Source organism: Pseudomonas fluorescens (assembly GCF_902498065.1).
In the GTDB taxonomy this organism is placed as follows: Bacteria; Pseudomonadota; Gammaproteobacteria; order Pseudomonadales; family Pseudomonadaceae; genus Aquipseudomonas; species Aquipseudomonas fluorescens_BJ.
Genome location: NZ_CABVIR010000003.1, coordinates 229918 through 285562, shown reverse-complemented (window position 1 = coordinate 285562; position 55645 = coordinate 229918). Strand labels below are relative to the sequence as shown.

The 55645-nt window shown below is 59.9% G+C and carries 56 protein-coding genes and 1 pseudogene (1 of these 57 cut by a window edge); 27 read left to right on the top strand and 30 right to left on the bottom strand.

What is annotated here, in order from left to right; all coding sequences use genetic code 11:
- Window positions 1-169 precede the first annotated feature (169 nt).
- From F8N43_RS14055 to ppx, 5 genes are all read left to right on the top strand, one after another.
- On the top strand, window positions 170-955 hold the full coding sequence (locus F8N43_RS14055) for a transporter substrate-binding domain-containing protein (protein ID WP_150653933.1): 786 nt from the start codon (window positions 170-172) through the stop codon (window positions 953-955).
- A 21-nt stretch (window positions 956-976) separates the two neighbouring features.
- Window positions 977-1645, top strand: coding sequence for an amino acid ABC transporter permease (locus F8N43_RS14050; protein ID WP_150638093.1), 669 nt, complete (start codon window positions 977-979; stop codon window positions 1643-1645).
- Complete coding sequence (locus tag F8N43_RS14045) at window positions 1642-2292, top strand: amino acid ABC transporter permease (protein ID WP_150638095.1); 651 nt, start codon at window positions 1642-1644, stop codon at window positions 2290-2292. The genes F8N43_RS14050 and F8N43_RS14045 overlap by 4 nt, the downstream gene beginning before the upstream one ends.
- On the top strand, window positions 2279-3016 hold the full coding sequence (locus F8N43_RS14040) for an amino acid ABC transporter ATP-binding protein (protein ID WP_150638097.1): 738 nt from the start codon (window positions 2279-2281) through the stop codon (window positions 3014-3016). Before F8N43_RS14045 ends, F8N43_RS14040 begins: the two co-directional genes overlap by 14 nt.
- A gap of 208 nt (window positions 3017-3224) precedes the next feature.
- Entirely contained in the window at window positions 3225-4727 is a 1503-nt protein-coding gene (gene ppx, locus F8N43_RS14035; protein ID WP_150632082.1) for an exopolyphosphatase, read from the top strand.
- Between the two features lie 185 nt (window positions 4728-4912).
- Here the strand turns inward: ppx and ppk1 are convergent, their stop codons facing one another.
- Window positions 4913-7135, bottom strand: a complete 2223-nt coding sequence (gene ppk1 / locus F8N43_RS14030) for a polyphosphate kinase 1 (protein WP_150653932.1) — start codon at window positions 7133-7135, stop codon at window positions 4913-4915.
- A gap of 18 nt (window positions 7136-7153) precedes the next feature.
- Window positions 7154-8167, bottom strand: a complete 1014-nt coding sequence (gene hemB, locus F8N43_RS14025) for a porphobilinogen synthase (RefSeq protein WP_150632080.1) — start codon at window positions 8165-8167, stop codon at window positions 7154-7156.
- A gap of 208 nt (window positions 8168-8375) precedes the next feature.
- On the opposite strand from hemB, the gene F8N43_RS14020 reads away from it, so the two are divergent.
- Window positions 8376-9008, top strand: coding sequence for a DedA family protein (locus F8N43_RS14020; RefSeq protein WP_150632079.1), 633 nt, complete (start codon window positions 8376-8378; stop codon window positions 9006-9008).
- On the opposite strand, the gene F8N43_RS14015 is transcribed toward F8N43_RS14020, so the two are convergent.
- The gene (locus F8N43_RS14015) at window positions 8989-10224 is read right to left on the bottom strand and encodes a sterol desaturase family protein (protein WP_150632078.1); all 1236 of its coding nucleotides are present in this window, start codon (window positions 10222-10224) and stop codon (window positions 8989-8991) included. The genes F8N43_RS14020 and F8N43_RS14015 overlap by 20 nt on opposite strands.
- A 115-nt stretch (window positions 10225-10339) precedes the next feature.
- Here F8N43_RS14015 and elbB point away from each other — a divergent pair, with 115 nt between their 5' ends.
- Window positions 10340-11008, top strand: a complete 669-nt coding sequence (gene elbB, locus F8N43_RS14010) for an isoprenoid biosynthesis glyoxalase ElbB (protein ID WP_150653931.1) — start codon at window positions 10340-10342, stop codon at window positions 11006-11008.
- Window positions 11009-11125: 117 nt separating this feature from the next.
- Here elbB and F8N43_RS14005 read toward each other — a convergent pair whose 3' ends face one another.
- Together F8N43_RS14005 and F8N43_RS14000 are read right to left on the bottom strand one after the other, a co-directional pair.
- The gene (locus F8N43_RS14005; protein ID WP_150653930.1) at window positions 11126-11581 is read right to left on the bottom strand and encodes a YaiI/YqxD family protein; all 456 of its coding nucleotides are present in this window, start codon (window positions 11579-11581) and stop codon (window positions 11126-11128) included.
- 105 nt (window positions 11582-11686) lie between these two features.
- The gene (locus F8N43_RS14000) at window positions 11687-13585 is read right to left on the bottom strand and encodes an FTR1 family protein (protein WP_150638103.1); all 1899 of its coding nucleotides are present in this window, start codon (window positions 13583-13585) and stop codon (window positions 11687-11689) included.
- A 313-nt stretch (window positions 13586-13898) separates the two neighbouring features.
- On the opposite strand from F8N43_RS14000, the gene F8N43_RS13995 reads away from it, so the two are divergent.
- From F8N43_RS13995 to F8N43_RS13980, 4 genes are read left to right on the top strand one after another with little or no spacing between them, the layout of a single operon-like run.
- A complete protein-coding gene (locus tag F8N43_RS13995) occupies window positions 13899-15296 on the top strand; it encodes a COG3014 family protein (protein WP_150632074.1) in 1398 nt (465 codons plus the stop codon).
- A 15-nt stretch (window positions 15297-15311) separates the two neighbouring features.
- Complete coding sequence (locus tag F8N43_RS13990) at window positions 15312-15683, top strand: YcfL family protein (RefSeq protein ID WP_017341417.1); 372 nt, start codon at window positions 15312-15314, stop codon at window positions 15681-15683.
- 33 nt (window positions 15684-15716) lie between these two features.
- Window positions 15717-16304, top strand: a complete 588-nt coding sequence (gene lpoB, locus F8N43_RS13985) for a penicillin-binding protein activator LpoB (protein ID WP_017341418.1) — start codon at window positions 15717-15719, stop codon at window positions 16302-16304.
- A 3-nt stretch (window positions 16305-16307) separates the two neighbouring features.
- Window positions 16308-17051: a penicillin-binding protein activator LpoB gene (locus F8N43_RS13980; RefSeq protein WP_150638105.1), complete on the top strand. Its 744-nt coding sequence runs from the start codon at window positions 16308-16310 to the stop codon at window positions 17049-17051.
- A gap of 83 nt (window positions 17052-17134) precedes the next feature.
- Here the strand turns inward: F8N43_RS13980 and rhtB are convergent, their stop codons facing one another.
- From rhtB to F8N43_RS13965, 3 genes are all read right to left on the bottom strand, one after another.
- A complete protein-coding gene (gene rhtB / locus F8N43_RS13975; protein ID WP_017341420.1) occupies window positions 17135-17767 on the bottom strand; it encodes a homoserine/homoserine lactone efflux protein in 633 nt (210 codons plus the stop codon).
- Window positions 17768-17965: 198 nt separating this feature from the next.
- Complete coding sequence (locus F8N43_RS13970; protein ID WP_150632071.1) at window positions 17966-18547, bottom strand: mechanosensitive ion channel family protein; 582 nt, start codon at window positions 18545-18547, stop codon at window positions 17966-17968.
- Window positions 18547-20457, bottom strand: coding sequence for an ATP-binding cassette domain-containing protein (locus F8N43_RS13965; protein ID WP_150632070.1), 1911 nt, complete (start codon window positions 20455-20457; stop codon window positions 18547-18549). The genes F8N43_RS13970 and F8N43_RS13965 overlap by 1 nt, the downstream gene beginning before the upstream one ends.
- 50 nt (window positions 20458-20507) lie before the next feature.
- On the opposite strand from F8N43_RS13965, the gene F8N43_RS13960 reads away from it, so the two are divergent.
- Window positions 20508-20972, top strand: a complete 465-nt coding sequence (locus F8N43_RS13960) for a TIGR02444 family protein (protein WP_150653929.1) — start codon at window positions 20508-20510, stop codon at window positions 20970-20972.
- Here the strand turns inward: F8N43_RS13960 and F8N43_RS13955 are convergent.
- A complete protein-coding gene (locus F8N43_RS13955; RefSeq protein WP_150653928.1) occupies window positions 20969-22138 on the bottom strand; it encodes an AlgP family protein in 1170 nt (389 codons plus the stop codon). The two genes, F8N43_RS13960 and F8N43_RS13955, sit on opposite strands and share 4 nt — an antisense overlap.
- A 192-nt stretch (window positions 22139-22330) precedes the next feature.
- On the opposite strand from F8N43_RS13955, the gene F8N43_RS13950 reads away from it, so the two are divergent.
- On the top strand, window positions 22331-22996 hold the full coding sequence (locus tag F8N43_RS13950) for an FKBP-type peptidyl-prolyl cis-trans isomerase (RefSeq protein ID WP_150653927.1): 666 nt from the start codon (window positions 22331-22333) through the stop codon (window positions 22994-22996).
- A 60-nt stretch (window positions 22997-23056) separates the two neighbouring features.
- Here F8N43_RS13950 and rsd read toward each other — a convergent pair whose 3' ends face one another.
- The 8 genes and pseudogenes from rsd to F8N43_RS29870 form a co-directional block, all read right to left on the bottom strand.
- Window positions 23057-23515 carry a sigma D regulator gene (gene rsd, locus F8N43_RS13945; protein WP_150631439.1) on the bottom strand — a complete coding sequence of 153 codons (459 nt, stop codon included), beginning with the start codon at window positions 23513-23515 and terminating at the stop codon, window positions 23057-23059.
- Between the two features lie 178 nt (window positions 23516-23693).
- Window positions 23694-24245 carry a disulfide bond formation protein B gene (locus tag F8N43_RS13940; RefSeq protein ID WP_150638111.1) on the bottom strand — a complete coding sequence of 184 codons (552 nt, stop codon included), beginning with the start codon at window positions 24243-24245 and terminating at the stop codon, window positions 23694-23696.
- Between the two features lie 229 nt (window positions 24246-24474).
- On the bottom strand, window positions 24475-25713 hold the full coding sequence (locus tag F8N43_RS13935) for a heme biosynthesis protein HemY (protein WP_150631424.1): 1239 nt from the start codon (window positions 25711-25713) through the stop codon (window positions 24475-24477).
- Window positions 25710-26864 carry a uroporphyrinogen-III C-methyltransferase gene (locus tag F8N43_RS13930; protein WP_150631423.1) on the bottom strand — a complete coding sequence of 385 codons (1155 nt, stop codon included), beginning with the start codon at window positions 26862-26864 and terminating at the stop codon, window positions 25710-25712. Before F8N43_RS13930 ends, F8N43_RS13935 begins: the two co-directional genes overlap by 4 nt.
- A gap of 16 nt (window positions 26865-26880) precedes the next feature.
- Window positions 26881-27648, bottom strand: a complete 768-nt coding sequence (locus F8N43_RS13925; RefSeq protein WP_150653926.1) for a uroporphyrinogen-III synthase — start codon at window positions 27646-27648, stop codon at window positions 26881-26883.
- On the bottom strand, window positions 27645-28586 hold the full coding sequence (hemC, locus tag F8N43_RS13920; RefSeq protein ID WP_150631421.1) for a hydroxymethylbilane synthase: 942 nt from the start codon (window positions 28584-28586) through the stop codon (window positions 27645-27647). The genes F8N43_RS13925 and hemC overlap by 4 nt, the downstream gene beginning before the upstream one ends.
- Window positions 28587-28724: 138 nt before the next feature.
- Window positions 28725-29471: a LytR/AlgR family response regulator transcription factor gene (locus F8N43_RS13915; RefSeq protein ID WP_017341431.1), complete on the bottom strand. Its 747-nt coding sequence runs from the start codon at window positions 29469-29471 to the stop codon at window positions 28725-28727.
- Window positions 29468-29677 (bottom strand): annotated as a pseudogene (locus F8N43_RS29870) (sensor histidine kinase); the annotation flags it as partial. The pseudogene F8N43_RS29870 and the gene F8N43_RS13915, both read right to left, overlap by 4 nt.
- A gap of 242 nt (window positions 29678-29919) precedes the next feature.
- On the opposite strand from F8N43_RS29870, the gene argH reads away from it, so the two are divergent.
- On the top strand, window positions 29920-31314 hold the full coding sequence (gene argH, locus F8N43_RS13910; RefSeq protein ID WP_150631419.1) for an argininosuccinate lyase: 1395 nt from the start codon (window positions 29920-29922) through the stop codon (window positions 31312-31314).
- A 120-nt stretch (window positions 31315-31434) separates the two neighbouring features.
- Here argH and F8N43_RS13905 read toward each other — a convergent pair whose 3' ends face one another.
- A complete protein-coding gene (locus tag F8N43_RS13905; RefSeq protein WP_150631418.1) occupies window positions 31435-32094 on the bottom strand; it encodes a glutathione S-transferase family protein in 660 nt (219 codons plus the stop codon).
- A gap of 125 nt (window positions 32095-32219) precedes the next feature.
- Between F8N43_RS13905 and F8N43_RS13900 the strand changes: the two genes are divergently transcribed.
- The 3 genes from F8N43_RS13900 (at window position 32220) to F8N43_RS13890 (ending at window position 36016) form a co-directional block, all read left to right on the top strand.
- The gene (locus F8N43_RS13900) at window positions 32220-32504 is read left to right on the top strand and encodes a hypothetical protein (RefSeq protein WP_008024357.1); all 285 of its coding nucleotides are present in this window, start codon (window positions 32220-32222) and stop codon (window positions 32502-32504) included.
- A 226-nt stretch (window positions 32505-32730) separates the two neighbouring features.
- Complete coding sequence (locus F8N43_RS13895; protein WP_135847736.1) at window positions 32731-32976, top strand: TIGR02647 family protein; 246 nt, start codon at window positions 32731-32733, stop codon at window positions 32974-32976.
- A gap of 193 nt (window positions 32977-33169) precedes the next feature.
- On the top strand, window positions 33170-36016 hold the full coding sequence (locus F8N43_RS13890) for a class I adenylate cyclase (protein ID WP_150638116.1): 2847 nt from the start codon (window positions 33170-33172) through the stop codon (window positions 36014-36016).
- A 6-nt stretch (window positions 36017-36022) separates the two neighbouring features.
- On the opposite strand, the gene rnk is transcribed toward F8N43_RS13890, so the two are convergent.
- The 3 genes from rnk to cyaY all read right to left on the bottom strand — a co-directional run bounded on the left by rnk (window position 36023) and on the right by cyaY (window position 37219).
- Window positions 36023-36433: a nucleoside diphosphate kinase regulator gene (gene rnk, locus F8N43_RS13885; protein ID WP_150631415.1), complete on the bottom strand. Its 411-nt coding sequence runs from the start codon at window positions 36431-36433 to the stop codon at window positions 36023-36025.
- 221 nt (window positions 36434-36654) lie between these two features.
- The gene (locus tag F8N43_RS13880) at window positions 36655-36882 is read right to left on the bottom strand and encodes a DUF1289 domain-containing protein (protein ID WP_150631414.1); all 228 of its coding nucleotides are present in this window, start codon (window positions 36880-36882) and stop codon (window positions 36655-36657) included.
- Between the two features lie 4 nt (window positions 36883-36886).
- Window positions 36887-37219, bottom strand: coding sequence for an iron donor protein CyaY (gene cyaY, locus F8N43_RS13875; RefSeq protein ID WP_150631413.1), 333 nt, complete (start codon window positions 37217-37219; stop codon window positions 36887-36889).
- A gap of 329 nt (window positions 37220-37548) precedes the next feature.
- Between cyaY and lptM the strand changes: the two genes are divergently transcribed.
- The 7 genes from lptM (at window position 37549) to F8N43_RS13835 (ending at window position 43648) form a co-directional block, all read left to right on the top strand.
- Window positions 37549-37722 (top strand): LPS translocon maturation chaperone LptM, encoded by a 174-nt coding sequence (lptM, locus tag F8N43_RS13865; RefSeq protein WP_150631411.1) that lies wholly within the window; start codon window positions 37549-37551, stop codon window positions 37720-37722.
- 9 nt (window positions 37723-37731) lie between these two features.
- Window positions 37732-38979, top strand: coding sequence for a diaminopimelate decarboxylase (lysA, locus tag F8N43_RS13860; RefSeq protein ID WP_150631410.1), 1248 nt, complete (start codon window positions 37732-37734; stop codon window positions 38977-38979).
- Window positions 38980-38983: 4 nt separating this feature from the next.
- Window positions 38984-39814 carry a diaminopimelate epimerase gene (dapF, locus tag F8N43_RS13855; RefSeq protein WP_017341442.1) on the top strand — a complete coding sequence of 277 codons (831 nt, stop codon included), beginning with the start codon at window positions 38984-38986 and terminating at the stop codon, window positions 39812-39814.
- Between the two features lie 13 nt (window positions 39815-39827).
- Window positions 39828-40553: a DUF484 family protein gene (locus F8N43_RS13850; protein WP_150631409.1), complete on the top strand. Its 726-nt coding sequence runs from the start codon at window positions 39828-39830 to the stop codon at window positions 40551-40553.
- A gap of 2 nt (window positions 40554-40555) precedes the next feature.
- Window positions 40556-41455 (top strand): tyrosine recombinase XerC, encoded by a 900-nt coding sequence (gene xerC / locus F8N43_RS13845; protein WP_150653925.1) that lies wholly within the window; start codon window positions 40556-40558, stop codon window positions 41453-41455.
- Window positions 41452-42156: an HAD family hydrolase gene (locus F8N43_RS13840; protein WP_150653924.1), complete on the top strand. Its 705-nt coding sequence runs from the start codon at window positions 41452-41454 to the stop codon at window positions 42154-42156. Before xerC ends, F8N43_RS13840 begins: the two co-directional genes overlap by 4 nt.
- Before the next feature lie 601 nt (window positions 42157-42757).
- Entirely contained in the window at window positions 42758-43648 is an 891-nt protein-coding gene (locus tag F8N43_RS13835; RefSeq protein WP_191630133.1) for an RHS repeat-associated core domain-containing protein, read from the top strand.
- Window positions 43649-43770: 122 nt separating this feature from the next.
- On the opposite strand, the gene sutA is transcribed toward F8N43_RS13835, so the two are convergent.
- The 4 genes from sutA to glnK form a co-directional block, all read right to left on the bottom strand.
- Window positions 43771-44094 (bottom strand): transcriptional regulator SutA, encoded by a 324-nt coding sequence (sutA, locus tag F8N43_RS13830; protein WP_046045079.1) that lies wholly within the window; start codon window positions 44092-44094, stop codon window positions 43771-43773.
- 101 nt (window positions 44095-44195) lie between these two features.
- Window positions 44196-44621: a secondary thiamine-phosphate synthase enzyme YjbQ gene (locus F8N43_RS13825; RefSeq protein WP_150631406.1), complete on the bottom strand. Its 426-nt coding sequence runs from the start codon at window positions 44619-44621 to the stop codon at window positions 44196-44198.
- Between the two features lie 213 nt (window positions 44622-44834).
- Window positions 44835-46172 carry an ammonium transporter gene (locus F8N43_RS13820; protein ID WP_150631405.1) on the bottom strand — a complete coding sequence of 446 codons (1338 nt, stop codon included), beginning with the start codon at window positions 46170-46172 and terminating at the stop codon, window positions 44835-44837.
- A 35-nt stretch (window positions 46173-46207) separates the two neighbouring features.
- Entirely contained in the window at window positions 46208-46546 is a 339-nt protein-coding gene (gene glnK / locus F8N43_RS13815) for a P-II family nitrogen regulator (protein WP_002555808.1), read from the bottom strand.
- A 418-nt stretch (window positions 46547-46964) separates the two neighbouring features.
- Here glnK and F8N43_RS13810 point away from each other — a divergent pair, with 418 nt between their 5' ends.
- Window positions 46965-47225, top strand: a complete 261-nt coding sequence (locus F8N43_RS13810) for an accessory factor UbiK family protein (RefSeq protein ID WP_150631404.1) — start codon at window positions 46965-46967, stop codon at window positions 47223-47225.
- 440 nt (window positions 47226-47665) lie between these two features.
- Entirely contained in the window at window positions 47666-48187 is a 522-nt protein-coding gene (locus F8N43_RS13800) for a Bro-N domain-containing protein (protein WP_150631402.1), read from the top strand.
- A gap of 52 nt (window positions 48188-48239) precedes the next feature.
- Here the strand turns inward: F8N43_RS13800 and F8N43_RS13795 are convergent, their stop codons facing one another.
- Together F8N43_RS13795 and F8N43_RS13790 are read right to left on the bottom strand one after the other, a co-directional pair.
- A complete protein-coding gene (locus F8N43_RS13795; protein WP_030129123.1) occupies window positions 48240-48545 on the bottom strand; it encodes a HigA family addiction module antitoxin in 306 nt (101 codons plus the stop codon).
- Window positions 48546-48553: 8 nt separating this feature from the next.
- Complete coding sequence (locus F8N43_RS13790) at window positions 48554-48832, bottom strand: type II toxin-antitoxin system RelE/ParE family toxin (protein ID WP_150631401.1); 279 nt, start codon at window positions 48830-48832, stop codon at window positions 48554-48556.
- Window positions 48833-49602: 770 nt separating this feature from the next.
- Here F8N43_RS13790 and F8N43_RS13780 point away from each other — a divergent pair.
- Complete coding sequence (locus F8N43_RS13780; RefSeq protein ID WP_150638126.1) at window positions 49603-51096, top strand: YifB family Mg chelatase-like AAA ATPase; 1494 nt, start codon at window positions 49603-49605, stop codon at window positions 51094-51096.
- A gap of 5 nt (window positions 51097-51101) precedes the next feature.
- On the opposite strand, the gene F8N43_RS13775 is transcribed toward F8N43_RS13780, so the two are convergent.
- From F8N43_RS13775 to F8N43_RS13760, 3 genes are all read right to left on the bottom strand, one after another.
- Window positions 51102-52316, bottom strand: a complete 1215-nt coding sequence (locus F8N43_RS13775) for an aldose 1-epimerase family protein (RefSeq protein ID WP_150631368.1) — start codon at window positions 52314-52316, stop codon at window positions 51102-51104.
- 257 nt (window positions 52317-52573) lie between these two features.
- On the bottom strand, window positions 52574-54550 hold the full coding sequence (locus F8N43_RS13770) for a methyl-accepting chemotaxis protein (protein WP_150653922.1): 1977 nt from the start codon (window positions 54548-54550) through the stop codon (window positions 52574-52576).
- A gap of 181 nt (window positions 54551-54731) precedes the next feature.
- Window positions 54732-55645 carry the 3' portion of a LysR substrate-binding domain-containing protein gene (locus tag F8N43_RS13760; RefSeq protein WP_150631366.1) on the bottom strand. 7 nt of this gene lie beyond the right edge of the window, so 914 of the gene's 921 nt are visible here — the last part of the coding sequence; its start codon lies off the right edge, out of view; its stop codon occupies window positions 54732-54734.

Below are 55645 nucleotides of genomic sequence, written 5' to 3'. Positions count from 1 at the left end.
GATTGGCGAGGATGCGCTATGGGAGTGCAAAACGCCGCTCGACTGTTCAGACCAGTAAGACCGAGAAACACCAGCAAATCCGCGGCTTCGCGCCCATAAAACCGATGTTGGCATGGCCCGTGCTCTGTCGATCCGCAGAAATCATTCCTCGCCGATCCGGAGATTTGCCATGACCCAGCGTTACAGCGCCCTCCTCGCCGCCCTGTTTGCCAGCCTGTTGCTGAGCCAGGCGCCCGCCCACGCCGACGGTCTGGAGGATGTGGTCAAACGCGGCGTCCTCAAGGTTGCCGTGCCTCAAGACTTTCCGCCGTTCGGCTCGGTCGGCCCGGACATGAAACCCCGCGGCCTCGATATCGACACCGCCAAACTGCTGGCCGACCAGCTCAAGGTCAAACTCGAGCTGACGCCCGTCAACAGCACCAACCGTATCCCGTTCCTGACCACCGGCAAGGTGGATCTGGTGATTTCCAGCCTCGGCAAGAACCCCGAGCGCGAGAAGGTCATCGATTTCTCCAGCGCCTACGCGCCTTTCTACCTCGCGGTGTTCGGCCCGCCGGATGCCGCCATCAAAGGCCTGGACGACCTCAAGGGCAAAACCATTAGCGTCACTCGCGGTGCCATCGAAGACATCGAACTGACCAAAGTCGCCCCCGAAGGCGTAACCATCAAGCGCTTCGAAGACAACAACTCGACCATCGCCGCCTACCTCGCCGGCCAGGTCGACCTGATCGCCAGCGGCAACGTGGTAATGATCGCGATCAGCGAGAAAAACCCGAAACGCGTGCCGGCACTGAAAGTGAAGCTCAAGGACTCGCCGGTCTACGTCGGCGTGAACAAGAACGAGCCGGCGTTGCTGGGCAAGGTCAACCAGATTCTCGCCACCGCCAAGACTGAGGGTGCACTGGAAAAAAACTCACAGACCTGGCTGAAAGAGCCGCTGCCGGCCGATCTCTGATCGTCGCTCGGGAGATTTGATATGGCCTATCAGTTCGACTTTCTGCCGGTGGTGCAAAACACCGACCTGCTGCTGCGCGGTGCGCTGTTCACCCTTGAACTGACGGCCATCGGCGCAGTGCTCGGCGTCGGTCTGGGCATCATCGGTGCGCTGGTGCGGGCGTGGAACATCCGCCCGTTCTCGGCGATCTTCGGGGTTTACGTCGAGTTGATCCGCAACACGCCGTTTCTGGTGCAGCTGTTTTTCATCTTCTTCGGTTTGCCGTCGCTGGGCCTGCAGATCTCTGAATGGCAGGCGGCGGTGCTGGCGATGGTGATCAACCTCGGCGCTTATTCCACCGAGATCATCCGCGCCGGCATTCAAGCGATTCCGCGAGGACAGCTGGAAGCCGCAGCGGCGCTGGCGATGACCCGGTTCGAAGCCTTCCGCCACGTGGTGCTGCTGCCAGCGCTGGGCAAGGTGTGGCCGGCGCTGAGCAGCCAGATCATCATCGTCATGCTCGGCTCGGCAGTCTGTTCGCAAATCGCCACCGAAGAGCTGAGCTTTGCTGCCAACTTCATTCAGTCGCGCAACTTCCGCGCCTTCGAAACCTACGCCCTGACCACGTTGCTCTATCTGTGCATGGCTTTATTGATCCGTCAGTTGCTGAACTGGATCGGCCGTCGATACATAGCGAGGAGCGGCCAATGAGCGATTTCACCTTTTGGGACATCGTGCGCAACTTGCTCACGGGGCTGCAATGGACGCTGGCGCTGTCGCTGGTGGCGTTTATCGGCGGCGGGTTGATCGGTTTGTTGATCATGGTCATGCGCATTTCGAAAAAAGCCCTGCCGCGCAACGTTGCACGCACCTACATCGAGCTGTTCCAGGGCACGCCGCTGCTGATGCAGCTGTTCCTGGTGTTCTTCGGGGTGGCGCTGGCCGGGGTGGAAATATCCGCGTGGATGGCTGCGGCGATTGCCCTGACCCTGTTTACCAGCGCTTACCTGGCAGAGATCTGGCGCGGTTGCGTCGATTCGATCCCCAACGGCCAGTGGGAAGCCTCATCGAGTCTGGCGCTCAATCCACTCGAGCAACTGCGCTACGTGATCCTGCCGCAAGCGCTGCGCATCGCCGTGGCGCCGACCGTGGGGTTCTCGGTGCAAGTGGTCAAAGGCACCGCTGTGACCTCGATCATCGGCTTCACCGAATTGACCAAGACCGGCGGGATGCTCGCCAACGCGACCTTCGAACCGTTCATGGTCTACGGCCTCGTCGCCCTCGGTTACTTCCTGCTCTGCTACCCCTTGTCCCTCAGTGCGCGCTACCTGGAAAGGAGACTGCATGCCTCTGCTTAGAATTTCCGCCCTGCATAAATATTACGGCGATCACCATGTGCTCAAAGGCATCGACCTGAGCGTCGAGGAAGGCCAGGTGGTGGCGATCATCGGCCGCAGCGGCTCGGGCAAATCGACCTTGCTGCGCACGTTGAATGGCCTGGAGTCGATCAACGACGGCGTGATCGAAGTCGACGGCGAATACCTCGATGCCGCCCGCGCCGATCTGCGCAGCCTGCGACAGAAGGTCGGGATGGTGTTTCAGCAGTTCAACCTGTTCCCGCACCTGACGGTGGGCGAGAACGTCATGCTCGCGCCCCAGGTGGTGCAGAAAGTGCCCAAGGCCAGAGCCAAGGAGCTGGCGCGGGAGATGCTGGAACGGGTCGGGCTCGGGGAGAAGTTTGATGCCTTCCCGGACCGGCTGTCCGGCGGGCAACAACAGCGCGTGGCGATTGCCCGTGCGCTGGCGATGTCGCCCAAGGTCTTGCTATGCGATGAGATCACTTCGGCGCTGGACCCGGAACTGGTCAATGAGGTGCTGAGCGTGGTTCGGCAACTGGCCAAGGAGGGCATGACGCTGATTATGGTCACCCATGAAATGCGTTTCGCCCGGGAGGTTGGGGATAAGTTGGTGTTCATGCATCTGGGGAAGGTGCATGAGGTGGGGGATCCGAAGATTTTGTTCGCGAATCCTCGGACGGCGGAGCTGGCAAACTTTATCGGGACGGTGGAAGCGACAGCCTGAAAGAACCTCAGTGTCTTTAATGCCCTCATCGCTAGCAGGCTAGCTCCCACAGGGATATGCATTCCAATGTGGGAGCTAGCCTGCTAGCGATTGACCGCGCAGCGGTCACTGGCATTACTGCGCAGGATCAAGGGTTTGAACACTGCGCGTTGGCGTCAGCGTTTGATCGTGGCACGATGTCTGGGTTATCGACCGAGACCCCCTGACCATGCCGCAATCCCAAGCCAAGAATCTGTCCCTGATCGCCGCAATCGACCTGGGCTCCAACAGCTTTCACATGGTCGTGGCCAAGGCCCAGAACGGCGAAATCCGTATTCTCGAGCGTCTCGGGGAGAAGGTTCAGCTGGCCGCGGGCATCGACGAAGAGCGCAAGCTCAGCGAAGAATCCATGCAGCGCGGGCTCGATTGCCTCAAGCGCTTCGCCCAACTGATCAACGGTATGCCCACGGGCGCCGTGCGGATCGTCGGCACCAACGCCCTGCGTGAAGCCCGTAACCGCAACGAATTCATCCACCGCGCCGAAGAAATCCTCGGCCACCCGGTGGAAGTCATCTCCGGCCGTGAAGAAGCGCGCCTGATCTACCTCGGCGTGTCCCACACCCTCGCCGATACGCCGGGCAAGCGCCTGGTGGCCGACATCGGCGGCGGCAGTACCGAATTCATTATCGGCCAGCGCTTTGAGCCGCTGCTGCGTGAAAGTCTGCAAATGGGCTGCGTCAGCTACACCCAGCGCTATTTCAAGGACGGCAAGATCACCCCGGCCCGCTACGCCCAGGCTTACACGGCGGCGCGGCTGGAGATCATGAGCATCGAACACGCCCTGCATCGCCTGACCTGGGATGAAGCCATCGGCTCTTCGGGCACCATTCGCGCCATCGGCCTGGCGCTGAAGGCCGGCGGGCACGGCACGGGGGAGGTCAACGCCGAGGGCGTGGCCTGGCTCAAGCGCAAGCTGATCAAACTTGGTGACGTCGAGAAAATCGATTTCGAAGGCATCAAGCCTGACCGCCGGGCAATCTTCCCGGCGGGCCTGGCGATTCTCGAAGCAATCTTCGATGCCCTCGAACTGCAACGCATGGATCACTGTGAAGGCGCTCTGCGCGAAGGCGTGCTCTATGACCTGTTGGGCCGTCATCATCATGAAGACGTCCGGGAGCGCACGCTCAGCTCGCTGATGGAGCGTTACCACGTCGACCTGGAACAAGCGGCACGGGTCGAGCGCAAAGCGCTGCATGCCTTCGATCAGGTGGCGGCGGACTGGGATCTGGATGACGGCGTCTGGCGCGAGTTGCTGGGCTGGGCCGCCAAGGTCCATGAAGTGGGCCTGGACATCGCTCACTATCAGTACCACAAACACGGTTCCTACCTGATCGAGCATTCGGACCTGGCCGGGTTCTCTCGCGAAGACCAATTGATGCTCGCGCTGCTGGTGCGTGGCCACCGTCGCAATATTCCCAAGGACCGGTTTGCCGATTTTGGCGACGACGGCATCAAGCTGATTCGCCTGTGCGTGCTGCTGCGCTTTGCGATCCTGTTCCATCACATCCGCGGCACCCAGGAAATGCCTCAGGTGGTGTTGCACGCCAATGGCCACAGCCTGGATGTGCAGTTCCCGGAAAACTGGCTGGACGAAAACCAGCTGACCCAAGCTGACTTCGCGCTCGAAGCGGAATGGCTGACGCGGGTTGGTTTCGTGCTCAGCGTTCGATAAACCACCGATAACCGCTCGGAAAACACGGTCCTGTTGGAGCCGGTTTGCCGGCGACAGGATCTGAGCCTTGCGGTGATTGCACGATCGTCATCGCTGGCAGGCCAGCTCCCACAGTGACCTGCAAGGGATAGTGGAAACAAAAATGGCGATCCGCAGGGATCGCCATTTTTTATGCCGCGTGTGGGCTAACGCACAGCCAGAATCGGGCTGCCCAACCGCTCCAGCAACGTCGCCTGCGCACTGCGCGGGTTCTGGTTGCCGGTCGGTGTGTTGCGGATGTAACGACCGTCTGCCTGCAAGCTCCAGCTGTGAGTGTTATCGGTGAGATACAGCTCCAGCTCTTTCTTGACCCGCATGATCAGCTTCTTGCCTTCCACCGGGAAGCAAGTCTCGACGCGTTTGTCGAGGTTGCGCTCCATCCAGTCGGCACTGGAGAGGTACATCTGCTCTTCGCCGCCATTGAGGAAGTAGAAGACTCGGGTATGTTCCAGGAAGCGACCGATGATCGAACGCACGTGGATGTTGTGCGAAACCCCGGCGATGCCCGGACGCAGGCAGCACATGCCGCGCACCACCAGATCAATACGCACGCCGGACTGGCTGGCCTTGTACAGCGCGCGGATGATCTTCGGATCGGTCAGCGAGTTGAACTTGGCAATGATGTGCGCCGGTTTGCCGTCGAGCGCGAACTGCGTTTCGCGGGCAATCATGTCGAGCATGCCCTTCTTCAACGTGAACGGCGCGTGCAGCAGCTTCTTCATGCGCAGGGTCTTGCCCATGCCGATCAGCTGGCTGAACAGTTTGCCGACGTCTTCGCACAAGGCGTCGTCCGAGGTCAGCAAGCTGTAGTCGGTGTACAAACGGGCGTTGGCGGCGTGGTAGTTGCCGGTCCCCAAGTGGGCGTAACGCACAATCTCACCGGCCTCGCGGCGCAGAATCAGCATCATCTTGGCGTGGGTCTTGAAGCCGACCACGCCGTAAATCACTACCGCACCGGCCGCTTGCAGACGACTGGCCAGTTGCAGGTTGGACTCTTCGTCGAACCGCGCACGCAATTCGATCACCGCCGTGACTTCCTTGCCGTTACGCGCCGCATCCACCAGCGCATCAACGATTTCCGAGTTGGCGCCGGAACGGTACAGCGTCTGACGGACCGCCAATACATGCGGGTCCTTGGCAGCCTGGCGCAGCAGATCGACCACCGGCGTAAACGATTCGAATGGGTGCAGCAGCAGAATGTCCTGCTTGCTGATCACGCTGAAAATGTTTTCGCTGTTCTGCAGCAGTTTCGGGATCTGCGGGGTGAACGGCAGGTATTGCAGCTCGCGCTGACTGTCGAGGCCGGTGATGCTGAACAGACGGGTCAGGTTGACCGGACCGTTGACCTGATACAACTCGGTCTCGTGCAGGTTGAACTGCTTGAGCAAGTAGTCGGACAGGTGTTTAGGACAGGTGTCGGCCACTTCCAGACGCACCGCGTCACCGTAGCGACGGGAGAACAACTCGCCGCGCAGAGCGCGGGCCAGGTCTTCCACGTCTTCGGTGTCGACCGCGAGGTCGGCGTTACGGGTCAGGCGGAACTGGTAGCAGCCCTTGACCTTCATGCCCTGGAACAAGTCATCGGCGTGCGCGTGGATCATCGACGACAGGAAGACATAGTTGTCGCCAGGGCCACCGACTTCTTCCGGAACCTTGATGACGCGCGGCAACAGACGCGGCGCCGGGATGATCGCCAGACCGGAATCGCGACCGAAGGCGTCGATGCCTTCGAGCTCGACGATGAAGTTCAGGCTCTTGTTTACCAGCAACGGGAACGGGTGCGTCGGGTCGAGGCCGATCGGGGTGATGATCGGCGCGATCTCGTCGCGGAAATAACGGCGAACCCAAGTCTTGAGCTTGGTGGTCCAGTAACGGCGACGGATGAAGCGGACCTGATGCTTCTCCAGTTCCGGCAACAGAATGTCGTTGAGGATCGCGTACTGGCGGTCTACGTAACCGTGCACCAGCTCGCTGATCCGGGCCAGGGCCTGGTGCGGTTGCAGACCATCGGCGCCGGCCTGTTCACGGGCGAAGGTGATCTGCTTCTTGAGGCCGGCCACACGAATTTCGAAGAACTCATCCAGGTTGCTGGAAAAAATCAGCAGGAACTTCAGCCGCTCCAGCAACGGGTAGGACTCGTCCAGCGCCTGTTCCAGCACCCGGATATTGAACTGCAGTTGCGAGAGCTCGCGATGAATGTACAGGCTGCTGTCATCCAGGCCCGGAACCACAATCGCTGGCGCCGCCGGCGCAGTTTCGACCACCGCCGCGGGTGGAGCAGGCTCCAGCACCGGCGGGGTTTCAGCGATCTGCTCCACCACAGGTTGAGCCTCTTGTACTGCAACTTCAGTGAGTCCTTCGGTATTCATCGAATGTTCCTGGGAGGGCTATTTTTGCTCTCGTAACAGTTGAGCAGCACGAACGGCAAAGTAAGTCAGGATGCCATCAGCGCCTGCACGTTTAAAAGCGGTCAGGGATTCGAGGATAACCCCTTCGCTCAACCAGCCATTCTGGATCGCCGCCATGTGCATGGCGTATTCACCGCTGACCTGATAAACAAAGGTCGGCACTTTGAATTCTTCCTTGACCCGGTAAAGGATGTCCAGGTACGGCATGCCTGGCTTGACCATGACCATGTCCGCGCCTTCTGACAAGTCCGCCGCCACTTCGTGCAGGGCTTCATTGCCGTTGGCCGGGTCCATCTGATAGGAGGCCTTGTTGGCCTTGCCCAGGTTCAGCGCCGAACCGACCGCATCGCGGAACGGGCCGTAATAGGCGCTGGCGTACTTCGCCGAATAGGCCATGATCCGCACGTTGACGTGATCGGCCAGTTCAAGGGCTTCGCGGATCGCCTGGATGCGACCGTCCATCATGTCCGACGGGGCCACCACCTGAGCGCCGGCTTCGGCGTGGGACAGAGCCTGTTTGACCAGCGCATCGACAGTGATGTCATTCTGCACATAGCCTTCTTCGTCGAGGATACCGTCCTGACCGTGGGTGGTGAACGGGTCCAGCGCAACGTCGGTGATCACACCCAGCTCAGGGAACTGCGCTCGCAGGGCGCGGGTGGCGCGCTGGGCAATGCCGTTCGGGTTCCACGCTTCGGCGGCGTCCAGCGACTTGAGCTCGGATGGCGTGACCGGGAACAGCGCCACGGCCGGAATCCCCAGCTCGACCCACTTGGCCGCTTCTTCCAGCAACAGGTCGATGGTCAAGCGTTCGACACCCGGCATCGACGCCACCGCTTCACGACGGTTTTCACCGTCCAGCACGAACACCGGCAGGATCAGGTCATCGACAGTCAGGACGTTTTCACGAACCAGTCGACGCGAGAAATCATCACGGCGGTTGCGACGCAGGCGGGTGGCTGGAAACAAACGATTGGCGGGGGTAAAGCTCACGGCAGACTCCTGAGCCCGCGCTGACGGGCGAGCGTGACAGTTATAAGCGGCCATTATGACGGACAGATGACAGTCGTGCTTAGCCCTGTGACACGTAGCCGCATTCCATTGTCCGTGTAGGAAATGTTCACGTCGAGACACATTTGGACACTTTCATGAATGTGCACGAAGGCGTAGGCTGCGCGTTCATTTCGCCAGCACCCAGACAATGCTCCAACAATTTCTGCATGACTTCGGCTACTTTGCCCTTTTTCTCGGCACGTTCTTCGAAGGCGAAACCATCTTGGTACTCGCAGGCTTCCTCGCGTTCCGTGGATACATGGACATCAACGTGGTGGTGGTCGTGGCGTTTTTCGGCAGCTATGCCGGCGACCAGCTGTGGTATTTCCTGGGGCGCAAGCACGGCCGCAAGTTGCTGGCGCGCAAACCCCGCTGGCAGATGATGGGCGACCGGGCACTGGAACACATTCGCAGGCACCCGGACATCTGGGTGCTGAGCTTCCGCTTTGTCTACGGTTTGCGCACGGTGATGCCAGTGGCGATCGGCCTGTCAGGCTACCCGCCGGGACGTTACTTGCTGCTGAACGGGATTGGTGCCGCGATCTGGGCAAGCGCCTTGGCCGCAGCGGCCTATCACTTCGGCGCGGTGCTCGAAGGCATGCTGGGCAGCGTCAAGAAGTACGAGCTATGGGTGCTGGGCGCCCTGCTGGTGCTGGGCGTCGTACTGTGGCTGCGCCGGCGCTTCAAGAATGCGCGCCTGGCGAAGCAGGTCTACGCCGACGAGCAGGCCTTGAAGGCGGAGCAGGCCAAGGCCGCCGAAGTCAAGACGCCAAACGAGTGAAACGGTTTCTGCAACAGTAGAGACCGATTCCGCTGAGCAGGCTGTAACTCAGCAGGCCGACCCAGCCCACCGCGCTGGCCGGCCACAGCCCGACCATCGGCGCGAGCCACACCAGCGGCACATTCGATGCCAGCCGCAGCAACTCCAGCTTCAACGCCCACGGGCGATTCTCCAGGGCCACGCCCAACGTAAACAACCCCAACGCCACCGCACTCCAGCCGAGCACCAACGCAGGGGTCGGCAGATGCGGCTCGAAGTTCATCAAGTAACTGCCCAGCGCGATATAGGCGCAGAACTGCAACAGGACGTAAATCTGCTGGCGCCCGTCCAGCGGCACCTCGAATTTGCGGAACTGGCTCAGGTCCGGCTTGTTCATCGGGTACTTGGCCGCCACATCCGCCGGCCGCCAACCGGTGCGCATAAACCAGATCCGCAGTTTGTCCCAGTTGCTTTCAGCCCGCCGCGCGTCATCCCAGAGCTGCGCGTAAAACTGCACGTTTGCCCACAACGGATTCCAGCTCGCCAGTGGCGTGGTCACGCCGAAAATCACCGGCTCGTTGTCGTCCTCTTCCTGGAACGAGCCAAATAGACGGTCCCAAATAATGAACACCCCGCCGTAGTTGCGATCCATGTAGAGAGCGTTCTGTGCATGGTGGGCCCGATGATTGGATGGCGTAACGAAGAACCACTCGAACCAGCCGAGCTTGGGAATGTGCCGGGTATGCACCCAGAATTGATACAGCAAGTTAAGCGCGGCGACACTGACAAACACCAGCAGCGGCACGCCAAGCACGGCCATCGGCAGGTAGAAAATCCAGCTCAGCAGGAACCCGGTGCTGGTCTGGCGCAACGCCGTGGAGAGGTTGTAGTCCTCGCTCTGGTGATGCACCGAATGCGCCGCCCAGAGGATGTTGCGTTCGTGGCCCATGCGATGCAGCCAGTAGTAGCAGAAGTCGTAGAGAACGAAGGCGAACACCCAGACCCAGACGCTGTTGGCCGCGAGTTCGAAAAGTGCCAGATGCTTGAGGGCAAAGGCATAGGTCACCAGCCCCACGCCTTTGGTCAGCAGGCCGGTGGTGGTGGACAACACCCCGGTGCTGATGCTGTTGATCGCGTCGGCCACCCGATAATTGCTCACCCCGCGCCAACGGTCGGCCAGCAGTTCGACGGCAATCAGCACAAAGAAAAACGGCACCGCATACAGAATGAAGTCCATGACGCGCCCCGGTCGGAATCTTGAGGACAGATGCTAGGTGTAGCCGCGAATTAACCCTATGGCAACGAGTGACAAATTAGTGGACATTTAACGCCATGAATCTGGAGAAAAGCCCATGAGCAAAAAAATTGCAGTGATCCTTTCCGGCTGTGGCGTCTACGACGGCGCCGAGATCCACGAAAGCGTGATTACCTTGCTGCGACTCGATCAGCGTGGCGCGCAGGTGCAGTGTTTTGCGCCAAACATCGCGCAGTTGCACGTGATCAACCACCTGACCGGCGAAGAAATGCCCGAGTCACGCAATGTACTGGTGGAATCGGCGCGGATTGCCCGGGGCAACATCAAGGATCTGCGTGAGGCTGACGTCGAGGATTTCGACGCGCTGATCGTGCCCGGTGGTTTTGGCGCGGCCAAGAACCTGTCGAACTTCGCCATCGAAGGCGCTGGCTGCACCGTGCAGCCCGATGTGCTCGCCCTGACCGAGGCGTTTGCCGAAGCGGGAAAACCGGTCGGGCTGATCTGCATCTCGCCGGCATTGGCTGCAAAGATTTATGGTCCGGGCGTGACCTGCACCATCGGCAACGACGCAGACACCGCCGCTGCGATGAACAAGATGGGCGCCACTCACACGGATTGCGCAGTCACTGACATCGTTGAAGACAGAGCCCGCAAACTGGTGAGCACTCCGGCTTACATGCTGGCACAGAGCATCAGCGAAGCCGCGTCCGGCATCAACAAACTGGTCGATCGCGTGCTCGAACTGACCCACGAAAACGACGCCTGACACAGTCAAAATGTGGGAGCGAGCTTGCTCGCGATTGCGGTCTATCCATCGACATAAATGTTGAATGTGCCGGCCCCATCGCGAGCAAGCTCGCTCCCACAGGGTTCAGCGTCGTGCTCAGGCTTTACGTGTGAGCCGCGTAAGAATCCGGTCCAGCGCATTGGCAAACGCCTGCTTCTCACGCTCGCCAAACGGGGCCGGGCCGCCGCTCATCTGCCCCTGTTCACGCAAATCGGTGAACAGGTTGCGCACCGCCAGCCGATCGCCCATGTTCTGCGCGTCGAACTCCTTGCCCCTCGGGTCCAGCGCTGCAACGCCTTTCTTCACCAGCCGGTCAGCCAGTGGCACGTCGCTGCAGATCACCAGTTCACCGGGCACCGCGTGCTCGACCAGATAATCGTCCGCCGCGTCCGGGCCACTCGGCACCACGATCAACTTCACCAGCGCCAGCCCAGGCTTGATCTGCGGCTGCCCCGCCACCAACACCACTTCGAACTGGCGCTTGAGGGCAAACTTCACCACCAGATCCTTGGCTGCCCGAGGGCAGGCGTCGGCATCGATCCAAACACGCATTAGGTTTTACCTCTCAAAAAAAATCGCGAGCAGGCTCGCTTCCACAGGTTATACGCCATCCTGTGGGAGCGAGCCTGCTCGCGATTGTGAGCGCAGCGAATGCCTTTAAGAAACCTGCACCCGCCGCTTCTCCGCCATCCAGCTACGCCCATACAACACAATGATCGCAATGATCGCCACCGCCTGAGCACTCAGCGAATACGCATCGGCGTGAATGCCCAGCCAGTCGAAGTCAAAGAACGGCACCGGCCGCGTGCCGAAGATCCCGGCTTCCTGCAACGCCTTCACGCCATGACCGGCAAACACCACCGACAGAGCGCACAACAACCCGGCATTGATGCTGAAAAACAGTGACAGCGGCAGTTTCGCCGAGCCCCGCAGGATCACCCACGCCAGACCAACCAACAGCACCAGCGCCGTCGCCCCGCCGGCCAACACCGCGTTATGCCCCGCTGGCCCGGCCTGCAACCACAAAGTCTCGTAGAACAGGATCACTTCAAACAGTTCGCGATACACCGAGAAGAATGCCAGCGTCGCAAAGCCGAAACGCCCGCCGCCGCCCACCAGGCTGCTCTTGATGTAATCCTGCCAGGCCGCTGCATGGCGACGGTCGTGCATCCACACGCCGAGCCAGAGCACCATGACCGCCGCGAACAACGCCGTCGCGCCTTCCAGCAATTCACGCTGCGAGCCACTGACATCGATCACAAACGCCGCCAGCGCCCATGTCGCCAGACCGGCCACCAGCGCCAGGCCCCAACCGACGTTGACACCGCGCACCGCCGATTGCTGGCCGGTGTTGCGCAGGAACGCGAGGATCGCCGCCAGCACCAGGATCGCTTCCAGACCTTCGCGCAGCAGTATCAGCAACCCGGAGATGTAGCTCAGGGACCAGCTCAAACCATCACTGCCGAGCAGGCCGGCAGACGCCTTCAACCTGGCTTTGGCTGCATCCAGACGTTTCTGGACCTCGGCCACCGGCAAGCCGTCCTGCAACGACTGACGGTAAGCCATCAGGGATTTTTCTGTATCTTTGCGCACGTTGGCGTCGACGTTGTCCAGGGAGCTTTCAACCAGTTCAAAGCCTTCCAGGTAAGCCGCTACCGACAAGTCATAAGCCTGATCGTGATCGCCGGCGCGATAGGCCGCGACGCTTTTGTCCAGGGTTGCAGCGGTGTAGTCGAGCAATTGCGCCGGGCCACGCTTGACCTGCGGCGGTTGCGCACGCTGGGCGCGGAAGGTCGCTGCCGCTTGCGGGCCTTCGGCGGCCAGCACTTCGGCCGGGGTCTGTCGAGCCAGGTCGGCGATGTTGTAGGTTTTTTCGGATGTTGCCGCGGCCGGATCGGCACTGAAACTGGCGATGTAGGTCGCCAAGTCCCAACGCTGACGGTCATCCAGCTGATCGGCGAAGGCCGGCATGTCAGTGCCTTCTACGCCCATCCCCAAGGTGTTGTAGATCGCGTAAAGGCTCAATCGATCCTGGCGCGCAACATCGCGCAGATTGGCCGGCGGCGGCGTCAGACCGACACCGGCCGGGCCATCGCCGGCACCCGCATCGCCATGGCAGACCGAACAATGCTGGGCGTACAGCGGCGCGCCCCGGGTCGGGTCCGGCGTAATGATCGGTGCCTGACTGACTTCATAAGCCACGGCCAGCTTCGCTCCAAGCTGCCGAGCCTGACGGGCGACGTCCGCACCGTCCTGACGAGCAGCGATGGCGCTGTGCAGTGTGCTGACGCCCTGCTCCAACCCTGCCTTTTCCGGCTTGTCCGGCATGGCCGCGATCAAGCCTTGCAGCACCTTGGTAAATTCCAGCTGCTCGCGGTACTCGGACTCACTGATGACCTTGCCCGCTTGCACAGATTGCGGGTAGTCCGCGCCAATGTAATCGAGCAAATGCAGCGCTTGCGGCGCACCTTCCACGGTGTCGGCCAGCAGATTGGAACTGCACAAGGCAAACAGCGGCAATACCAGCCAGGCCAGGAAACGGGACGGGGCAGTCATGAATGAATCTCAATTGGAAATACGAAGTAACACATTGTTCACTTCGAATGAGTTTCACTCAAGCTTTGTTGTGTGAAATGCGGCATCACGCCTCGATTTACGCGCTGACTTCATGATGGCACTTTCTATAAAAATGGAATTAAAAAGCCATTACTTAGCTATCGCCCCTGCTTATAATGTCGCGCCTGCAATTGATCGACATGGCACTCAAGCTCCTCTGCTCATGAGGAATTGGCAGGACGCCCGTCTGCGCCGATAGGTCTCAACAGCCCGACCAGCAAGCACGGCTGCATACATTCAGGGAAGAAGTACTATGGCCTCCCGCGCCTTAACCTTGATCGCGCTCAGCGCTGTCACTTTGCTCTCCGGCTGTTCGGCATTCCGCAACTACGACTCGGAACTCGCACAAACCAACCAGCAGCTGGCTTCCGGCAATGTCGACGCCGCTCTGACCCTGCTGGAAAAGAACAACACCGGCGAAGACAAAGACCTGCTGTATTACTTCGAGAAAGGTGAACTGCTGCGCGCCAAGGGCGACCTGTCCGGCAGCCAGAACGCCTGGACCAGCGCCGATGCAGTGGTCGGCAAGTGGGAAGACGCCGTCAAGCTGGATACCGGCAAGTACCTCGCCCAGTTCGGCAGCTTCCTGGTGAACGACAAGGTCCGTCGCTACGAAGGCTACGACTACGAAAAAGTCATGCTGACCACCCAAATGGCCCTGAACCTGCTGGCCGTGAATGACTTCGACGGCGCGCGCACCGCGATCAAGAAAACCCACGAACGTGAAGCGGTGATCGCGGACCTGCGCGACAAGGAATACCTCAAGAGCGAAGAGGAAGCCGAGAAAGAAGGCGTCAAGACCGAATACAAAGACCTGCAGGGTTACCCGGTCGCCAGCCTCGATGCGCCGGAAGTAGTCGGCCTGAAAAACAGCTACCAGAGTGCGTTCAGCCATTACCTGGCCGGCTTCGTTTACGAAGCCCTGGGTGAAAAAGACCTGGCCGCGCCGGGTTATCGCAAAGCCGCCGAACTGCGCCCGAACACCCCGCTGCTGGAACAGGCACTGAAAGACCTCGACAAGAAAAGTGCCAAGGACGAGGACAGCGATATCCTGATCGTCGTGCAAAGCGGCCTGGCGCCGGCCCGGGATTCGATCCGCGTGCCCCTGCCGTTGCCGATCAGCGGCAATGTGGTGATCACCCCGCTGTCGTTCCCGATCATCAAGCCTGATACCTCCACCGCCACGCTTGCCCAGATCGGCGTGGACGGCCAGCAGCTCAATCTGACGCAACTCAACAGCATCACCGCCATGTCCCGCCGCGCGCTGCGTGACGACATGCCGGGCATCATCGTGCGCACCACCGTACGGGCCGTCACCAAAGGCATCGCGCAGAAGAAAATCAACGAAACCAACCCGCTCGCGGGCCTGGCGGTCGGTATCACTTCAGCCGTGCTCGAAGGTGCCGATACCCGTACGTGGCGCACCCTGCCGGACAACACCCAGGTGGTACGCCTGCGCCTGAAGAAAGGTGAGCACCAGGTCACGTTGCCAAGTGCGGTCGGTGGTTCGGTGGTCAAGGTCACCGTCGATCAACGCTATCAGGTCATCAGCCTGCGTGCCGTGGGCAACCAGGTGTTTGCCAGCGGCCTCGCGGCTCACGTCGTCTCGAGCAGCAGCCCGACGGCTGTGGCCAGCCTCAAACAACCTTAAGAACGGAGTCTTTACATGCGTTTCAAACTCATCGCTGTCGTCGCCCTGGCCTTGCTGGCCGGTTGCGCCACACCGCCGCCACCTGAGCCAGGCAGCGCCGCCAGCAAAGTCGTGGCCATGGGCAAGCTGAAGAACATTGTGGTGGGCGCCATGCGCGTCGCCCGGGAAAACGGCTTCATGACGGTCAATGTGCAGCTGAGCAACACCAGCTTCAACAACAAGACCTTCTACTACCGCTTTGCCTGGCTCGGCCCTGAAGGCTTTCCGATTGCCGAAGAAGAAACCTGGAAAAGCCAGATGATGTACGGCGAGCAGACCAGTTTCATCCAGGCCATCGCGCCCACCGCCAAAGCCGTGGATTTCCGCCTCGAAATCAAAACGCCTTAACACCCAATTCGATCAGTTTTAGAGAGCATTCCCATGTTTGCACGTTTTTCGTTCATCGCCGTTATCGCCCTGCTGGCCAGCGGTTGCGCCAATACTTCGCCTACTCTGGGCAGCAAAAACATCAGCTACGGCGACACCAAGGCCGTGGAAACCGTGACCAACGAGTTCGGTTCCACCGACCTGCAGATGATTGCCGAGTCCATGACCCGCTCCCTGGCACAGTCCGGCATTCTGCAGGGCCGTCCGGTGGTTCAGGTCTACGACGTGAAGAACAAGACCAGCGAGTACATCGACACCCGCGAAATCACCACCAGCATCAAGACCCAGCTGATGAAATCCGGCACCGCCCGCTTCGCCAGCGACAACACTGCCATGCAGAGCCAGGTCGACCAGCTGAAGCTGCAAAACCAGAGCGGCCTGTACAAGAAAGCCACCGTGGCCAAGACCGGCAACATGATCGCCGCCAAATACCGTCTTGAAGGTTCGATCAGCTCGATCGTCAAGCGCAGCAGCGACTACAAGGACGTCTTCTACAAATTCAGCCTGCAATTGATCGACGTTGAAAGCGGTCTGGCCGAGTGGATGGACGAGAAAGAGATCCGCAAGACCACGGAGCGTTAATCAATGCGCGCATGGATTGGCATGATGGCCCTGGCTTGCGCGTTCAGCGCGCAGGCAGCCCCGAAAGTCGCGGTGACGGACCTGGCGTATCAGGAGCGGGTGGAGCAATACATCCACATCGTTTCCGCCAAGAACAATTATCGCGAGGGTTACTACAGCGCCAGTGGTTCTTCGAGCTACAACGAAATCGAGGCCACCTACAGCTACATCGAACAAGGTGAATTGCGTAAATTCACCGGCGACATCAAGGGCGAAATATTGCGCACCGGCATGTTTCAGCTGGTGCAAGGCACGCCGTATACCGCCTCGTCCAAGGGTGACGTCTACGACGTGATCAAGCGGATCAAGGCCGGCAACTTCAAGGGTGCCGACTATGTGCTGTTCGGCACCGTGTCGGACATTGATTTCACCCGCGACGTGACCGAGCTGGCCAACACCGACAGCCATTCGGCCGTGTTGGGACTGACCCTGGTGGCTGACTTCAGCCTGATCAACACCCGGACTTTTGAAATCACCTCGGCCTTCACGGCGATGGGCGAAGGTCAGGACACCAAACTGGTGAATGGCCGGGACATCAAGGTTTCACTGAACCGGCCACGGGTGGTTCGTGACGTGTCCAAGGCGCTGGGTGAAGACGTGGCCACGCAGTTGAGTCAACAACTCGGTGGAGGTGGTTACGAGCAGCCGGGGCAAGCCCCGTTGCGCAATAACCTGCCACGGGATACCGCGCCGGTGATTTTGCGCTGATCCCTTGAACGAAAAAGGCGCCCCCCTGCAGGAGCGAGCTTGCTCGCTACTACAGGGGGGCGCCTTTTTTGTGGCTGGGCGGTTTACACCGCGGCTTTACGCAGCGTCGCCATGAACGCCGCCGCACCGATGAACAGCCCGGCAAACGTGCGGTTCATGCGTTTTTGCTGTTTGGGCGTGCGCAACAAGCGCAGCACCTTGGACGCCAACCCGGTGTAACCGGCCATGACGATCAGGTCAACGCAGACCATGGTCACGCCGATGATCAGGTACTGAGCCAACAGCGGCGCATGGGGGTCAATGAACTGCGGCAACACCGCCAGCATGAACACCAGGGCCTTGGGGTTGCTGATGTTGACCAGGAAACCGCGGAACACCAGGGCCATCGGCTTGCCGATCTGACGCACCGCCGCGTCGTCGCTCATGTCGCTGGGCAGCGCGCGCCATTGCTTGATCGCGAGGTAAACCAGGTACGCCACGCCGAACCATTTGATTGCGTAGAACGCGGTGGCCGATGCCGTGAGAATCGCGCCAACACCCGCACCGACAATCGCGATCTGCACCGCCAGCCCCAATTGCAGGCCCAGCGCGTTCCAGTAACCGCGCCAGAAACCGTATTGCAGACCGCTGGACATCGACGCAATGGCGCCGGCACCGGGAGACAGGCTGATCACCCAGCAGGCGGCAAAAAACGCCAGCCATGTTTGAAGCTCCATCGCACACCTCGACTCAGACTCGTGACAGACGTCTAAACTAATGCGACTTGGGGCCGATGACTACCGATTTTTTACCGGATGTTGCGACTGCCGACCAGCGATTAGGGCTTGAAGAGTTCGTCATCAGACAGACCGCTATCGCGGGCGGTGCGACGATTCGACTTGCCCGCGATAGCGGCGTGTCAGGCAGTAGAAGACTTATTTCTCGAAGCCGCTCACAGGGAATACATCGCTGCCACGCCAGCGTCGAACCGAGCGCTGGAAGAACAGGCTATTCGGCACCTGCACCATCGCGCTGCCGGTGCCGAGTTCTTCCGCTTCGATCAGCGTGGTGTAGAGCAGATTGATCGCCACTACCCGACCTTTGACGCCAGGCTTGTCAGTGGTGTCCACCAACTCGACCACGTCACCGATACGGAAAGGGCCGACGGTAAAGATCAGGATCGCGCAGAGCAGATTGGAAAGCACGCTCCACATGGCGAAAAACGCCACCGCCGCCACCGCGACGAAACCGGACAACGCGGTCCAGAGCACCGTCGCCGACACCCCGAGGCGTTCCAGCACAAAAATCAGCGCACTGCCCATGATCAGCCAGCGCAGACCGCCGCGCAGCGGCATCAAGAACTGTGGCGGAAACGGGTAACGCTCGCCCAATCGAGTCAGGCATTTAGCGACGACGCGCTGAGCGATATAACCGGCCAGCAGGATCAGCAGAATTTGCACGACCAGCCAGATCGGCTCGACCCACATCGCCGGCAACGGTAGCTTGAAGGCTTCCATCAGGACAGCGCCTCCAGCTCCGCCTGCATGCTTTCCAGCAATTCCAGGGCTTCCATCCAGGCTTCTTCCAATTCGGCTTCACGCACCTTCAGCTTGGCCTGGTCGGCCAGCAGATCACGCAAGTCGTTCTTGCGTGCCGGTTCGTAAATGTCGCTGTCACCCAGGCTGGCGTCGATCTTCGCCAGCTTCTCGTGGAGCTTGCCGAGCTCGGCTTCGAGCTTGTCAGCCTCACGCTTGTGCGGCGCCAGTTGCTGACGCAAGGCTGCCGCCGCCTGACGCTGGGCCTTCTTGTCAGTCTTGTCCGGGTTGACCGGCGTGTTGCTGACCGGGGCATTGCGCTGACGGTAGTCGACCAGCCAACGGGCGTAGTCTTCCAGGTCACCGTCAAACTCTTCGACCTTACCGTCCGCCACCAGATAGAAATTGTCAGTGGTGCTTTTAAGCAAATGACGATCGTGAGAGACCACCAGTACTGCACCACTGAATTCCTGCAGGGCCATGGTCAGCGCCAGGCGCATTTCCAGGTCCAGGTGGTTGGTCGGTTCATCGAGCAGCAACAGGTTCGGCCGCTCCCAGGCGATCAACGCCAGGGCCAGGCGAGCTTTCTCGCCACCGGAGAAATTCAGCACAGGCTCATCGATGCGCGCGCCGCGGAAGTCGAAGCCGCCAAGGAAGTCGCGCAGAGTCTGTTCGCGCTCGGTCGGCGCCAGACGCTGCAAGTGCAGCAACGGGCTGGCCTTCGAGTCGAGGGAATCGAGCTGATGCTGGGCGAAGTAACCGACGACGGTGTTCTCGCCACGGGTCAAGCGACCGGCCAGCGGCGAGAGTTCACCGGCGAGGTTTTTGATCAGGGTCGATTTACCGGCGCCATTAGGGCCGAGCAAACCGATGCGCGCGCCGGGCGTCAGTTGCAGCTTGACCTTCTCCAGCACGGCTTTGTCGCCGTAGCCCAAACGGGCGTCGGACAGGTCGATCAACGGGCTGGAAATCTTCGTCGACTCGCGGAAGACAAAGTCGAACGGCGAATCGACGTGAGCGGCGGACAACTCTTCCATCCGCTCCAGCGCCTTGATCCGGCTCTGGGCCTGGCGGGCCTTGGTGGCCTGGGCCTTGAAACGAGCGATGTAGCTTTCCATGTGCGCACGTTGCGCCTGCTGCTTCTCGTAGGCCTGTTGCTGCTGGGCCAGACGTTCGGCGCGGGCACGCTCGAAGGCGCTGTAGCCACCGCGATACAAGGTGATCTTGCGTTGATCGACGTGGGCCACGTGATCGACCACGGCGTCGAGGAAGTCCCGGTCGTGGGAAATCAGCAGCAAGGTACCAGGATAGCTTTTCAGCCACTCTTCGAGCCAGATGATGGCGTCGAGGTCCAAGTGGTTGGTCGGTTCGTCGAGCAGCAACAGGTCCGAGGGGCACATCAATGCCTGCGCCAGGTTCAGACGCATCCGCCAGCCACCAGAGAAATCTCCTACCTGCCGATCCATCTGCTCGTTGGTGAACCCAAGGCCGGCCAGCAGCTTGCGAGCGCGAGCGTCGGCGGTGTAACCGTCGGCGCTGTCGAGTTCCGAGTGCAGGCGGGCCTGGGCAGCACCGTCATGGGCCGCTTCGGCTGCGGCGAGGTCACGTTGCACCTCGCGCAGGCGCAGGTCGCCGTCGAGCACGTAGTCGACCGCCAGGCGTTCGAGCGTCTCGATTTCCTGGCGCATGTGGGCGATGCGCCAGTCGGCCGGCAGGAAGCAGTCACCCGAGTCCGGGTGCAGCTCGCCCCGAATCAAGGCGAACAGGCTCGATTTGCCGGCGCCGTTGGCACCGATGAGGCCGGCTTTGTGGCCGGCGTGCAGGGTCAGCTCGGCGTCTTCTAGCAGACGTTGCGGGCCACGCTGTAAAGTCAGGTTCTGAAGTCGAATCATAATGGCGGCGGAGTCTACCAGCTTCGCTCGCAACTGGCGCGAGTAGCACTATGTCCTCTGACCTGTGGAGCTTTTCCCTTGGCACTTACGCCCGTCCCGGCGTTGAAGCCGCGTGCCTGACCTTGCAGTCGGCGGGGGTGAATGTGTGCCTGTTGCTGTGTGGGCTATGGCTGGGAGAGCGTGGCGTTACCTGCAACGAACAACGCTTACAGCTGCTGCGTGATCTAGCCGGGCCCTGGGACGCGGATGTCGTGCAACCGTTACGCACCTTGCGACTGCAATGGAAAGCCGCCGCGAGCGTGGATACCGAGCTGAATAGTTTGCGCCAGGAAGTCAAGGCGCTGGAGATGGAAGCCGAACGGCATCTGTTGTTGCGACTGGAGCGTCTGGCGCAAAGTTGGCCGCAGTATGAAGCGACCGATTCATCGGCCTGGCTGGAGGGTGTGGCGGCGGGCGCCGCCCACCTGGACCGCGACGCGCTGCATCAGCTGCGCGTCGCGGCAACCGGCACTTAGGAAGCGCTGGTTGGGGTGGAGCTGGAGCTCGACGGCACTACCGGCGTTGGCGCAGTGGTAGCTGTCGAAGTGGAGACTGCTGGCGCTGGAGCGGCCGAAGCGGATGGCGCTGGCGTCGCTGGTTTGGCAGCAGGAGCCGGGGTCGGCTTGGCAACGGCAACCGGCTTTTTCACGGCGGGTTTGGCCGCCGGCTTGGCGGCTGGTTTTGCGGCCGGTTTAGCAGCGGCAGGTTTGGCTGCTGTTGCTGGTTTGGCAACGGCTGGCTTGGCAGCAGGTTTGGCAGCAGCAGTTTTTGCGGCTGGTTTTGCAGCTGGTTTTGCGGCCGTTTTAGCAGCTGGTTTTGCGGCTGACTTGGCAGCGGTTTTTGCCGCGACTGGTTTTGCAGCAGGCTTGGCGGCAGGTTTCGCAGCGGCGGTTTTAGCGGCTGGTTTTGCCGCAGGTTTGGCAGCTGCAGTTTTCGTCGCAGCAGGTTTGGCGGCAGCCGTTCTGGCGGCCGGTTTAGCAGCTGCAGTTTTCGCAACAGTAGGCTTGGCAGCAGCGGTTTTGGCAGCAGATTTCGCAGCGGCTGGCTTGGCGGCAGGTTTGGCAGCTGCAGTTTTCGCAGCCGGTTTTGCAGCACTGGCCGCAACCGGTTTTTTCGCAGCAGGTTTAGCTGCAGGTTTCGCCGCTGCTTTCACAGGTGCCTTGGCGGCAGGCTTGGCCGGTGCTTTTGCAGCAGCCGGTTTGGCAGCGACTTTCTTGGCAGGGGCTGCAGCAGACTTGGCCGAACGCAGGGACAACGCCTTGCCGACAGCCTCTTGTACGCGACCGACGCCCTGGGCCAGTTTCAGGCTTTCTTGAGCATCGCGCTTGAGTTGCAGAATGTAGGCCCGAGTGTCGGACTGACGATCCTTGAGGGCATCGAGTACGTCTTCGAGTTGCTGCACGCCGTCCTTCGCCTTGGCTTGTGCCTTGGCTTTGCCGGCTGCCGCAGCGTCCTGCAATTTGGTGCGGGATTTGTGCAATTTTTCCTGCGCTTTTCCGCGCTGTTTTTCCAGTTTGGCGAGCAGTTTTTCAGCATCAGCCAAGGCTTGGGAACAAGCGGTTTCCAAATGCTCAAGCAGGCTGCCCGAGAGTTGTTGGAGTAAGTGCAACGGGGTATTTACAGGCTTCTTGGTGGCCGACATGGTTTACCTCCTGGCTGACGTGGGTGCGGCTCATACTAGACCTCTGCAGGGACCGCCGCTAGGGCATGTTGACAGTATCGAAAGCGCTGCGTTGCAATGGATTGAAAATCTCCTGCGCTTGCGCAAAACAAGTTCACTGTCGAACGCATTCACACTGGCATAATCTGCCGCATCTCAGGTCGGAGAGTGCCCATGTCGCGCTACTTTTTTTTATCGCTGTGCGTGTTTTTTTCCATCGCCCAAGCCGCCGAAAAAACCAAGGAAAACGAAGCTCACGATCTCGCTTACAGCCTCGGCGCGAGTCTCGGCGAACGCTTGCGTCTGGAGGTTCCCGACCTGCAACTGCAGGCGCTTGTCGAAGGCTTGCAGCAAGCCTATCAAGGCAAACCCCTGGCCCTGAAAGATGAGCAGATCGAACAGATTCTTACCGAGCACGAAGCGCAGGCAGCCTTGCAGCCCACTCCGCCGCAGAGCGAAGCCGCCCTCGAAAAAGAGCACCGGTTTCTCGCCGAAGAAAAAACCCGACCTGGCGTTCGCGAATTGGCCGATGGAATACTGCTGACGGAGCTGACACCCGGCACCGGCGCGAAAGCCGGCCCGAATGGCAAAGTCCAGGTGCTGTACATCGGACGCCTTCCCGACGGCACGGTATTCGATCAGAACACTCAGCCGCAGTGGTTCAGTCTCGACAGCGTGATCAGCGGATGGCGCAGCGCGCTGCAAAACATGCCGGTCGGTGCGAAATGGCGACTGGTGATTCCTTCGGCCCAGGCCTATGGCGCCGACGGGGCCGGCGACTTGATCGAGCCGTTCACGCCGCTGGTATTCGAAGTCGAATTGCGCGGCGCCACAAGCTGAATGACACAAACGAAAAACGGCGCGCATAGCGCACCGTTTTGAGGTGTGACTGGAAAGGGATCAGGCCTGAACCGAATCCTCTTCCTTATGAGCGGTGTGCAGCACTTCGATCAGGCAATCTTCCAGTTCGAAGCGCTCGTGCAACAGGCCACCCAGCTCCTTGAATTTCTCTGCAACGCACTTGCCTGCATCACACAGGTCGTTGAACGCGAGCAGCTTTTCGGTGATGACGTCGATGCGCGGGTAGATCGTCTCGGCGAGCTCCAAACCACGCTTGTCGTTGAAAGCCTTGGCTTCCCCCGTCAGCTGTTCGTAGATCTCGAAGTGCCCGGCAGATACATAATCGACCAGCACGCCGCAGAATTCCTGCAATGGTTTGCGGTTTTCACCCAGAGCCTCAGGCTTGGCGCCGAGATCATCATAGGCCCGAACCAGTTCGTGACGCTCCTGCAACCAGCGATCGATCAGCAGATGCACTCCACCCCAGCGTTCCTGAGCATTCTGACAACTTTCGAGCATGGTGATCTCTCTTCCCTTGTGGGTCATGCTGCCCTACACCTGTCGCACACTTGAAGATCAAGAATCGGCCAGGCAGAGCGTCATTCGAGCAACATAATTCCAATGACACGTGCGGGCCAGATTATGCCCGCGCGACTGTGGCTTCAAGGTACGCAGGAGATAAAGTTCATACAAGTGTTTAATCGCCCGCCAGCACCCGGTGCGACGACGTGCCGCTGAGCGGTCGCTGACAGGCTATCCAGACAACGCGCAGCACCTGATAAACACTCAGGGTCGTCATGGCGATGAAGAAGAGCAGACTCCACTCGGGGATGCTCAGGTCGAACAGCGTCCAGGAAATCTGTGCGCATTCGGCCGCACCTTTGAACATCTGCTGTACCACATAAACCAAGGGAGTGCTTGCGGACGGATCCGCCAGATTGAGCGAACACGCTGACAGCTGTTGCACCGGATCGCCTTGCAACAACACCTGACGCCACGCTGTCACCGTACCTGCCAGACTGCACAGCAGACCGAGCAGCCAATACAGGAGCGAACCGAAGCGGCCGGGACCATGAACCGAAGCCATCAGGCAGACGCCCGTGAGCATCGCCAGGCAAATCCGCTGTAAACGGCACAGCCCGCAGGGCTTGAGACCGACTGCATATTCCAGATAGTAGGAAACGCCCAAAGCCAGGGTGCCGGCAATGAAAACCATGAAGAACAAGGAGCGTGAGCGGGCCAACGACATGGCTTTTCCGTACCAGTAGAGACAAGTGGTTACGGTAGAGGAAAGCGCGCCAGCCTTTCAAGGTAAGCCAGCACGGACACTTCAACAGAGGTGTAGGGAATTCCCGACAGAAGCGAGAGGATCAGGTGTAGTCCTCTGTAGGACTATGCCGTCGAGGCATTACGAGAGTAAGAAAACGTCGTTGCAACACCTACTTTGTGGCGAGGGCGTTTGCTCCCTCGCCACACAATCAAGCGTGAACCGGCACCGGCAACGGCGCTGCCAGCAAGCGTTCGTCCAGCAGGCCAAGGCCTTCCTGAAACAGTTGATTGCTGCGCTCGGTGTCGCCCAATTGCGCCAACAGTCGAGCCAGCTCGGCACAGGCTTCCGGGTTGCGCTGCACACGCAGGCTGCTTTCCAGATAGTCCCGAGCCTTGCCCCACAAACTGCTTTGCAGGCACAGGCGACCGAGGGTCAGCAGCAGGCTCGGGTCAGCCGGATGATCCTTGAGCCAGCCCTCGGCGGTCTGCAATTGACGAGCAGAATCACTGCCGCGAACCAGCCCGTAAAGGCGTGCCAGATGGCTGTCGTAGTTGCGCTTGAGCGCCGTTCGCAGGACCTCTTCGGCCTCAACCTGCGCACCCAGTTGACGAAGTTGCTCGGCATAGGCCAATACCAACTGCGGTTCCTGGCGCTGAGCCGACGTCAGTTGTTGCCAGGCGCGGTTGAGCGATTGCAAACCCACCGTTCCATCTTCTTCCTGACGCGCTGCCAGGGACAGGTTTTCACCCCACGCCCGGCGCTCGAGTTCGGCCAGCTCGGCCGCTGGCAAGACCTTGTCCTTGCGCAGCTCCGGCAACAGGCGAATCACCGCTGACCAGTCACCGCGCTGTTGATGCAAGCGCTGCAACTGGCGCAAGGTCTGTACGTTATGAGGATGACGCTCATGCATCGCCTGCAACGTCGCCAGGGCGCCGTCGGTGTCGCCACGGTCGGTCTGCAATTGGGCGTGACTCAGGGCAATCGCCAACTCGGCCTGAGGCTGTCGCTCCAGCGCGCGCTCCAGCAGGTTGTCACTTTCCTCGTAATGACCTTGTTCGTTCGCCGCGCGGGCAGCGCCGAGGTAGTAAAGCAGCGGCTGGCGCTCGGCTTCGGCGGCGCGATGCAGATGACGCTGAGCGCTGGCCCAGCGACCTTCAGCCAAGTCCAACTGACCGTGTTCGATTGCCACTTGCACCCGACGACTGCGATTGCGCCGTGACCAGGGATTGACCACGCCGCTGGAGGTCATCACCAATTCGATCAACGCCTTGATACCCCAGAACACCAGCCATAGCACCGCCACCAGCGCCAGGGTGGCCCACAGGCTCGATTCGAAACGGAAGCTCTTGTAGGCGATCAGCACGTAGCCGGAATGCTCGGCAATCGCCAGCCCCAGCGCGGCAGCAACGGCGATGGCCAGAAACACGATCACATAGAGGCGTTTCATGGCGTGGCCTCCTGCGCGGTGCTTGCGGCAGGTTTGGCCATGGGTTTGATCGAGTCCTCGGCGTTGACATTACGTCGCTCGAGATAGCCCTGAACTGCGCTCAGCGTGCCGGTCAGATCCGGCGTGACCACGGTGACTGGCTGCTTGCTCAACTCACCCACCTGCTCGAGCATCACTTTGCTCTGCGGGTTGTCCGGGTTGAAATTACCCTTGAGCACGTCCCGCGCCTCGGCCAACGCCTGGGTGTAAACCGCAGCCTGACCATTGAGCGCAGCCCACTGCGCCTGCTCCAGCGCCAGGCTCAGGGCCAGGCGCACTTGGCTCAGGCTCTGCCCTGCCAGCAGCGGACGGACATTTTTATCGGCATTGAAATCGATGCGGATGTAACGCGAGATCTGATCCCACCACTGCGCCCAACGACTGGCGCCGTCTCCATCGGCGGTCAGGCCCAACAGCGAATCGCCCCGGTCCTTGTACTCGGGAGCCAACTCGGTGAGATTGACCACCTGATCGCGCAATGCACCCAGTCGCAGGAACAGACCGGTGCGATCCGGCTGTTCGGTACTGCGCAAGGCGACCAGGGTTTTCGCCACTTGCTCGCGAGCGGCAAAGGAACCCGGATCGTTCTGTTCACGAAGAATTTCGTCGGCGCCCTGCACCAGCGCCTGGGCGCTGCTGATGTCCTGCAACGCCGAAAGACGCAGGCTAGCCAGGCGCAGCAGGTGCTCGGCCTCGGCCAGACGCCAATCCTTGCGGCTGGCACCGAGGACAGTTTCCAGGCGTTGGTTCAAGCGCTGCTGATCGCCTTGCAGTTGAATCACCAGACGGCTGCGAGCGTCCAGCTCTTCGGCGGCAGGCATTTGCTCAAGCCGCGCACTCAGGCGCTGTTCGTTGAGCTTCAGGCTTTGCGCCTGATCGTTCAACGCCTGCACCTGACTCAACTGCTGCTGCGTATTGGCTTGCAGGTGACGCACCTGCCAGACGCCCCAACCGCCCACCGCCACACCGGCGGCGCCCAGCAGCAACGCGACGATCGCCAGCCCATTGCCTCGGCGCTGCACTGCAGCGGGTGGTGCACTTTCAACCGGTGCTTCAGCCGGCGCATCAAGCACTGGCTTCACGTCATCTTTAGGCAAGGCTGTTTCGTTCACGTATCCATCCTTTGCATCAGAGAACGGGTTCGGGATGCTCCCGTAACGCCGTCAGCAAAGCCGCGGCACTGGCGCCACGACAATCCACAACTGTTTGGGCCCCGGCGGCTCGTGCCAGCTCAGCGACCCTGGGGCTTGGTACAAACAACGGCAACCGCGCCAATTGCGGCCAGGCATCGCCGGCCAATTGATACAAGTGCTCAAAACCCTGTCCACTGCTGACCACCAGCCCGTTCAAGCGTTCCACTTTGATCCGCTCTGGCAATGCTGCCGGCGGATACTGTGGGAGCTCGCGGCGATACAACTCCAGATACTCGACACTAGCACCAAGCTCGCGCAAACGCTCAGCGAGCAACTCGCGCCCGCCCTCTCCCCGCATGATCAATACCCGTGGATCGGGCCGTGCGACCGCCTCGCGCAACGACGCAAGCCCCAGCAAGGCTTCGCTGTCATCACCCTCGCCGGGGAAACTCACGTCCAACCCGTGTTCATCAAGGATCTGTGCCGTCGCTGCGCCCACGCTGAACCACTTCAGGCGCGGTGGTTGCGACCAGTACTGGTCGACCAGTTCCACCGCGATTCTGGCGGCAGGCTTGCTGACCACGATCACCGCGCAATAACGCTCCAGATCCTGAATCACCTGGCGCATTGTGGCAAAGACAGGAATCGGTTCAATTTCCAAAAGCGGCAAACGGCTGCTGAAAATCCCCGCTTCGGCCAACACAGCGCTCAGCGCCGCCGACTCATCCGCCGGACGCGTCAGCAGCAGGCGCCAGCTCGTCACTCGTGACCTGCCTCACCGTAGACCGCTTTCAGAATGTCGTTGGCACCCTGGCTCAGAAGGTCTTCGGCCACTTGCACACCCAGCGCCTCGGCATCGCCGCGCGGCGCACGGGCTTCGGCGCTGAGCAGCAGGCCGCCGCTCGGATCACCCACCAGACCACGCAACCAGATCTGCTCGCCTTCCAGCACGGCGTAGCAGGCGATCGGCACCTGGCAACCGCCATTCAGATGTTTGTTGAGAGCACGTTCGGCAGTGACACGGGTGGCGGTGTCCTGATGGTGCAGCGGCGCGAGCAAGGCGTGAATTTCGCGGTCGGCGGAGCGGCATTCGATGCCCACGGCGCCTTGGCCACCGGCCGGCAGGCTGTCATCGACGCTGATGGCAGAGGTGATGCGATCTTCGAAGCCAAGGCGAATCAGGCCGGCCGCCGCGAGGATGATGGCGTCGTACTCGCCGGCATCAAGCTTGGCCAGGCGCGTGTTGACATTACCGCGCAGGAAGCGGATTTCCAGGTCCGGACGACGGGTCAGCAACTGCGCCTGACGGCGCAGGCTGGAGGTGCCGACGATGCTGCCTGACGGCAATTCGTCCAGGCTGGCATAGGTATTGGAGACGAAGGCATCGCGCGGGTCTTCTCGCTCGCAGATGCAGAACAGACCGAGGCCTTGCGGAAAGTCCATCGGTACGTCTTTCATGGAGTGCACGGCGATGTCGGCTTCATTTTCCAGCAGCGCGGTTTCCAGCTCCTTGACGAACAGCCCCTTGCCGCCGATTTTCGACAGCGGCGAGTCGAGCAGCTTGTCACCGCGACTGACCATGGGCACCAACGTCACGAGCAGACCCGGATGGGCCTCTTCCAGACGGGCTTTGACGTATTCGGCCTGCCACAGGGCGAGAGCACTTTTGCGGGTGGCGATGCGGATTTCGCGAGAGGACATGGATCAATCCGTACTGAATAGATACGGCAGATAATAACAGCTCAGCCAAATCCGCTTTGACTTGAATCAGGAATTGCCTGGCCTCCCTGGCCCCGGACGTCCGGCAATCGGGTGAGAAACTCGCCTGCGGGTGGCGAGTTAAAGCTGTTGCATCATCTTGCGCACACCCGCCACATGGCGTCGGCTGACGATCAGGGCGTCACCGTTCAGGCCTTTGAGGAACAACTGAAAATGCCCCAGTGGCGTGCGTTGCAGGCGTTCGATGCGTTCGCGGGCAACCAGAGCGTTGCGGTGAATGCGCACGAATCGGTCACCGAATTCATCTTCAAGGGCCTTGAGCGGCTCATCCAGCAGCACTTCGCCGCCTTCGTGGCGCAAGGTCACGTATTTGTGATCCGCAATGAAGTAGACCACCTGCCCCAACGGGATCAGTTCAATACCTTTACGGGTGCGGGCGCTGATATGGCTGCGCGGGCCGCTGCCGGTTTCGGCGGCGGGACGGGTCAACGCCGCGAGCTGGACGCGATTGGGGCGCTCGGCTTTCTTCAACGCTTCATGCAATTGTTCTGTACGCACAGGTTTCACCAGATAGCCTACGGCGCTAGCCTGCAAGGCTTCCACGGCAAATTCATCGGGCCCTGTGCAAAACACCACGGCTGGCGGCGTTTCGCGTTCGCACAATCGCGCGGCCACTTGCAGGCCATCGAGGCCCGGCATGCGGATATCGAGCAGCACGATATCCGGTTTGTGGCTGTCGATCAGTGCCAACGCTTCTTCGCCGTTCGTGGCGCTCGGCTCCAGGACACTGTATCCCTCGAGTTCACCGACCATTCGGCTCAGGCGCTCGCGGGCAAGGGGTTCGTCATCAACGATCAGGACATTCATATTGCGCTGGATTCCTGCGTGAGTCTCGCACAAGGATAGCGTAGACAGGTGAAGTGACGTCCGTCACCGCGATCCACGCTAAGACTAGCGCGAGGGCCAAAAAGTGCCGCCCGTCCGACCGCTAAATTTTTATTTGCCGGGCAATTGGCGGTTGGCGAGGCGTCGCCGTAGGGTTTGCTGATACACAATATGAACACCCCCTCTTCTTACTAGTCCGCTGCAGCGCCGAGAAGTGCGCTGATCCTACTGTCCAACTGTAGACGGTTGCCGGGACGTTATTGCTCAATTGAAAAATATCGTTGCGCAATTTCCACAATGCCTGCTTCGAGTATGGGCCGACGTATGAGAAAAAAACGTGTCGACCAGTGTCAGCGACAGGATTGGCAACCCTGTTATTATCCGCGCCAGCTTTCAACGCCATCTTTCTTCAGCCGATACGAGCGAATTCATGAGCACTGACAAGACCAATCAGTCCTGGGGCGGCCGCTTCAGTGAACCCGTCGACGCCTTCGTCGCCCGCTTCACCGCCTCCGTCACTTTCGACCAGCGCCTGTATCGCCACGACATCATGGGCTCGATTGCCCACGCTACCATGCTGGCCAAGGTCGGCGTGCTGACCGATGCCGAGCGCGACAGCATCACCGATGGCCTGAAGACCATCCAGGGTGAAATCGAGGCCGGCCAGTTCGACTGGCGCATCGACCTCGAAGACGTGCACATGAACATCGAGGCGCGCCTGACCGACCGCATCGGCGTGACCGGTAAAAAGCTGCACACGGGTCGCAGCCGTAACGACCAGGTGGCCACCGACATTCGCCTGTGGCTGCGTGACGAAATCGACCTGATCCTGGCGGAAATCACTCGCCTGCAACAAGGCCTGCTGGAACAGGCCGAGCGCGAAGCCGGCAGCATCATGCCCGGCTTCACTCACCTGCAAACCGCGCAGCCAGTGACCTTCGGGCACCACATGCTGGCCTGGTTCGAAATGCTCAGTCGCGATTACGAGCGCCTGGTCGACTGCCGCAAGCGCACCAACCGCATGCCATTGGGCAGTGCCGCGCTGGCGGGCACCACGTACCCGATCGACCGCGAATACACCGCGCAACTGCTGGGCTTCGACGCCGTGGGCGGCAACTCGCTGGACAATGTGTCCGATCGTGACTTCGCCATCGAGTTCTGCTCGGCCGCGAGCATCGCGATGATGCACCTGTCGCGTTTCTCCGAAGAGCTGGTGCTGTGGACCAGCGCCCAGTTCCAGTTCATCGATCTGCCGGACCGCTTCTGCACCGGCAGCTCGATCATGCCGCAAAAGAAAAACCCGGACGTGCCGGAGCTGGTTCGCGGCAAGACCGGCCGCGTCTTCGGCGCGCTGATGGGCCTGCTGACCCTGATGAAAGGCCAGCCTTTGGCCTACAACAAGGACAACCAGGAAGACAAGGAACCGCTGTTCGACGCTGCCGACACCCTGCGCGACTCGCTGCGGGCCTTTGCCGACATGATCCCGGCGATCAAACCCAAGCACGCGATGATGCGCGAAGCGGCCCTGCGCGGTTTCTCCACAGCCACCGACCTGGCGGACTACCTGGTGCGTCGTGGCCTGCCGTTCCGTGACTGCCACGAAATCGTTGGCCATGCGGTGAAGTACGGCGTGGAAAGCGGTAAAGACCTGGCGGAAATGAGCCTGGAAGAACTGCGCAAGTTCAGCGACCAGATCGATCAGGACGTGTTCGCCGTGCTGACCCTCGAAGGTTCGGTGAACGCCCGCGACCACATCGGCGGGACAGCTCCGGCGCAGGTCAAGCAAGCGGTGGCTCGCGGTCAGGCGCTGCTCGCCAGCCGTTAAAAGCTTCGCGGACAAACCTCGCTCCTACAAGGATCTCTGACAGGCCAAAATCTGTGGCATACAGAGAAACCCGTGGGAGCGAGCCTGCTCGCGAAGGCTAACTTCAGAGCACTGCAAAACCTACTTCTTGGACGCGACCATCGCCAGGAACGCTGGCATCGCCGCGTCCTTGTCCGCCGCAATCCGCTGCACGTTGGGGTTCTGCTCCAGACGCTCGAGCAGCGCCTTGGCCGCCGGCATGTCGGCCAACAGATCAATACCAAACAGCTTGTGCGCCACCGCACAGGCCAGCGGCACGCTGTACAGGAAATACAAATCCGCAATGCTCAGGCTGTCGCCTGCGACATAAGGGGCAAACTTGCCGTGCCGTTCAAGCGAGGCAAAACCCAGCAGCAACTCGGTTTTAGTCTTGTCCTTGATCGCGTCCGGCACCGGCGCGCCGAAAAATGCCTCGCCGTAACAGGCGCGACCCGGCAGCTCGATGTACAGCTCGATTTCCTTGGCCAGCGCCAGGACCTGTGCGCGCTCGAAGGGATCGCTCGGCAACAGCGGCGTGCCCTTCTGGCTCTGTTCGATGTACTCGAGAATCACCGCGGTTTCGTTGACAAACCCTTGCTCGACGCGCAGCACCGGCACTTTGCCGCGCGGGCTGATCGCCAATGCCTCGGGGCTTTTGCCCGCGTAAAACGGGACTTCCTCGAATGGCAGTCCTTTCTCCAGCAGCGCCAGTTTCACCATGTTGTAGTAGTTGCTGACGGGAAATCCATAAAGCTTGAGCATCACAAAGCCTCCAGGCCGTGCGGGGTTGGCAGTGCCTGCTTTATAGAACGCCAAGGCGTTTCTCGCCAGCAGCATCATGGCGCTGAATGCAGGTAAACTGCCCGCCTTAACTTGAGGAGCCTGCCATGAGCGAGCCAACCGACATCGACAGCGACGAAGAAGAATTCACTGAAAACACCCTGATCGAAGCGATCGAAAACCAGATCGAAAGCGACAACCCGCCAGCGGCCAAGGCGACCTTCAACAAGCTGACCCTGGTGGGTTATGAGCGTGAGGAAATCCTCAACCTGATGGCTCACGTATTAGCGGTGGAAATCGACGCGATCCTCGAAGAAGACCGCGCGTTCAACACCGAATGGTACGAAGCGGCGCTGCGCGCACTGCCGGAATTGCCGCCGGAAAAGAAGTAAGCGAAGACCTTCCGGGAGCGGCTTGCCCGCTCCCACACAAATTGTCACCCATCATTCCTGCCTTCCCCCAGACCCTGACTACACTGGTACGCACCCCGCTGCCGCACCACCCGCCGGGGAATGCTTCCCGAGGTGAAAAAACCCTGTCGCGAGCACTGGACATGCCGCCCGAGTGGGATCACCTTAGGGGCGCTGTCGTCCAATTCCTAGAAAGTCTGGAGTCCTTATGTCGCTTACCCCTGAGTTGGTTGCCGAACTGGAAATCCTCGCACTCTTCAACCTGGACAGTTCCCAGGAAGGTTTGAAAATTCATCAGACCGCTGCCCCGAAAGCCATTGCTGCCGCTCAACGCCTGTACGAAAAAGAACTGATCGACCAGCCCGATGGCGGTTATCTGACCAGCCTGGGTCGTGATGCCGCGCAAAGTGTGCAAACCGTTCTCACCATTCTGAGCGTCCAGGAAACAGCCTGAGCCACCGTATCGCCCACGGAAACCCCTGCTATGGGATTTCCGCGGGCACTCTCTGATACAAACTGTCGCCCAACGATAGAAATCTGACGCCAAAAAAACAAAATCAGCCTGATAGTCCCGGAGCCGAGGCGCTAAACTGCCCCTCATCCTGAGACCCTCCACGTCCGAGCCCTGCGAGCCGGTTTGAGCTGACATGACCCGCACCCATGAAATCCGCCCCGATCTGGACGAGGGAATTGACCGCAAGGTTCTCGGCCAGTTGCGCGCACGCTTTCTAAAGCTCAACGAGGGCCGCATGGCGCGGGCCATGGAAGGGCTGTCGACCCGCCAGCAAGGGGTGCTGACCCTGCTGCCGCTGTTTTTCCACGTCAATCATCCGCTGTTGCCGGGTTACGTTTCCGGAAGCACGCCCGCCGGGCTGTCTAACTTCGAGCCTGACGCCAACGCCCTGGCCGAAGCCCAACGCCTGACCCGTTCGTTTTCCTACAAGCCGCGCCACGGCAGCAATCCACCCCGACCGATTCACGGCCTGTTCCTGATGGGCAGCCTCGGCACCCTCGCCCAGGCCGATCAAAGCGACATGGACGTGTGGGTCTGTCACGCGCCGGACTTGAGCGAAAGCGAACTCAACGAGCTGCGCAAAAAATGCCAGTTGCTCGAAACCTGGGCCGCGAGCCAAGGCGCCGAGGCGCATTTTTTCCTGATCGACCCCGCCCGCTTCGTGCTCGGCGAACGCGACACGCAATTGAGTTCGGAAGACTGCGGCACCACCCAGCATTACCTGCTGCTGGACGAGTTCTACCGCACCGCGATCTGGCTGGCCGGCCGCACGCCGATCTGGTGGCTGGTGCCCGTATATGAAGAGGCCGCCTACGACCGCTACACCCACACGCTGCTGTCCAAGCGCTTCATCCGTGCCGACGAAACCCTGGACCTGGGGCATCTGGCGTACATCCCGCCCGGCGAATTCATCGGCGCCGGGCTCTGGCAGTTGTTCAAAGGGATCGAGTCACCCTACAAGTCGGTGCTCAAGCTGTTGCTGACCGAGGTCTACGCCAGCGAACACCCCAGGGTTCAATGCCTGAGCCTGCGTTTCAAGCAAGCGGTGTTCGCCAACCGGCTCGACCTCGATGAGCTCGACCCGTACATCGTGGTCTACCGGCGCATCGAGGAATACCTCACCGCCCGAGGCGAACCGGAGCGCCTGGAGCTGGTGCGGCGCGCGCTGTACCTGAAGGTCAATCGCAAACTCACCGGCAGCAGCAGTCGCACCCAGAGTTGGCAGCGCTCGCTGCTGGAACGCCTGGCCCGGGAATGGCATTGGGATCAACGTCAACTGGCGCTGCTGGATAGCCGCAGTCAGTGGAAAGTCCGCCAGGTCAGTTCTGAACGCAGGGCGTTGGTCAACGAACTGAATTACAGCTACCGCTTCCTCACCGAGTTCGCCCGCAGCGAACAGACCGTCAGCCTGATCAACAAGCGCGACCTCAACGTGCTGGGGCGACGTCTGTACGCAGCGTTCGAGCGCAAGGCCGACAAAGTCGAGTTCATCAACCCGGGCATCGCCCCGGATCTGGCCGAAGACACCCTGACCCTGGTGCATGCGCCTGACAAGAAAGAATCGGGGCAAACCCAGTGGGGCTTATACAACGGCAGCCTCACCGCTCTCGAGTGGGAGCATTTCGCACCGATCAAACGCAGCCGCCAACTACTGCAACTGTTGACCTGGTGCCACCGCAACGGCGTGATCGACAGCAGCACGCGCCTGGCGCTGCACCCGGGCGACAGTGACCTGAGCGAGTTCGAACTGTTCAACCTGCTCGGCAGCCTGCAACAGAGCATCGCCCTGCCCTTGCCCACGGTCGCCGAAGAACCGCTGCTGCGCGCCAGCGTACCGAGCGAGGTGCTGATTCTGGTGAATGTCGGCGTCGATCCGCTCAAGCATCACCGTGACCTGAATATTCTGATGACCACCGAGCGCACGGACTCCCTGAGTTACGCCGGGGTCCGAGAGAACCTGGTGCTGACCCTCGATCAGGTCACGCTCAACAGCTGGAACGAGGTGTCGGTCAATCGCTTCGACGGCCCTCACGCCCTGCTCAATTGTCTGCGCGATTACCTCAACAACCTGCCAAGCGGCCCACAGCAACCCAAATTACGCGTGCGTTGCTTCTGCCATAACCGCGCGCAGTTCATCGCGCAACGGGTCGAGGAAGTGATCGACACCGCGCAGAACCTGCTGCTGAGCAAGCTCAATCACCGCTACCTGATTCAGGTCCAGCAGCATTACCACGTGCTGGAATTGGTGCCGGGGCAGGTCAATCACGTCGCCCTCGCCACCCTGCCGGCGCTGTTCGACTACCTCGGCGAAGAGCTGGCGAGCTACAGCCCGCTGCACCTGGACCCGATGGCGCTGGAGGATCAGGACCTGGCGCTGATTCTGCCCATGGGTCAGCCAGAGTGCGTTCAGGTGTTCTACCGAATTCACGAAGACCAGGCCGATCTGTACGTGTTGGATGAGTTCAATGCCTTGTGGCAGCAGCGCTTGCCATACCACGACGAACAAAGCCTGCTGGTGCCGTTGCAACGCTTCCTGTTATCGATCCAGTACCGGCGCGATGCCTTGCTGCCGATGGACGCCGCCCAACCTCTGAGCCTGGACACGCTGTATTACCAATTGCTGCCGTCGGGCCCCGGACGAGCGCGCCGGGTCGAAGCCCGAATCGCGCCGCAAACCCCGGTCAACAAGCCGTTCTATGATGTGCAGGCGATCGTCGGCAAAGCCGCGCCGGGCGAAGTGCAAGTCACGTTGTATTGCAATCAGCGGGAATTTTCAGAGCTGGAGCATGGCGACCAACTGTTCAGTGTGGTCGCCCGGGAAATCGTCGAGCAGCGCCGTGAAACCGAACGCTATCGCTGCTACATCACCGACCTCGACCTGTCGGGGCTGCTCGGTGATGGTCAGAGCTCAAGCAATTTGTATTTGCGCTACAAGGCCGATCTGGAGCGCGCATTGAATGACGCGCTCGAGGTGGTCTGAGGAAAGTTATTCCGGGAAGGAGCCGCCATTGGCTGGCTGCGATTCGACTTCAAGCAGGGTCAGTTTCAGGGTCTTGCCACCGGGTGCGGGCCAGTCGATGTGCTGGCCAACCTTCAGGCCCAGCAGTGCGCTGCCGACAGGCGCCAGAATGGAGATCTTGCCTTCGTCAGCGTTGGCATCCTTTGGATAGACCAACGTCAGGTGATAGTCCTTGCCGCTGCTTTCTTCACGGCAATGCACACGGGAATTCATGGTCACGACATCGGCGGGCACTTCATCGTGACCGACCAGCGTATCGGCGCGATCCAGTTCGGTTTGCAGCGCGATAACGCCCGGCAGCGAGTCATCCAGGCTGTCGATCAGGCGTTCCAGACGTTGAACGTCCAGACGAGTAAGGGTGATGGAAGGTGCGGTCATGATAGAGGCAGACTCCTTTCTTCTGCACAGAAAAAGCAAAACCCCGCCAGAAAAAGGCGGGGTTTTCACGAACCTCGATGGGTTGAGGCGTTTCTGGACACTATCACAGCTCAAAAAATATACAAGCCGCAAGCGGACGGCGTGCAATCCCTGTAGCACCTGGCGACAGGATCTTGAACGTTGCAGCGACCTTAAGGCCGCCATCGCTGGCAAGCCAGCCCCTACAGAGGATCGGCGCAGGCTTTGCGATTGGAGGCTTGGGCGCAAATCGTGCGCCGTCGATCATCATCGGCCGAGCGCCATTCGCGGATGTCTTCGACATGGCGAAAACACCCCAGGCAGACCTTCTGCTCGTCCAGCCTACACACACCGCTGCACGGCGAAGGCACCGCCGGGCTGACATTGCTGTAGAGCGGTTTTGGCGGTCGAACGGGTGCAGGCTGGGTCACGATCTCACAGGCCTTCGAAGTCTAATTCAACGCCAGCCTGTTGCTGGACGATGCGCTCAAGCATCTCGCCGAGCTGCTCTTCGCTCTTGTCGCACATCCAGCGTTCGCTCTCTTCGTCGTAGTCGAAGTGGAAGCCACCCGACACCGCCGCCAGCCACAGCTGACGCAGTGGCTCCTGACGGCTGAAGATCAACTGGCTGCCGTTTTCGAACTTGACGGTGAGCACACCGGCCGAGCTCTCCAGATCGATATCCAGGTCACTCTCGTCGAAAATATCTTCCAGCGATTGCTGGGTGGCATCGACCAGATCGTGGAAACGGGCTTCGGTCAAACTCATTGCGGCAACCTCAAAAAGTGTCTGTTCACGCTCAAGCGCCGCAAGATACGGGCGAGCCCCGGTGATTGCAAAGGATAACGACCAAGCACCGATATAGGTACATCAAACACCGCCCCTGTGCGAGCGGGCTTGCTCGCGAAGGGGCCAGCACATTCAACATCTTTATTGACTGAACCGCCGCTTTCGCGGGCAAGCCCGCTCCCACAGGGATTGCATCCGGCTGGCCGGCATCGAGCCAAGCCCCGCCGGACGGGAGCCCGGTCGCATAGGCAAGCTGCCGGGTGGCCGGTATACTCCGGCGCAATTAACGCATTCTCAAGGATTTCGCCATGAAGCGCCTGATCTCTTCCCTTGCTGCGCTCGCCGCGGTTGCCTGCCTTGTGTCGGCCTGTGGTCAAAAAGGCCCGCTGTACCTGCCTGACGATTCCCAGGACCCTGCCGAGCAGGCCCAGTCCTCGCAAAAGCAGCCGTCGAAAGCTCACAAGCACGACGTCTACCAATAAGGGAACGCCATGGACGCTTTTAACTACCGTGACGGCGAGCTGTTCGCGGAAGGGGTTGCCCTGTCCGCCATCGCCGAACGCTTTGGCACACCGACTTACGTCTACTCCCGCGCCCACATCGAAGCCCAGTACCTGGCGTTTGCCGATGCACTGGCTGGCATGCCGCACCTGGTCTGCTACGCGGTCAAGGCCAACTCCAACCTCGGTGTATTGAATGTCCTGGCGCGATTGGGCGCTGGTTTTGACATCGTTTCCCGTGGCGAGCTGGAACGCGTACTGGCCGCTGGCGGCAGCGCCGACAAGATCGTGTTCTCCGGCGTCGGCAAGACCCGTGACGACATGCGTCGCGCCCTGGAAGTCGGCGTGCATTGCTTCAACGTCGAATCCACCGACGAGCTGGAGCGCCTGCAAGTGGTCGCCGCCGAACTGGGCGTTCGCGCACCGATCTCGTTGCGCGTGAACCCGGACGTCGATGCCGGCACCCACCCGTACATTTCCACCGGTCTCAAAGAGAACAAGTTCGGCATCGCCATTGCCGACGCCGAAGACGTGTACATCCGCGCCGCGCAGCTGCCGAACCTGGAAGTGGTCGGCGTCGATTGCCATATCGGTTCGCAACTGACCACCCTGCCGCCGTTCATCGACGCCCTCGACCGCCTGCTGGGTCTGGTCGACCGCCTCGGCGATTGCGGCATCTACCTGCGCCACATCGATCTCGGTGGTGGTTTGGGCGTACGTTATCGCGATGAAGAGCCGCCGCTGGCCGCCGACTACATCAGAGCCGTGCGCGAGCGTCTCGACGGTCGCGACCTGGCGCTGGTGTTCGAGCCGGGCCGGTTCATCGTCGCCAACGCCGGCGTGCTGCTGACTCAGGTCGAGTACCTCAAGCACACCGAACACAAAGACTTCGCCATCGTCGACGCAGCCATGAACGACCTGATCCGCCCGGCGCTGTATCAAGCCTGGATGGACGTCACCGCCGTGCGCCCTCGCGCAACCGCCGCTCGTGCCTACGACATTGTCGGACCGATCTGCGAGACCGGCGACTTCCTGGCCAAGGATCGTCAGTTGGCACTGGAAGAAGGCGACCTGCTGGCCGTGCATTCGGCCGGCGCCTACGGGTTTGTCATGAGTTCCAACTACAACACCCGCGGCCGTACCGCCGAAGTGTTGGTGGACGGTGATCAGGCATTTGAAGTGCGTCGCCGTGAGACGGTAGCCGAGTTGTTTGCTGGCGAAAGCCTGCTGCCGGAGTAAAACCATGCTGCTGCGTTTTACCAAAATGCACGGCTTGGGCAATGACTTCATGGTCCTCGACCTGGTCAGCCAGCACGCGCACATCCTGCCCAAGCATGCCAAGCAATGGGGCGATCGGCACACCGGCATCGGTTTCGACCAGTTGCTGATCGTCGAAGCGCCGAGCAACCCGGACGTGGATTTCCGTTATCGGATCTTCAATTCCGACGGCTCCGAAGTGGAACAGTGCGGCAACGGTGCCCGCTGTTTCGCCCGTTTTGTGCTCGACAAGCGCCTGACCGCAAAACGGCAGATTCGCGTCGAAACCAAAAGTGGCATTATCGAGCTGGATATCCGCAGCGACGGCCAGATCAGCGTCGACATGGGCGCGCCGCGCCTGGTGCCGGCCGACATACCGTTCGTTGCCGACAGTCAGGCGCTGAGCTACTCGCTCGACGTCGACGGCGCAGCAGTTGAACTGGCCGCCGTGTCGATGGGCAACCCGCATGCGGTGTTGCGCGTCACGGATATCAACAACGCACCGGTGCATGAACTGGGGCCGAAAATCGAACATCACCCGCGCTTCCCGGCACGGGTCAATGTCGGTTTTCTCCAGGTCATCGACCGGAACCGCGCGCAGCTGCGCGTCTGGGAACGTGGCGCCGGGGAAACCCAGGCCTGCGGCACCGGCGCTTGTGCGGCTGCAGTGGCCGCGATCAGCCAGGGGTGGATGGATTCGCCGCTATTGATCGACCTGCCCGGCGGGCGTCTGTCCATTGAATGGGCAGGCCCAGGCCAACCGGTGTTGATGACCGGCCCGGCAGTCCGTGTTTACGAAGGACAAGTACGTCTTTGAGTGAGTCAAACCCATGACCGACAAGCCCCAGGTTCCCGCCCGACAGCCCGACGAATCCCCTTCCGAAAGCCTTGAGGCGGCGGCGATTGCCGCGTACCTGGAGGCTCATCCGGACTTCTTCGTCGAGCACGAAGACCTTCTTCCGGCGATGCGCATCCCGCACCAGCGTGGCGACACCATCTCGCTGGTCGAGCGCCAGATGACCATCCTGCGCGACCGCAACATCGAATTGCGTCATCGCCTCTCGCACTTGATGGACGTAGCCCGCGACAACGACCGCCTCTTCGACAAGACCCGCCGCCTGATTCTCGCGCTGATGGACGCCACCAGCCTGGAAGACGTGGTCATCAGCGTCGAAGACAGCTTGCGCCAGGACTTCCAGGTGCCTTTTGTCAGCCTGATCCTGCTGGGCGACAACCCGATGCCGGTCGGCCGCTGGGTGACCCACGCCGATGCGCAAACGGCCATTGGCGGTTTGCTCTCGGAAGACAAAAGCGTCAGCGGCAGCCTGCGCGAGCATGAACTGGACTTCCTGTTCGGCGAAGAGCAGCGCAAGCAGATCGGTTCGACCGCCGTCGTCGCCATCAGCCATCAAGGCATTCACGGCGTCCTGGCCATCGCCAGCCGAGATCCGCAGCACTACAAGAGCTCGGTCGGCACGCTGTTCCTCAGCTACATCGCCGAAGTCATGGGCCGCGTGCTGCCACGGGTCAACAACTCCCTTCGCTCGGTACGCTGATCGTGGAACGGCAACTGGACGCTTACTGCGAACACCTGCGCAGTGAGCGGCAGGTGTCGCCCCACACGCTGGAGGCCTACCGCCGCGACCTCGACAAAGTGCTGGGCTTCTGTGTCAAACAGAACATCGGCAGCTGGGCCGCGCTGGATATCCAGCGCCTGCGCAGCCTGATCGCTCGCCTGCATTCCCAGGGTCAATCGTCGCGCAGCCTGGCGCGCCTGCTCTCGGCGGTGCGTGGGCTCTATCACTACCTGAATCGCGAAGGTCTTTGCGACCACGACCCGGCCAATGGTCTGGCGCCGCCGAAAGGTGAGCGCCGCCTGCCGAAAACCCTCGACACCGACCGTGCGCTGCAACTGCTTGAAGGTGCGGTGGAGGATGATTTTCTGGCACGGCGGGATCAAGCGATTCTGGAGCTGTTCTATTCATCGGGTTTGCGGCTGTCGGAGCTGACCGGGCTCAATCTCGATCAGCTCGATTTGGCCGACGGCATGGTTCAGGTGCTCGGCAAGGGCAGCAAGACCCGCCTGTTACCGGTGGGCAAAAAGGCTCGCGAAGCACTGGAGTTATGGCTGCCACTGCGGGCCATGACCCATCCGGCGGATGACGCAGTGTTCGTCAGCCAGCAAGGCCGGCGCCTTGGCCCTCGGGCGATTCAGGTGCGAGTCAAGGCCGCTGGCGCGCGCGAACTGGGGCAAAACCTGCATCCGCACATGTTGCGGCACTCCTTCGCCAGCCACTTGCTGGAATCCTCGCAGGACTTGCGCGCGGTGCAGGAGCTGCTCGGCCACTCGGACATCAAGACCACCCAGATCTACACCCACCTGGACTTCCAGCATCTGGCGACGGTTTACGACAGCGCCCATCCACGGGCCAAACGCATTAAGGGCGATGATTCATGACAATCCAATTGATCACCTTCGACCTCGACGACACCCTGTGGGACACCGCCCCGGTAATCGTCAGCGCCGAAGCCGTATTGCGTGAATGGCTGACTGAACACGCACCGAACCTGGGCGCGGTGCCGGTGGAGCATTTGTGGGGGATTCGCGAGCGCATTCTGGGCAGCGAACCGAGCCTCAAGCATCGAATCAGCGCGCTGCGTCGCCGCGTGCTTTTTCATGCACTGGAAGAGGCCGGTTACGGCCATGATCAGGCGTCCGACCTGGCCGATCAGAGTTTTGAAGTGTTTCTGCATGCCCGGCATCAGCTGGAAATATTCCCGGAAGTCGAGCCAACGCTGGAGAGGCTGGCCAAACACTACGCACTCGGCGTCGTCACCAACGGCAATGCCGATGTGCGCCGTTTGGGGCTGGCCGACTACTTCAAGTTTGCGTTGTGCGCCGAAGACATCGGCATCGCCAAACCGGACGCACGCCTGTTTCATGAAGCCTTGAAGCGTGGCGACGCAACGGCCGCGACGGCGGTGCATATCGGCGACCACCCGGGCGATGACATTGCCGGGGCGCAACAGGCGGGGTTGCGGGCGATCTGGTTTAACCCGCAAGGCAAGTTGTGGGAGGCGCAGAAGGCGCCGGATGCCGAGGTTCGCAGCCTGACCGAGTTGCCGGCGTTGCTGGCGCGGTGGAACGCCCAACACTGATACTGAAAACACCACAAAACCCTGTGGGAGCGAGCCTGCTCGCGATGAGCGACTTAACATTCAAAATTGATATTGACTGATACACCGCCATCGCGAGCAGGCTCGCTCCCACAAGGGATTGCATCGCCCCGAAAATTTTATCCCTCCCATGAAAAAGCCCGCAGCGACGGCGGGCTTTTTCTGCAAGCAAGGGCAGACGCTTAGATAGGCCGGCTGCCGTACTTGTTGTCAGGCTTCTTGGGAGGATCGGCGACCACATTGGCCTCGAAGTTCAGCTATCACTTCTGCTAGCTAGGAAAGCCACCTGTTTGGACCTACGCTGACCGCACAGTTAAGCTCATCTGAGGTCCCCATGCCGACTTCCCCATCCGCTTTACTTCGACAGTATGCGTACGACGCACTGGATAGGCTGATCGAGTCATCCCAGCCAGGACAGCCAGGCATTCAGCACTTTTACAATCGAAGCCGGTTAGCCACTCAAGTGCAAGGGGCTGCACAGTACTGCCTGTTTCAAAGTGAACATCAACTATTTGCTCAGCATCGACTCGAGAGCGGAACCAGTGAGAGAACCCTACTTTCACATGACCCCTCGCGCTCCGTCATGCAGGCGATAATTTCGGACAGAAGTAAAACTATCACCTACACCGCGTATGGCCACACCCAAAAGAAATGCAGCCCATTAACTCTATTACAATTTAATGGCGAGCTTATTGACAACCTAACCGGGCACTACCCTCTAGGGAATGGATACAGATCCTTCAACCCAGTATTGATGCGTTTCAATAGTCCAGACAGTATCAGTCCATTCGGGGCGGGAGGGCTCAACTGCTACGCCTATTGTGAAGGTGACCCTATTAACTTTGTTGACTCGACAGGTCATTTTGCTAATTCGCTTAGACAGTCGCTAGTTTCATTATTTAGCAGCCCGCTTAAAAAATCCCAATTATCAACTTCTCTAGACCTCACAGGAGGCGTCACAGAGGGACTGGGGAAGTACCAAAACATTAAGAGGATCACAAAAGGAATATATGCAGCTGATGAACCCATGCATGGAGGAAGAAAACGGTTGGTCATTAGTGGGCATGGCAGGGAAGGGGGGCATCTGACGAGTAACAATAAAATTCAGGACCCGCGAGAATTCGTAAGAAAAATGGAAAAAAAAGGAATATTTGCAACGGAGTACAGTGATGTTCACCTGTTGGTTTGTCACTCAGCCGAAGGAGGTGGCAATCGGTCTCTCGCACATTATTTAAACACTAATTTCAAAGTTCCAGTAACAGCCTATAAAGGTGAAATGGGTACATTTCACTCGCCTTCTCAGGTAGTAAAAAACGCGACGAAGAAAATTCCATGGATCTATCGCAGCTCGTTTCAGGTTCTTGAAGCAACCTTCGTTAAATCTAAGGAAGTGGACATCAGAACAAACGGAACGTACATTGCGTCCAATGGGAGAAAACAAAAATTGAATTATCAACCCGTGAAATTTGGCTGAGCCAAAATCTAAACTGATGGCAGTTGAAACTTACTCACTTCTAATCGTCATTGATTAGCTGCAATGCATCCATAAAAAGCCCGCAGCGACGGCGGGCTTTTTCAGCAAGCAAGGGCAGACGCTTAGATAGGCCGGCTGCCGTACTTGTTGTCAGGCTTCTTGGGAGGATCGGCGACCACATTGGCCTCCACTTCCTGCACCTTGCCGCCCTTGGCCAGGAACTCTTCCATGGCCCGCGCCAGAGCATCACGCTCCTTGTTTTTTGCTTCGACGCTCGGCAGCTCATCGACCGACACCGCTGCCTTGGCTTTGCCTTTGGCGGTCGGAACGGGCGCTTCACCGCCATCGTCGTCAGCAACGTCTTCCGCTGCTGTTTCCAGACCTTCTTCGGTTTCGTCGTCGTCGCCTACTTCGAGGTCGTCGTTTTCCAGATCATCGTCGCTCATGTTCTACCTCATGACTTGCGAAAAGCAGATTAGTTATAGCCCAGCTTCACCGTCTGTCGACAGCCGCCGGAAAAATTCAATAACCACTGATGACCAGCGGCTCATGCCCCTTCACCGTGCACGGTGGCGAGGACTTTACGGGCACCGCCAAAATCACGGTGCTCGCCCAGATAAACGCCTTGCCAGGTTCCCAGCGCCAGTCGGCCCGCCGAAATCGGCAAACTGAGCTGACAGCCAAGCACGCTGGCCTTGAAGTGCGCCGGGAGGTCGTCCAGGCCTTCGTCGTTATGCTCATAGCCGTCTGCTCCTTGTGGGATCAGACGATTGAAAAATCGTTCGAAGTCGCGACGTACCGCCGGATCGGCGTTCTCGTTGATGGTCAACGACGCCGAGGTATGCTGCAGCCACAAATGCAACAGACCGACCCGACACGCCTTGAGTTCAGGCAGGCCGGCGAGTAACTCGTCCGTTACCAGATGAAAGCCCCGGGGCCTTGCCCGCAGGGTAATCAGAGTCTGTTGCCACATACAGTTCTCCGCACGTTCGGGGCGCATTCTAGCGCGCTCTGGGAAAAAACAAAGGCCCTAATATTCCTTCAATCATGTAAGCCATTGGCCGCAGAAAAACGCCTGCCGTAAACACCCCTAAACGTGTACGAAAAAACCTTTCAGCAGCGCCTGCACGGACAAACTCCAGACAAAAAAATGCCCGGCAAGCCGGGCAAGTTTTTTATGCGCGTCTTACAAGTTGTAGCCGCGTTCGTTGTGAAGTGCCAGATCGATACCGACAGCCTCTTCTTCTTCGGTGATACGCAGCCCCATGACAGCGTCCAGCACCTTGAGAATGATGTAGGTAACGATTGCGGTGTAGATCACCGTGAAGCCCACGCCTTTGCACTGAATCCAGACTTGTGCGGCGATGTCGGTGACGGTGCCGAAGCCACCCAGCGACGGAGCGGCGAATACGCCGGTCAGAATCGCGCCGAGGATACCGCCGATACCGTGCACGCCGAAGGCGTCCAGGGAATCGTCATAGCCGAGTTTGCGTTTCAGGGTGGTGGCGCAGAAGAAGCACACCACGCCCGCAGCCAGACCGATCACCAGAGCGCCCATCGGGCCCACGGTGCCAGCGGCCGGAGTGATGGCAACCAGACCGGCGACCACACCCGAAGCGATACCCAGTGCACTTGGCTTGCCGTGGGTGATCCACTCGGCAAACATCCAGCCCAGGGCGGCGGCAGCGGTTGCGATCTGCGTCACCAGCATCGCCATACCGGCAGTGCCGTTGGCGGCTGCGGCAGAGCCGGCGTTGAAGCCGAACCAACCGACCCACAGCATGGCCGCACCCATCAGGGTGTAACCGAGGTTATGCGGGGCCATCGGGGTGGTCGGGAAGCCTTTACGCTTGCCGAGCACGATGCACGCCACCAGACCGGCCACACCGGCGTTGATGTGCACCACGGTGCCGCCAGCGAAGTCGAGTACGCCCCAGTCCCACATCAGGCCGCCGTTGCCGGACCAGACCATGTGCGCGATCGGCGCATAAACCAGAGTGAACCAGATGCCCATGAAAATCAGCATCGCGGAGAATTTCATCCGCTCGGCGAAAGCACCGACGATCAGCGCCGGGGTGATGATGGCGAAAGTCATCTGGAAGGTGATGAACACCGCCTCAGGGAACAGCGCCGCCGGACCGGTCAGGCTGGCTGGCGTGACACCGGCGAGGAAAGCCTTGCCCATGCCGCCGAAGAACGAGTTGAAGTTGACGACGCCCTGCTCCATGCCGGTGGTGTCGAACGCAATGCTGTAGCCATAAATGACCCACAGAATGCTGATCAGACCGGTAATGGCGAAGCACTGCATCATCACGGAAAGAATGTTTTTGGAGCGAACCATGCCGCCGTAGAACAGCGCGAGGCCGGGAATGGTCATGAACAGCACGAGGGCTGTCGAGGTCATCATCCAGGCGGTATCGCCGGAGTTGAGGACTGGGGCCGCCACTTCGTCTGCCGCCATAGCCAGGCTGGGCATTACGAGGGACAACAGGGCTCCTAGCCCTGCGAATTTACGCAGAGTCATATTGTTTTCTCCTGGGGCGTTGGGTTTGTGGCGGCTTAGATTGCGTCGGTATCGGTTTCGCCGGTACGGATGCGAATCGCCTGTTCCAGATTGACCACGAAGATCTTGCCGTCACCGATCTTGCCGGTGTTGGCAGCCTTGGTTATCGCCTCGATAACCCGGTCAAGATCCTTGTCGTCAATGGCGACATCGATCTTCACCTTGGGCAGGAAATCGACCACGTATTCCGCGCCGCGATACAGCTCGGTGTGACCCTTCTGCCGACCGAAGCCTTTGACTTCAGTAACGGTAATGCCCTGCACGCCGATCTCGGACAGCGATTCGCGCACGTCGTCCAACTTGAACGGCTTGATGATGGCAGTGACTAGCTTCATGAAAACTCTCTCCCGAATTGGTGGACTTGCCCCAGGAAAACAAACCCGGCTCAAGTCTAAGCGCAGTGCCTGGCTTTGTAACGCATCGTCGGCCTTACCTGCCCGTCCGACGCCAGCTAACCGCTCCGTACGAAACACTTCCCCGTTCCGCTTGGCGCACTGCATTCGTCACAGCGACTGCATCAGTGCATGGGTCACTACCGTCTAAGCAGAAAGCTTGCCATCTCCACAAAACCCTCAGTTTTCAAGCGGTTGCCCGTATTTGCCCACCACATCGCGGCAACACCTGACGCGTTACGCACAACAACGGTGCGGCGCCGTCCGTCCGCATGCGCGAAAAGCGTGCATCCCGGGCGTCGGGATTGACTATAGACACTGCGTGATACACTGCCCGCCATTGTTTCCAGGACCTTTTCCCATGCTCGCGCCCAAAGACTTCCTCGACGCCCTGACCGGCACCGCCTCCCGCCTCTTCAGCGGCGAAACCCCGCTGCCGAAAAGCGAAATCGAAAGCCAGTTCAAGGCGTTGTTGCAGAGCGGCTTCAGCAAACTGGACCTGGTGAGCCGGGAAGAATTTGATAGTCAGATGGTTGTGCTGGCGCGCACTCGTGCGCGGCTGGAGAGTCTTGAGACGAAGGTCGCGGAGCTGGAAGCGAAGCTCAATCCGCCGACCGAGTAACGCCGCATATCCCACTTTGAAACCCAATCTACTGTGGGAGCGAGCCTGCTCGCGATTGAAGGTCGGAACGACCTTCAGATTTACCTGTAGGAACGGCCGCAGGCCGCGATCTTTCGATCTTCAGCCCCGCAAAAAACCGGGCATCTTCCTACAACAAAACCACCGCCGTCCGATTGCGCCGCAAAGCCCCGGTTCCTAAGCTCACCCAATGCTGAATGTTCAGCACTGGGTTTGGCGACCCGGAACCAAGCAATGCAGCAAACATCGTTCGATTTCAGGTATTTTTTTCCCGATTCGAAATATGGCGGCTGTGTGTGGGAGACCTTAGGGTCTGCCGGAATTCGCTTGGCCGGTTCGCCAACCCGCACGCAGCTGCCACCCTTATTGTTTGGCGACGATAAGTGGCAGTCATCTACCAAGCGAAATTGGGGTACTGCTCGATGGACGAAAATTATCTAATCCCTCACATCTTCACCCGCCACAAACTCCACCTCCACGCCCTCCTCCTCGAAAACCAACCCTGGTTCTGCGCCCGCGACCTCGGCCGCCTCCTGCGCCTCTACATCGAAGAACGCACCGTCCGCAAACTCGACCCCGACCAACACCAAACCGCACGAATGCTCATCCACGGCACCCTCGAAAACACCCTGCTGATCAGCGAATCCGGCGTCTACGCCCTGCTCGTCTACCACTACTGCCCCGAATACCGAGGACTGCGCGAATGGCTGACCCACGACGTAGTGCCAGCCCTCAGAGATGCCCAACAACCGGCAACAAGCGAACGCCCGGTCCTGAGCCTGTTGAACTGGCCGGAGATGTCACTGAGTTTGCTGCACTGGAATAACCAGCCGTGGATTCGGTTGCAGGATGTTCCGCAGATGCTGGCAGATGGTGAACGGACGCAGCGCTCGATCAATACACCATGGTGGAAGCGTGCTTCCCGAATACTCCAGGCATTCTGAACGACAAAAAAAACCCCACGTTATAGCGTGGGGTTCGTTCAGGAATTGAGGATCAGGCGCAGTGCGGAAGCCGCTCAACCTGATCCCGGATCGCTGCTCCTCGCTCAATCTCGGCTTTGCGCAAATCGTAAGTCGATTGCAGGTTCAGCCAAAATTCCGGGGTCGTGTCCAGACAGATAGATAGCCTTAGAGCCATATCAGCGCTGACACCCCGACGCTGGAGCACGATGTCGTTCACCGTAGGTGTCGAAACGCTCAATGCTCTAGCCAAGGCTGCCGCCGTAAGGCTCAGAGGCTCCAGGTATTCCTCTTTGAGGATCTCGCCGGGGTGAACCGGGCGCATACCATTCTTAGTCATTACTCACCTCAGTGATAATCGACGATTTCGACATTCTCTGGCCCGTTAAGACCCCAAACAAAGCAAATTCGCCATTGAGCGTTGATACGGATGCTGTGCTGACCTTTTCGGTTTCCCCCCAATGCCTCCAAGCGATTTCCCGGCGGGGATCGAAGGTCAATCAGTACGGCAGCAGCATCAAGCATCGTCAGCTTTCGTTCCACGACACTCAGAATGGCTGACCACATACGGGTCTTACCGTTGCGAAACAGGTACTCGGTCTCAGAACACTTAAAGCTAACGATCATAAATTAAAGCTTAACGTTATGCATTAATCTTAAGTGTATAACCTGAATTCACTTATGCAAATGCGCCAATGCGACTCTTGGCCATCCCTTCAAAGCTTTAGGAAAAGGACTACCAAGGGCCTTCAGAACTCCTTCCAAACCAAGACGCTTCCTACAAAAAGGAGCACCAATTCTCATTGCATCACTACCGCGCTCACCTCTTAAGCTGATCAACCTGTAAAACCATCTGCAAATCCAGAAGAGATCGCTATGAAACCCGGAAAACGAAAAGACAAACTGCGACTCATCGCTGGATATCATGCGGAGGCACTCCGGCTGGCCGGGAACGTATCTGCCACTCAACGCCGCTTTTTTGAGGTTGCTGCGGCTCGCGGTAAAGAGTTGGAACCAAGCGGCTGGCTCGCCGGTTACAGAGCACCCGCTACGGCTAATTCGACAACAAAAGGTGAACAACCTCAGCACCGTGAGTGTATTCACTAAGGACGCAGGCCCTAGCCTCCCCGAAACCACACAAAAAACCGCTTCCTCAAGGCGGTTTTTTATCGCCTTCGATTCAGCTTTCGCCGCAGTCCTTCATAGATCCAGGCAACGTGCTACAACAACCTCATCCCGCGACTGATTACGTCGTAGATCCCCACTCCCTTACGCTTCACCCATCAGAAAGACACTCGCAACATCCTGCGAATATTTGGCACCTGCGCCATCACGCGCCCCCGACTACCCTTCAAAAACCGCAGGAAGCGGTTCCCGTAAAAGTTCAAGGAACGACCATGTCCCTCTCCATCGTCCACAGCCGCGCCCAGATTGGCGTGGATGCGCCCGCCGTTACCGTAGAAGTCCATCTGGCCAACGGTCTGCCGTCATTGACGATGGTCGGCTTGCCCGAAGCCGCTGTGAAGGAAAGCAAGGATCGGGTACGCAGTGCGATCATCAACTCAGGCCTGCAATTCCCGGCGCGGCGTATCACGCTCAATCTCGCCCCCGCTGATTTGCCGAAGGACGGCGGACGATTCGATCTGGCGATTGCTTTGGGGATTCTCTCTGCCAGCGTGCAGGTGCCGACGTTGACACTGGATGACATTGAATGCCTTGGAGAGTTGGCGTTGTCCGGCGCGGTACGTGCCGTGAGAGGCGTGTTGCCGGCAGCGCTGGCTGCCCGCAAGGCCGGGCGCTCGTTGATGGTGCCGCGAGCGAACGCCGAGGAAGCGTGCCTGGCGTCAGGGTTGAAGGTGTTTGCCGTGGATCACCTGCTGGAAGCCGTTGCGCATTTCAATGGGCATACACCGGTCGAGCCCTACGTTTCCAATGGCCTGCTCTACGCCAGCAAACCCTATCCAGACTTGAATGAAGTACAGGGCCAACTGTCGGCCAAGCGCGCTCTGCTGATCGCGGCGGCGGGCGCTCATAACCTGCTGTTCAGCGGACCACCGGGTACGGGAAAAACGCTTTTGGCGAGTCGTTTGCCAGGACTGCTTCCGCCATTGGCAGAAAATGAAGCACTGGAAGTCGCCGCCATTCAGTCCGTCACCAGTTGCGTGCCCTTGAGTCACTGGCCGCAACGACCCTTCCGCCAACCCCACCATTCAGCCTCGGGCCCGGCGTTGGTGGGCGGTGGCTCAAAACCACAACCCGGCGAAATCACCCTCGCCCATCATGGTGTGCTGTTCCTCGACGAACTTCCGGAATTCGATCGCAAGGTGTTGGAGGTTTTAAGAGAACCACTGGAATCCGGCCACATCGTGATTTCCCGCGCCAAGGATCGCGTGAGGTTTCCCGCGCGCTTTCAATTGGTCGCCGCGATGAACCCGTGTCCCTGTGGATATCTTGGCGAACCCAGTGGCAAATGCAGCTGTACCCCGGACATGGTCCAGCGTTACCGCAACAAACTGTCGGGGCCACTGCTGGATCGCATCGACCTGCACCTGACCGTCGCCCGGGAACCCACGGCGTTGAATCCTGCGCTAAAACCCGGCGATGACACCGCCACTGCTGCAGCGCTGGTCGCCGAAGCCCGGGAGCGGCAACACAAACGCCAAGGTTGTGCCAATGCATTCCTTGATTTGCCGGGACTGCGCCGTCACTGCAAGTTATCCACAACCGACGAAGCCTGGCTGGAAACCGCCTGCGAGCGTTTGACCTTGTCACTCAGGTCGGCCCACCGACTGCTCAAGGTCGCGCGCACATTGGCGGACCTCGAACAGGTCAATGGCATCACTCGTGAGCATCTGGCGGAAGCGTTGCAGTACCGGCCAACCGCCAGCTGATGAAGTCACTCCTTGGTGAGATCCACCAACGGCGTCTGCCGCACCTCGGTTTCACGCCCGCCCTGAATATCACTCACCCGTTTCAGCGCCTTGTCCACAGCACCCTTGTCCGCCAACAGGCTGTAGCTGATCTGAAACTGCTTGTGCTCCTTCGGTGCAATCGTCGGCACCAGCCCCAGCGGCCGCTGATAGCGCCGGTTATAGGAGAAGCTGGTCCCCGGCTCGAGACCGGTGACGTAGCCCTGGCCTTGGGTATCGGTGTTTTTCCACAGCGAAAACACGGGCAGCGTTTGAGTGTTGAAGCCGACCGAAATGCCCAGGTTAGCGGCCTTGTTGTGCAGGACCGTCAGCGTATCGCCCTTGGCGTCGGCATATGGCACGACGTTGTAAACCGTTTCGTCGTAGTCCTTGGTCGGTGCGCGGTAGGTCTGCCAGTCCGGCAGGTCGTCTTTGGCCTTGTCATTGAACGGCGAGACCTGCTTCACCGGTGCGGCGAAGCGGGCGCCCTGCTCAAGGAACGGGGTGCTGAAGTTACTGTGGTACAGCGCCTGGTATTCCTTCGGATAGTCGCCGTTATTGGTCAGAGTGTCGTTGAGGCTGAAGCTCACACTGCCCGGTTCAGTGACCAGTTCGGTTGTGACAGAAAAGTCGACTTTCTTGAACGCCTGCTCTTTCAGCTCGCCGCGCAGGCTGATGGCATACGGCGGTTTTTCGTCGATGTGCAGGGTGACGGTGCTGGCCGGGATGTTGGCAGCGCGGCCGTGCAGAGTCAGCAACTCGCCGTTGTCCATACCGGGGTGGCCGACCCACTCGTAGCCGCAGCGGGTGACCAACTCGTTGAAACCTTCCAGCCAGCCCAGTCCACCACGACCGTTGAGTTCGATGAAGGATGGATTGACCACTTCCTTGACCGGCGAATCCCAGCCCATACGCACATTGCCGACCGAGGCTTGCAGGACGTTCATCCCGCGAGTAGGCACCACCGAGAGTTTCATCGTGCCGTTATCGATGTCGACGATGCTGACACCCTCCTGCCGACCGCCGTGCAGAGTTCGCAGGGTTACGGAAAAGGGTTTGTCGGTTTTCACCCCGAGTTGCTGGCTGGTGATTTGCCAGTTCTGGGCAGCCTTTTCGGTGTCGAGAAGAACGTAGTCCCAGGCCATGGCGTGGGAGGCAGCAGAGAATGCGCTGAGCGCGATGATGAGTTTGAGCGGAGTCATGGCAGGAGCCTTTCTTGGAGTTGTGCCATTTTTATAGACTTGCTGAAACGATTCATCAAGTTAAAAGATGGGAGACAAACGCCAAGAAGACAACCGAGGGGTATTGATCCGCGAATGTGCGGCAAATCGAAAATGGGGTCGATCCCTTGGCGAGCAGGCTCGCTCCCACATTGGATCTGAGGCGAACACAATATTTGTGAACACCGCAGTTCTAATGTGGGAGCGAGCCTACTCGCGATGACTACTTCAGAGACGCCTCACCGAAACCGGTCAACCTCAGAACGCAAGTCCGCCGCCAGGCTTTCAAGCTCCTTGGCAGTAACCGCCAGGTTCGACACCACTTCCCGTTGCTCGCTGTTCGCCAGCGCAATGCTTTGCAGGTTGCTGCTGAGCAGGGTCGCGGTGCTGCTCTGCTCCTGGGTCGCCGTGGTGATCGCCGCGAATTGTTCACCGGCGGAACGGCTTTGCTCATCGATCCGCGCCAGTGCTGAAGCGACATTGGCGTTGCGCGACAAGCCTTCCTGCATCAGAACGTTGCCCTGCTCCATGGTGCTGATGGCGTTGCCGGTTTCCTGCTGAATGCTTTGGATCATCCCGGAAATTTCGTCAGTGGCCTGGCGGGTGCGTGAAGCCAGGTTGCGCACTTCATCGGCCACCACCGCAAAACCGCGACCTTGTTCACCGGCACGCGCCGCTTCGATGGCGGCGTTGAGCGCCAGCAGGTTGGTTTGCTCGGCAATCGAGGTGATCACGCCGACAATGCCCCCGATTTCCTGCGAACGCTGACCCAAGGTGTTGATCACCGTGGCGGTGCTGTTCAGCGCGCCAGCGATTTGCTCCAAGGACGAGGACGCTTCATCCATCGATGTACGACCGATCTGGGTTTGCTGTGCGTTTTCCTGCGCCAGACGCTGAGTGCTGCCCATGTTGTCGGCAATGTTCAACGAGGTGGCGCTGAATTCTTCCACGGCGCCGGCCATGCTGGTGATCTCGCCGGACTGCTGCTCCATGCCTTCATAGGCACCACCCGACAAACCGGACAACGCCTGGGCACGGCTGTTGACCTCTTGCGAGGCCTTGCGGATGTGCTCGACCATGGTCGACAGCGCTTGGCTCATCTGGTTGAAGGCGCGGGCCAACTGACCGATTTCGTCGTTGCTCGACACATTCAGACGCACGCTCAGATCACCCGCACCCAAAGCTTCGGCCTGACGTACCAGATCACCCAGCGGCGCCAGCTTGCTGCGCAGCAGCCAGACAGCCGAGCCCACGGCGATCAACATCGCCAGCAGGCTGCCAATTGCCAATTGAATGCCGACAGCCCAGGTGACAGCACGGATTTCGCTTTTCGGCATGCTCGCCACGACTGACCACGGCCCGCCTTCAAATGGCACGGCAATGCTGTAGAAGTCTTCGGATTTGTCGCTCCAGAACTCACCTTTACCCGGCGTCTTGGCCAGACTGTTTATCGTCTTGACCGCTTGATCCGGTGCTTGCACGCCTGCAATCGGCACCAGCCATTTGTTCTGCTCATCGAGCAATGCCAGAGAACCGGTCTGCCCGATGCGGAAGCGTGTGAGGTTGGCAAATTGCGCGTTCTGCGCGTCGGTGTAATCGAACCCTACGTACAGCACGGCAATAACCTTACCGCTGCTGTCGCGTACGGGGGTGTATTGCGACATGTAGAAGCGTTCGAACAGCAAGGCTCGACCCACGTAATTCTGCCCCGCCAACAGGCGCGTGTAAGCCGGGTTCGCATGATCGAGCAACGTGCCGATGGCGCGGCTGCCGTCCTGTTTAGTGACGTTCGTACTGACCCGAATGAACTCATCGCCGCTGCGCACGAACACCGTCGCAACGCCCGCGGTCATTTGCTTGAACTCGTCCACTTCCTTGAAGTTGTTGTTCAGCACCTCGCTGCCCAAGTGCAGGCCGGGGGTCTGCGTGCCCGCCACGGTCACCGGTTCGTCCGGATGTACGCTCAACCCTGCGCTGAAGCGCTTCTCGAACAGCCCCGCCAGGCGTTGGGTACTTTCACGCAATGTGCCGTGAAACGTACTCAACTGGTCGGCCAGCAACCTCGCCTCGCTGGCCAGGTGTTCTTCGCGGGTAGCGAGGTTGGCCGTGTCCAGCGAACGCAAGGCGAACAGGGTGCTGCCGCTGATGACAATCGCCAGAATAACGGCGAGCGCAAGACCAAGCTGTGAGGCAATCCGGGCACGAGGTTGAGACATGACAGCTCCTGGCCGAGCGATCTGATCCTCCTTGATCGGCTACTCAGCAAAATTTCTAATAATGGGAATTGCGTCGAACCTGCACGAAGGTTCCATCTGCAGATTTTCGGCGGCAAACCTGAATACTTGAGTAAAAAGCCGGGATATGGCTCAAGGCCGCTATTTCGAGGGCTCTATCGATTCAGCTCAAGTGCTCGACGTCCGGCAATTTCATGGCCTGCGCTTCGCTTTGCAGAAAATCGCTGAGGCGGCGCAAACGTTCACCTCCGGGGCGGGTTTTCGGCCAGACGAGGTAATAATGCTCACCGCTGGCGACGGCAGTCGGCCACGGCAAACTCAGACGGCCCTGCGCCACATCCTCGGCCACCATCAAAAGATCGCCCATGGACACGCCATAACCCCGGGCGGCGGCAATCATCCCCAGCTCCAGCGTATCGAACACCTGTCCGCCCTTGAGCGACACCTGATCGGTCAATCCCATGCGCTCAAGCCAGTTGCGCCAGTCACGTCGGTCCGGCGTCGGGTGCAGCAATTCGGCATTGGCCAGGCGCGCGACGTCCCACGGTTGATCCTTCAGAAGATTCGGCGCGCCGACCGGAATCAGTTCCTCCGGGAACAGCAGACTCGCCTCCCAGTCCGGCGGAAAATGCCCGTTGCTGAGGATCACGGCGCAGTCGAACGGTTCATGGTTGAAGTCCACCGAGTCGATGTCCATCCAGGCGCTGGTCAGTTGCACCTCGTTACCCGGTTGCAGGTGGCGGAAGCGGCTGAGCCGCGCCAGCAGCCAGCGCATGGTCAGGGTCGACGGCGCCTTCATGCGCAGGATGTCATCTTCGGCGCGCAAGGTATTGCAGGCGCGCTCAAGGGCGGTGAATCCTTCGCGAATGCCCGGCAGGATCAGCCGCGCCGACTCGGTCAGTTGCAAATTGCGCCCGCTGCGGTGAAACAGCCGGCAGGCAAAATGCTCTTCAAGCGTACGAATGTGCCGACTGACCGCACTCTGCGTAATCGACAACTCTTCAGCGGCACGGGTAAACGAGCTATGCCGCGCCGCCGCTTCAAATGCGCGAAGGGCATAAAGAGGAGGAAGACGAC

Excerpts from the sequence above, each read along its gene's own strand:
- F8N43_RS14055 (WP_150653933.1), top strand. The coding sequence starts at position 170 with ATGACCCAGCGTTACAGCGCCCTCCTCGCCGCCCTGTTTGCCAGCCTG.
- F8N43_RS14050 (WP_150638093.1), top strand. The coding sequence starts at position 977 with ATGGCCTATCAGTTCGACTTTCTGCCGGTGGTGCAAAACACCGACCTG.
- F8N43_RS14045 (WP_150638095.1), top strand. The coding sequence starts at position 1,642 with ATGAGCGATTTCACCTTTTGGGACATCGTGCGCAACTTGCTCACGGGG.
- F8N43_RS14040 (WP_150638097.1), top strand. The coding sequence starts at position 2,279 with ATGCCTCTGCTTAGAATTTCCGCCCTGCATAAATATTACGGCGATCAC.
- ppx (WP_150632082.1), top strand. The coding sequence starts at position 3,225 with ATGCCGCAATCCCAAGCCAAGAATCTGTCCCTGATCGCCGCAATCGAC.
- ppk1 (WP_150653932.1), bottom strand. The coding sequence starts at position 7,135 with ATGAATACCGAAGGACTCACTGAAGTTGCAGTACAAGAGGCTCAACCT.
- F8N43_RS14020 (WP_150632079.1), top strand. The coding sequence starts at position 8,376 with ATGCTCCAACAATTTCTGCATGACTTCGGCTACTTTGCCCTTTTTCTC.
- F8N43_RS14015 (WP_150632078.1), bottom strand. The coding sequence starts at position 10,224 with ATGGACTTCATTCTGTATGCGGTGCCGTTTTTCTTTGTGCTGATTGCC.
- elbB (WP_150653931.1), top strand. The coding sequence starts at position 10,340 with ATGAGCAAAAAAATTGCAGTGATCCTTTCCGGCTGTGGCGTCTACGAC.
- F8N43_RS14005 (WP_150653930.1), bottom strand. The coding sequence starts at position 11,581 with ATGCGTGTTTGGATCGATGCCGACGCCTGCCCTCGGGCAGCCAAGGAT.
- F8N43_RS14000 (WP_150638103.1), bottom strand. The coding sequence starts at position 13,585 with ATGACTGCCCCGTCCCGTTTCCTGGCCTGGCTGGTATTGCCGCTGTTT.
- F8N43_RS13995 (WP_150632074.1), top strand. The coding sequence starts at position 13,899 with ATGGCCTCCCGCGCCTTAACCTTGATCGCGCTCAGCGCTGTCACTTTG.
- F8N43_RS13990 (WP_017341417.1), top strand. The coding sequence starts at position 15,312 with ATGCGTTTCAAACTCATCGCTGTCGTCGCCCTGGCCTTGCTGGCCGGT.
- lpoB (WP_017341418.1), top strand. The coding sequence starts at position 15,717 with ATGTTTGCACGTTTTTCGTTCATCGCCGTTATCGCCCTGCTGGCCAGC.
- F8N43_RS13980 (WP_150638105.1), top strand. The coding sequence starts at position 16,308 with ATGCGCGCATGGATTGGCATGATGGCCCTGGCTTGCGCGTTCAGCGCG.
- rhtB (WP_017341420.1), bottom strand. The coding sequence starts at position 17,767 with ATGGAGCTTCAAACATGGCTGGCGTTTTTTGCCGCCTGCTGGGTGATC.
- F8N43_RS13970 (WP_150632071.1), bottom strand. The coding sequence starts at position 18,547 with ATGGAAGCCTTCAAGCTACCGTTGCCGGCGATGTGGGTCGAGCCGATC.
- F8N43_RS13965 (WP_150632070.1), bottom strand. The coding sequence starts at position 20,457 with ATGATTCGACTTCAGAACCTGACTTTACAGCGTGGCCCGCAACGTCTG.
- F8N43_RS13960 (WP_150653929.1), top strand. The coding sequence starts at position 20,508 with ATGTCCTCTGACCTGTGGAGCTTTTCCCTTGGCACTTACGCCCGTCCC.
- F8N43_RS13955 (WP_150653928.1), bottom strand. The coding sequence starts at position 22,138 with ATGTCGGCCACCAAGAAGCCTGTAAATACCCCGTTGCACTTACTCCAA.
- F8N43_RS13950 (WP_150653927.1), top strand. The coding sequence starts at position 22,331 with ATGTCGCGCTACTTTTTTTTATCGCTGTGCGTGTTTTTTTCCATCGCC.
- rsd (WP_150631439.1), bottom strand. The coding sequence starts at position 23,515 with ATGCTCGAAAGTTGTCAGAATGCTCAGGAACGCTGGGGTGGAGTGCAT.
- F8N43_RS13940 (WP_150638111.1), bottom strand. The coding sequence starts at position 24,245 with ATGTCGTTGGCCCGCTCACGCTCCTTGTTCTTCATGGTTTTCATTGCC.
- F8N43_RS13935 (WP_150631424.1), bottom strand. The coding sequence starts at position 25,713 with ATGAAACGCCTCTATGTGATCGTGTTTCTGGCCATCGCCGTTGCTGCC.
- hemC (WP_150631421.1), bottom strand. The coding sequence starts at position 28,586 with ATGTCCTCTCGCGAAATCCGCATCGCCACCCGCAAAAGTGCTCTCGCC.
- F8N43_RS13915 (WP_017341431.1), bottom strand. The coding sequence starts at position 29,471 with ATGAATGTCCTGATCGTTGATGACGAACCCCTTGCCCGCGAGCGCCTG.
- argH (WP_150631419.1), top strand. The coding sequence starts at position 29,920 with ATGAGCACTGACAAGACCAATCAGTCCTGGGGCGGCCGCTTCAGTGAA.
- F8N43_RS13905 (WP_150631418.1), bottom strand. The coding sequence starts at position 32,094 with ATGCTCAAGCTTTATGGATTTCCCGTCAGCAACTACTACAACATGGTG.
- F8N43_RS13900 (WP_008024357.1), top strand. The coding sequence starts at position 32,220 with ATGAGCGAGCCAACCGACATCGACAGCGACGAAGAAGAATTCACTGAA.
- F8N43_RS13895 (WP_135847736.1), top strand. The coding sequence starts at position 32,731 with ATGTCGCTTACCCCTGAGTTGGTTGCCGAACTGGAAATCCTCGCACTC.
- F8N43_RS13890 (WP_150638116.1), top strand. The coding sequence starts at position 33,170 with ATGACCCGCACCCATGAAATCCGCCCCGATCTGGACGAGGGAATTGAC.
- rnk (WP_150631415.1), bottom strand. The coding sequence starts at position 36,433 with ATGACCGCACCTTCCATCACCCTTACTCGTCTGGACGTTCAACGTCTG.
- cyaY (WP_150631413.1), bottom strand. The coding sequence starts at position 37,219 with ATGAGTTTGACCGAAGCCCGTTTCCACGATCTGGTCGATGCCACCCAG.
- lptM (WP_150631411.1), top strand. The coding sequence starts at position 37,549 with ATGAAGCGCCTGATCTCTTCCCTTGCTGCGCTCGCCGCGGTTGCCTGC.
- lysA (WP_150631410.1), top strand. The coding sequence starts at position 37,732 with ATGGACGCTTTTAACTACCGTGACGGCGAGCTGTTCGCGGAAGGGGTT.
- dapF (WP_017341442.1), top strand. The coding sequence starts at position 38,984 with ATGCTGCTGCGTTTTACCAAAATGCACGGCTTGGGCAATGACTTCATG.
- F8N43_RS13850 (WP_150631409.1), top strand. The coding sequence starts at position 39,828 with ATGACCGACAAGCCCCAGGTTCCCGCCCGACAGCCCGACGAATCCCCT.
- F8N43_RS13840 (WP_150653924.1), top strand. The coding sequence starts at position 41,452 with ATGACAATCCAATTGATCACCTTCGACCTCGACGACACCCTGTGGGAC.
- F8N43_RS13835 (WP_191630133.1), top strand. The coding sequence starts at position 42,758 with ATGCAGGCGATAATTTCGGACAGAAGTAAAACTATCACCTACACCGCG.
- sutA (WP_046045079.1), bottom strand. The coding sequence starts at position 44,094 with ATGAGCGACGATGATCTGGAAAACGACGACCTCGAAGTAGGCGACGAC.
- F8N43_RS13825 (WP_150631406.1), bottom strand. The coding sequence starts at position 44,621 with ATGTGGCAACAGACTCTGATTACCCTGCGGGCAAGGCCCCGGGGCTTT.
- F8N43_RS13820 (WP_150631405.1), bottom strand. The coding sequence starts at position 46,172 with ATGACTCTGCGTAAATTCGCAGGGCTAGGAGCCCTGTTGTCCCTCGTA.
- glnK (WP_002555808.1), bottom strand. The coding sequence starts at position 46,546 with ATGAAGCTAGTCACTGCCATCATCAAGCCGTTCAAGTTGGACGACGTG.
- F8N43_RS13810 (WP_150631404.1), top strand. The coding sequence starts at position 46,965 with ATGCTCGCGCCCAAAGACTTCCTCGACGCCCTGACCGGCACCGCCTCC.
- F8N43_RS13800 (WP_150631402.1), top strand. The coding sequence starts at position 47,666 with ATGGACGAAAATTATCTAATCCCTCACATCTTCACCCGCCACAAACTC.
- F8N43_RS13795 (WP_030129123.1), bottom strand. The coding sequence starts at position 48,545 with ATGACTAAGAATGGTATGCGCCCGGTTCACCCCGGCGAGATCCTCAAA.
- F8N43_RS13790 (WP_150631401.1), bottom strand. The coding sequence starts at position 48,832 with ATGATCGTTAGCTTTAAGTGTTCTGAGACCGAGTACCTGTTTCGCAAC.
- F8N43_RS13780 (WP_150638126.1), top strand. The coding sequence starts at position 49,603 with ATGTCCCTCTCCATCGTCCACAGCCGCGCCCAGATTGGCGTGGATGCG.
- F8N43_RS13775 (WP_150631368.1), bottom strand. The coding sequence starts at position 52,316 with ATGACTCCGCTCAAACTCATCATCGCGCTCAGCGCATTCTCTGCTGCC.
- F8N43_RS13770 (WP_150653922.1), bottom strand. The coding sequence starts at position 54,550 with ATGTCTCAACCTCGTGCCCGGATTGCCTCACAGCTTGGTCTTGCGCTC.